At 44.6% G+C, this 57,671-nt stretch carries 46 protein-coding genes and 2 riboswitches (1 of these 48 only partly in view); of the genes, 21 read left to right on the top strand and 25 right to left on the bottom strand.

What is annotated here, in order from left to right; translation table 11 throughout:
• From AAJP47_RS00615 to gcvT, 5 genes are all read right to left on the bottom strand, one after another.
• A protein-coding gene (locus AAJP47_RS00615; RefSeq protein WP_346715977.1) for an esterase/lipase family protein crosses the window boundary here: on the bottom strand, positions 1–508 show its 5' portion. 179 nt of this gene lie to the left of the window's left edge; 508 of the gene's 687 nt are visible here — the first part of the coding sequence; it begins with the start codon at positions 506–508; its stop codon lies beyond the left edge, outside the window.
• 328 nt (positions 509–836) lie between these two features.
• Entirely contained in the window at positions 837–3,734 is a 2,898-nt protein-coding gene (gcvP, locus tag AAJP47_RS00610; RefSeq protein ID WP_346715976.1) for an aminomethyl-transferring glycine dehydrogenase, read from the bottom strand.
• A gap of 49 nt (positions 3,735–3,783) precedes the next feature.
• A complete protein-coding gene (locus tag AAJP47_RS00605; protein ID WP_346716548.1) occupies positions 3,784–4,542 on the bottom strand; it encodes a nitroreductase family protein in 759 nt (252 codons plus the stop codon).
• Between the two features lie 228 nt (positions 4,543–4,770).
• On the bottom strand, positions 4,771–5,151 hold the full coding sequence (gene gcvH, locus AAJP47_RS00600; RefSeq protein WP_346715975.1) for a glycine cleavage system protein GcvH: 381 nt from the start codon (positions 5,149–5,151) through the stop codon (positions 4,771–4,773).
• Between the two features lie 73 nt (positions 5,152–5,224).
• A complete protein-coding gene (gene gcvT / locus AAJP47_RS00595) occupies positions 5,225–6,421 on the bottom strand; it encodes a glycine cleavage system aminomethyltransferase GcvT (protein WP_346715974.1) in 1,197 nt (398 codons plus the stop codon).
• Between the two features lie 170 nt (positions 6,422–6,591).
• Positions 6,592–6,777, bottom strand: a riboswitch (glycine riboswitch).
• Positions 6,778–6,831: 54 nt separating this feature from the next.
• Positions 6,832–6,994: riboswitch (glycine riboswitch) on the bottom strand.
• 239 nt (positions 6,995–7,233) lie between these two features.
• Between gcvT and AAJP47_RS00590 the strand changes: the two genes are divergently transcribed.
• The 4 genes from AAJP47_RS00590 (at position 7,234) to AAJP47_RS00575 (ending at position 11,101) form a co-directional block, all read left to right on the top strand.
• Entirely contained in the window at positions 7,234–7,554 is a 321-nt protein-coding gene (locus AAJP47_RS00590; protein WP_346715973.1) for a YcgL domain-containing protein, read from the top strand.
• A 275-nt stretch (positions 7,555–7,829) separates the two neighbouring features.
• Positions 7,830–8,456, top strand: coding sequence for a hypothetical protein (locus AAJP47_RS00585; protein WP_346715972.1), 627 nt, complete (start codon positions 7,830–7,832; stop codon positions 8,454–8,456).
• Positions 8,457–8,815: 359 nt separating this feature from the next.
• Positions 8,816–9,679, top strand: a complete 864-nt coding sequence (locus tag AAJP47_RS00580) for an AAA family ATPase (protein ID WP_346715971.1) — start codon at positions 8,816–8,818, stop codon at positions 9,677–9,679.
• Positions 9,680–9,877: 198 nt separating this feature from the next.
• Positions 9,878–11,101, top strand: a complete 1,224-nt coding sequence (locus AAJP47_RS00575; RefSeq protein ID WP_346715970.1) for a vWA domain-containing protein — start codon at positions 9,878–9,880, stop codon at positions 11,099–11,101.
• A gap of 103 nt (positions 11,102–11,204) precedes the next feature.
• On the opposite strand, the gene AAJP47_RS00570 is transcribed toward AAJP47_RS00575, so the two are convergent.
• From AAJP47_RS00570 to AAJP47_RS00545, 6 genes are all read right to left on the bottom strand, one after another.
• The gene (locus AAJP47_RS00570) at positions 11,205–12,020 is read right to left on the bottom strand and encodes a phosphodiester glycosidase family protein (RefSeq protein WP_346715969.1); all 816 of its coding nucleotides are present in this window, start codon (positions 12,018–12,020) and stop codon (positions 11,205–11,207) included.
• A gap of 216 nt (positions 12,021–12,236) precedes the next feature.
• On the bottom strand, positions 12,237–14,045 hold the full coding sequence (locus AAJP47_RS00565; RefSeq protein WP_346715968.1) for an FMN-binding glutamate synthase family protein: 1,809 nt from the start codon (positions 14,043–14,045) through the stop codon (positions 12,237–12,239).
• A 204-nt stretch (positions 14,046–14,249) separates the two neighbouring features.
• Complete coding sequence (gene rtcA, locus AAJP47_RS00560; protein WP_346715967.1) at positions 14,250–15,365, bottom strand: RNA 3'-terminal phosphate cyclase; 1,116 nt, start codon at positions 15,363–15,365, stop codon at positions 14,250–14,252.
• A 343-nt stretch (positions 15,366–15,708) separates the two neighbouring features.
• Positions 15,709–16,167, bottom strand: a complete 459-nt coding sequence (locus tag AAJP47_RS00555; RefSeq protein WP_346715966.1) for a DIP1984 family protein — start codon at positions 16,165–16,167, stop codon at positions 15,709–15,711.
• A gap of 103 nt (positions 16,168–16,270) precedes the next feature.
• A complete protein-coding gene (locus AAJP47_RS00550) occupies positions 16,271–17,173 on the bottom strand; it encodes a hypothetical protein (protein ID WP_346715965.1) in 903 nt (300 codons plus the stop codon).
• A gap of 102 nt (positions 17,174–17,275) precedes the next feature.
• Positions 17,276–18,508 carry an RtcB family protein gene (locus AAJP47_RS00545; RefSeq protein WP_346715964.1) on the bottom strand — a complete coding sequence of 411 codons (1,233 nt, stop codon included), beginning with the start codon at positions 18,506–18,508 and terminating at the stop codon, positions 17,276–17,278.
• Between the two features lie 356 nt (positions 18,509–18,864).
• Between AAJP47_RS00545 and AAJP47_RS00540 the strand changes: the two genes are divergently transcribed.
• The 3 genes from AAJP47_RS00540 to AAJP47_RS00530 all read left to right on the top strand — a co-directional run bounded on the left by AAJP47_RS00540 (position 18,865) and on the right by AAJP47_RS00530 (position 22,055).
• Complete coding sequence (locus AAJP47_RS00540) at positions 18,865–19,815, top strand: alpha/beta hydrolase family protein (protein ID WP_346715963.1); 951 nt, start codon at positions 18,865–18,867, stop codon at positions 19,813–19,815.
• Between the two features lie 73 nt (positions 19,816–19,888).
• A complete protein-coding gene (gene rtcR / locus AAJP47_RS00535) occupies positions 19,889–21,592 on the top strand; it encodes an RNA repair transcriptional activator RtcR (RefSeq protein ID WP_346716547.1) in 1,704 nt (567 codons plus the stop codon).
• Positions 21,593–21,653: 61 nt separating this feature from the next.
• Positions 21,654–22,055 (top strand): hypothetical protein, encoded by a 402-nt coding sequence (locus tag AAJP47_RS00530; protein WP_346715962.1) that lies wholly within the window; start codon positions 21,654–21,656, stop codon positions 22,053–22,055.
• Here AAJP47_RS00530 and AAJP47_RS00525 read toward each other — a convergent pair.
• Positions 22,052–22,879, bottom strand: a complete 828-nt coding sequence (locus tag AAJP47_RS00525) for an IclR family transcriptional regulator (RefSeq protein WP_346715961.1) — start codon at positions 22,877–22,879, stop codon at positions 22,052–22,054. The two genes, AAJP47_RS00530 and AAJP47_RS00525, sit on opposite strands and share 4 nt — an antisense overlap.
• Before the next feature lie 169 nt (positions 22,880–23,048).
• On the opposite strand from AAJP47_RS00525, the gene AAJP47_RS00520 reads away from it, so the two are divergent.
• Together AAJP47_RS00520 and AAJP47_RS00515 are read left to right on the top strand one after the other, a co-directional pair.
• Positions 23,049–24,233: an acyl-CoA dehydrogenase gene (locus tag AAJP47_RS00520; RefSeq protein WP_346715960.1), complete on the top strand. Its 1,185-nt coding sequence runs from the start codon at positions 23,049–23,051 to the stop codon at positions 24,231–24,233.
• A 278-nt stretch (positions 24,234–24,511) separates the two neighbouring features.
• Positions 24,512–25,765 carry a CaiB/BaiF CoA transferase family protein gene (locus AAJP47_RS00515; RefSeq protein ID WP_346715959.1) on the top strand — a complete coding sequence of 418 codons (1,254 nt, stop codon included), beginning with the start codon at positions 24,512–24,514 and terminating at the stop codon, positions 25,763–25,765.
• A 79-nt stretch (positions 25,766–25,844) separates the two neighbouring features.
• Here the strand turns inward: AAJP47_RS00515 and AAJP47_RS00510 are convergent, their stop codons facing one another.
• Complete coding sequence (locus AAJP47_RS00510; protein ID WP_346715958.1) at positions 25,845–26,615, bottom strand: IclR family transcriptional regulator; 771 nt, start codon at positions 26,613–26,615, stop codon at positions 25,845–25,847.
• A gap of 249 nt (positions 26,616–26,864) precedes the next feature.
• Here AAJP47_RS00510 and AAJP47_RS00505 point away from each other — a divergent pair, with 249 nt between their 5' ends.
• The 3 genes from AAJP47_RS00505 (at position 26,865) to AAJP47_RS00495 (ending at position 31,523) form a co-directional block, all read left to right on the top strand.
• The gene (locus tag AAJP47_RS00505) at positions 26,865–28,343 is read left to right on the top strand and encodes an NAD-dependent succinate-semialdehyde dehydrogenase (protein WP_346715957.1); all 1,479 of its coding nucleotides are present in this window, start codon (positions 26,865–26,867) and stop codon (positions 28,341–28,343) included.
• A 173-nt stretch (positions 28,344–28,516) separates the two neighbouring features.
• Positions 28,517–29,779: a 4-aminobutyrate--2-oxoglutarate transaminase gene (gene gabT, locus AAJP47_RS00500; RefSeq protein ID WP_346715956.1), complete on the top strand. Its 1,263-nt coding sequence runs from the start codon at positions 28,517–28,519 to the stop codon at positions 29,777–29,779.
• 301 nt (positions 29,780–30,080) lie between these two features.
• A complete protein-coding gene (locus AAJP47_RS00495; protein WP_346715955.1) occupies positions 30,081–31,523 on the top strand; it encodes an APC family permease in 1,443 nt (480 codons plus the stop codon).
• 894 nt (positions 31,524–32,417) lie between these two features.
• Here the strand turns inward: AAJP47_RS00495 and AAJP47_RS00490 are convergent.
• The 10 genes from AAJP47_RS00490 to carA form a co-directional block, all read right to left on the bottom strand.
• The gene (locus tag AAJP47_RS00490; protein WP_346715954.1) at positions 32,418–32,552 is read right to left on the bottom strand and encodes a hypothetical protein; all 135 of its coding nucleotides are present in this window, start codon (positions 32,550–32,552) and stop codon (positions 32,418–32,420) included.
• 104 nt (positions 32,553–32,656) lie between these two features.
• Positions 32,657–33,790, bottom strand: coding sequence for a glycosyltransferase (locus AAJP47_RS00485; RefSeq protein WP_346715953.1), 1,134 nt, complete (start codon positions 33,788–33,790; stop codon positions 32,657–32,659).
• A 332-nt stretch (positions 33,791–34,122) separates the two neighbouring features.
• Positions 34,123–34,995 carry a TIGR03915 family putative DNA repair protein gene (locus AAJP47_RS00480; protein WP_346715952.1) on the bottom strand — a complete coding sequence of 291 codons (873 nt, stop codon included), beginning with the start codon at positions 34,993–34,995 and terminating at the stop codon, positions 34,123–34,125.
• 172 nt (positions 34,996–35,167) lie between these two features.
• Positions 35,168–36,436 (bottom strand): putative DNA modification/repair radical SAM protein, encoded by a 1,269-nt coding sequence (locus AAJP47_RS00475; protein WP_346715951.1) that lies wholly within the window; start codon positions 36,434–36,436, stop codon positions 35,168–35,170.
• A 298-nt stretch (positions 36,437–36,734) separates the two neighbouring features.
• Entirely contained in the window at positions 36,735–37,604 is an 870-nt protein-coding gene (locus AAJP47_RS00470) for a hypothetical protein (protein ID WP_346715950.1), read from the bottom strand.
• Positions 37,605–38,031: 427 nt separating this feature from the next.
• Positions 38,032–38,508 (bottom strand): transcription elongation factor GreA, encoded by a 477-nt coding sequence (gene greA / locus AAJP47_RS00465; protein ID WP_346715949.1) that lies wholly within the window; start codon positions 38,506–38,508, stop codon positions 38,032–38,034.
• 323 nt (positions 38,509–38,831) lie between these two features.
• Positions 38,832–42,095 (bottom strand): carbamoyl-phosphate synthase large subunit, encoded by a 3,264-nt coding sequence (gene carB / locus AAJP47_RS00460; RefSeq protein ID WP_346715948.1) that lies wholly within the window; start codon positions 42,093–42,095, stop codon positions 38,832–38,834.
• 237 nt (positions 42,096–42,332) lie between these two features.
• Entirely contained in the window at positions 42,333–43,109 is a 777-nt protein-coding gene (locus AAJP47_RS00455) for a hypothetical protein (RefSeq protein WP_346715947.1), read from the bottom strand.
• 127 nt (positions 43,110–43,236) lie between these two features.
• The gene (locus AAJP47_RS00450) at positions 43,237–43,521 is read right to left on the bottom strand and encodes a hypothetical protein (protein WP_346715946.1); all 285 of its coding nucleotides are present in this window, start codon (positions 43,519–43,521) and stop codon (positions 43,237–43,239) included.
• 14 nt (positions 43,522–43,535) lie between these two features.
• Positions 43,536–44,765 carry a glutamine-hydrolyzing carbamoyl-phosphate synthase small subunit gene (carA, locus tag AAJP47_RS00445; protein ID WP_346715945.1) on the bottom strand — a complete coding sequence of 410 codons (1,230 nt, stop codon included), beginning with the start codon at positions 44,763–44,765 and terminating at the stop codon, positions 43,536–43,538.
• 564 nt (positions 44,766–45,329) lie between these two features.
• Here carA and AAJP47_RS00440 point away from each other — a divergent pair.
• Positions 45,330–45,866, top strand: coding sequence for a gamma carbonic anhydrase family protein (locus AAJP47_RS00440; RefSeq protein WP_346715944.1), 537 nt, complete (start codon positions 45,330–45,332; stop codon positions 45,864–45,866).
• Positions 45,867–45,999: 133 nt separating this feature from the next.
• Here AAJP47_RS00440 and AAJP47_RS00435 read toward each other — a convergent pair whose 3' ends face one another.
• On the bottom strand, positions 46,000–46,449 hold the full coding sequence (locus AAJP47_RS00435) for a hypothetical protein (protein WP_346715943.1): 450 nt from the start codon (positions 46,447–46,449) through the stop codon (positions 46,000–46,002).
• A 138-nt stretch (positions 46,450–46,587) separates the two neighbouring features.
• Here AAJP47_RS00435 and AAJP47_RS00430 point away from each other — a divergent pair, with 138 nt between their 5' ends.
• From AAJP47_RS00430 to ppnP, 3 genes are all read left to right on the top strand, one after another.
• Positions 46,588–47,289 (top strand): HAD family hydrolase, encoded by a 702-nt coding sequence (locus AAJP47_RS00430; RefSeq protein ID WP_346715942.1) that lies wholly within the window; start codon positions 46,588–46,590, stop codon positions 47,287–47,289.
• A 259-nt stretch (positions 47,290–47,548) separates the two neighbouring features.
• A protein-coding gene (gene prfB, locus AAJP47_RS00425) for a peptide chain release factor 2 (RefSeq protein ID WP_346715941.1) occupies positions 47,549–48,644 on the top strand; the annotation gives its coding sequence in 2 pieces (ribosomal slippage) (positions 47,549–47,620 and positions 47,622–48,644; 1,095 coding nt in all).
• A 32-nt stretch (positions 48,645–48,676) separates the two neighbouring features.
• On the top strand, positions 48,677–48,961 hold the full coding sequence (gene ppnP / locus AAJP47_RS00420; RefSeq protein WP_346715940.1) for a pyrimidine/purine nucleoside phosphorylase: 285 nt from the start codon (positions 48,677–48,679) through the stop codon (positions 48,959–48,961).
• 244 nt (positions 48,962–49,205) lie between these two features.
• On the opposite strand, the gene AAJP47_RS00415 is transcribed toward ppnP, so the two are convergent.
• Positions 49,206–49,658, bottom strand: coding sequence for a GNAT family N-acetyltransferase (locus tag AAJP47_RS00415; protein ID WP_346715939.1), 453 nt, complete (start codon positions 49,656–49,658; stop codon positions 49,206–49,208).
• Positions 49,659–49,841: 183 nt separating this feature from the next.
• Between AAJP47_RS00415 and AAJP47_RS00410 the strand changes: the two genes are divergently transcribed.
• The 5 genes from AAJP47_RS00410 (at position 49,842) to clpB (ending at position 57,582) form a co-directional block, all read left to right on the top strand.
• On the top strand, positions 49,842–50,960 hold the full coding sequence (locus tag AAJP47_RS00410; RefSeq protein ID WP_346715938.1) for a DNA topoisomerase IB: 1,119 nt from the start codon (positions 49,842–49,844) through the stop codon (positions 50,958–50,960).
• 445 nt (positions 50,961–51,405) lie between these two features.
• Positions 51,406–53,175, top strand: a complete 1,770-nt coding sequence (locus AAJP47_RS00405; protein WP_346715937.1) for an AMP-binding protein — start codon at positions 51,406–51,408, stop codon at positions 53,173–53,175.
• Positions 53,176–53,294: 119 nt separating this feature from the next.
• A complete protein-coding gene (locus AAJP47_RS00400; protein ID WP_346715936.1) occupies positions 53,295–54,083 on the top strand; it encodes an SDR family NAD(P)-dependent oxidoreductase in 789 nt (262 codons plus the stop codon).
• 125 nt (positions 54,084–54,208) lie between these two features.
• Positions 54,209–54,778: a L,D-transpeptidase family protein gene (locus tag AAJP47_RS00395; RefSeq protein ID WP_346715935.1), complete on the top strand. Its 570-nt coding sequence runs from the start codon at positions 54,209–54,211 to the stop codon at positions 54,776–54,778.
• A gap of 206 nt (positions 54,779–54,984) precedes the next feature.
• Positions 54,985–57,582, top strand: coding sequence for an ATP-dependent chaperone ClpB (clpB, locus tag AAJP47_RS00390; RefSeq protein WP_346715934.1), 2,598 nt, complete (start codon positions 54,985–54,987; stop codon positions 57,580–57,582).
• The last annotated feature ends 89 nt before the right edge of the window (positions 57,583–57,671 follow it).

The raw sequence follows: 57,671 nt of genomic DNA, 5'->3' as shown, positions 1-57,671 counted from the left end.
ATAAAGGTTCATCCGCCTTACGCCGTTTGCGATTGTGATACTGCAAAAAAAACTGTCCCAAACCGTAAGGGTAGTTACCAGCAATGACGCCAAGCGTGATGTTATCCGGTAATGGCGCTACGGTACCATCTAATGCATCAACATATGAGCGTCCTACCACGATGGGTGTCAATCGCCAAATATAATCGGCACACACGCTACCCATATGTGGCGTCCCAAGCGTAACGCAGCGCCCAATGTGCCACTTGGGATATCGAGTCACAAAGTCTCGAATAATTAATCCTCCCAAACTATGTCCAACCAAGTCTATTGGCGCATCTGGGTCGTGGTTTTGTGTTAGCCAGTCATTAAGACGTGCGCTGTTTATGTTAATACCATCACGCATACTACGATAACCATATTGATAAGTATCAGACCCTGCTGACTGCAAACGTCTGGCGAGTTTTTTCATAATCCAAGGCGTTTGATGTAGACCATGTACCAGAATGACGCGGTTTTTTTGTGACATGACGTCTTCCATATTAAATGAGTGCGTATTTTTATTATATTGGACTTTAATAGGTTATTTAAATACTAAGGATGTTACTTCCCTAGTAAACAGAAAAAATTTGCACAAAACAAAACCTCCAAGTCAGCGGCTGACTTGGAGGTTTTTATCGTATAAATTATCGTTTGTTTATAGTCAGTCCAAAACAAAAGGACACTATCAAAATCGTACGCTACTGGTATCAATTTTTCACGCTTGCTGTGTGCTTTACACGCCAGAGGCTTCAAAAAATTCATCCCAGCCGCGTTGCCTTCTTATTAAAGTAAATCGACTGTATCTAAAACGGTAATTACATATAGTTTTCGATACTTGGGCAAGAACACATGAGGTTCTTATCACCATAAGCGTCATCAACGCGTGCCACACTTGGCCAGAACTTATTTGCACGGATGTAAGGCAGCGGGAACGCTGCGGTATCACGGCTATACGGGTGCGTCCATTCTTCACTGGTAATCATCGCCGCAGTATGCGGTGCATTCACCAATGGGTTGTCTTCTAGCGTCCAGCCGTCTTCCCCAGCCTTGGCTTTCAAGGCTTCTGCTTTGATCGCTTGGAGCGCACTGATAAAGCGATCTAATTCTTCTTTAGACTCAGACTCGGTTGGCTCAATCATCAAAGTACCTGCGACGGGGAAACTCATCGTTGGTGAGTGGAAACCATAATCCATCAAGCGCTTAGCGATATCGCTTTCAGTGATGCCAGTCTCTTCTTTTAACGGGCGAATATCGATAATACATTCGTGAGCCACGCGGCCGTTTTTACCTGTATATAAGACAGGATAATGATCTTTGAGCTGAGCGGCGACATAGTTGGCATTTAATAGGGCAAGTTCAGTGGCTTTTAGCAAACCGTCACTACCCATCATGGTGATGTACATCCATGAAATAGGTAAGATGCTAGCTGAACCATAAGGCGCGGCCGATACTGCTGAGCAGTCTTTTTGGGCGTTATGCACAGGGCTCAGCGTATGGTTTGCCATAAAGGGTGCCAAATGCGCTTTCATACCGATAGGACCCATACCTGGACCACCACCGCCGTGCGGGATACAGAAGGTTTTGTGCAAGTTCATATGCAGGACATCGGCACCAACATCCGCAGGCTGCATCATGCCAACCTGTGCATTCATGTTGGCACCATCCATATAAACTTGGCCGCCGTGCTTATGAATAAGATCACAAATATGACGGATGCCTTCTTCAAACACACCATGCGTTGATGGATAAGTAATCATCAATGCGCCCAAACGCTCACTATGCTCTTCACATTTAGCCGTTAGATCATCAATGTCAACGTTACCATTGTCATCGGTTTTGACCACGATCACTTGCATGCCCATCATCATCGCAGTGGCAGGGTTGGTACCGTGTGCTGATTGAGGGATCAAGCAGACATCGCGATTGGTTTCGCCAAGCGACTCATGATAGCGGCGGATAGCGAGCAGACCTGCGTACTCACCTGACGCGCCAGAGTTTGGCTGCATAGACACATCGTCAAATCCAGTGATGGCTTTTAATTGATCTTGTAAGCTATCAATCATGGCAATGTAGCCGGTGACTTGGCTGCGCGGGGCAAATGGATGCACATTGGCAAATTCAGGCCATGTGATTGGCAGCATCTCACTGGTCGCATTCAGCTTCATAGTACAGCTACCAAGTGAAATCATGCTACGGTTCATCGCCAAATCTTTGTCTTCAAGCGACTTCAAGTAGCGGAGCATTTCGTGCTCGGTATGGTGCAAGTTAAACACAGGATGCGTCAAGATATCATCCGTACGCAGATGAGCGCTATCGAGTGATACGCTGGCCGTTTCAGGTAGGTCATGGGTTTTATTAACGAACAATTGGGTCAATACTTTAAAGTCTTGCTGATCACTGGTTTCACTAAAGGCAACGGCCAATTTTTGCTCGCCAAGACGCCATAAGTTATAGCCAAGATTGTCTGCGTTTTCAAATATTTGGGTTGCTAGTTTATCTGAGCCACAATCAATGACAACCGTATCAAAGAACTGATCGTGTACCACGTTTAGATTGCTATCGTTGGCTTCTTTAACAACCTTGGCAAAGGCAGTGGCAAACGCATGAATACGGGTAGCAATGCGCTTAACGCCATTTGGACCATGATAAACGGCATACATACCGGCCAGATTGGCGAGCAATACTTGCGAGGTGCAGATGTTTGAGTTGGCTTTTTCGCGGCGAATATGCTGCTCACGAGTTTGTAGTGCCATACGTAGCGCGGTATTGCCTTGCGCGTCTTTTGAGACACCAATGATACGACCAGGTGCTGAGCGCTTGGCTTTATCAGAAAATGCAAAATAAGCGGCGTGTGGACCACCAAAGCCCATTGGAATACCAAAACGCTGAGTGCTGCCTAATGCCACGTCTGCACCCATGTCCGCTGGTGACTTTAATAGGACCAAGCTCATGATGTCGCTGACGACACTGACGTAGGTTTTGTTTTCTTTTACCGCTGCGATGACATCGGTTAAGTCTTTAACATCACCTTCAACACCGACGTATTGAAACAAGGCACCGAAATAATCGCCTGATTTTGCGGTTTCAAAATCACCAACCACGACTTCCCAGCCGAAATATTTGGCACGAGTATTGATGACATCTAGCGTCTGTGGATATACGCGGTCATCGACAAAGAATTGCATGGATTTGCTTTTGCTCACACGCTTTGACATTGCCATGGCTTCTGCCGCAGCCGTGGCTTCATCTAGTAATGAGGCACCCGCCAGCTCCAGACCAGTCAAATCAATACACACTTGCTGGAAGTTCAGTAGCGCTTCTAGGCGACCTTGAGCGATTTCTGCTTGATAAGGTGTGTAAGCAGTGTACCAACCTGGGTTTTCAAGTACGTTGCGCTGAATGACCGCAGGCATACGGACAGGGGAGTAGCCTTGACCGATATAGCTTTTATTGACCGTAATGTCATCTGCCATGGTACGTAGTTTGGCAAGTGCGGCATGCTCACTCATGGCTACTGGCAAGTCCAACGCTTTGTGTAAACGTACTGGCTCAGGTACGGTGTCATTGATGAAGCTTTCCATATCTTGATAGCCAACAGCGCTTAGCAAATCAGCTTGTTTGGTGTCATTGGAGCCGAGGTGGCGATAAACAAATTCAGCTTCGTTAAATAAGCCTTGAAAAGTATCAAACGTTGGGTTTTGGGAGATAGTCATGACAGTCCTTGGTTAAGGGAGTAATAAAGGAATTAACTGAAATAATGACCTATACGTAATGCACGAATTGGTCTTGGTCAAAACGAAATTGTGTGTTGTAAATGCCATTATCAGCGCGCTCGCCCGCACCAAGCATCATAATAATGTGGTGGTCGTCACCTAAACCTAATAGTCGCTTCATGGCAGGCTCATCAAAGCCGCCCATGGCACAGCTATCAAAGCCATGTGCGCGCAGTGCCAGTATTAAGTTTTGAGCGGCAAGCGCGGTGTTATTGGTCGCCCAGTTTTTGACATCTTCAAAGGTATAATAAGGCGATTTGATCGGCCCTTTGACGCGTCTGACTACCTGTGTTGCGCCCCATTTTGCGGCAGATACCACATTAGCTGGACCACGCAAAAAATCCATGGCAACGACTTTGGTGTAGTAGTCTTTGACTTTTTTAGGCACCGGCTTATCCGGATATTCGCGCAAAATTTGTTCCGCATGATCGTGCCAAATATCGGTACGAGCAACGATGGCAATGAGGCGAGCTGAGGTTTTTGCGGCATTTTGATTCATGCAGTTTTTTACCGCTTGCTTGCGACTGTCTGTACTATCAATGACATAAAACTCCCACGGCTGTAAATTGCTAGAGTTTGGCGCTAGCATGGCCAGACGCAGACAGTCTGCCAATACGTCATCAGGAATAGGAGTGTCCGTAAAACGGCGTACGGAACGGCGCGATTCTACTATTTCCTGAAACGCTTGCAATTGCGGTGTATGAGCAGGCGTTGCCATACTGTTTTTATTATCGATGTCAGCGTTCATATTAGGATCCATACTGGGAATTGAATGATCCACTTGAGTCACTATCGCTTGCATCTCTGCAATAATATAGTCTGACAAGTGAGTAATACGAATAAAGTAGATAGCAGCCGAGCGTAAGCAATTAGGCAATACTCATTTTAAATAAGAGAGGATAGATACCAGCTGATGCTAGTATCCATCATAGTGAGACATTAACAAGATAAGGTTTCGATTGAACAAACAGCGATATTACAGCTCGTTTTCGTACTCATCAGCGGTCATCAGCGCTTCATAATCAGCGATGTTGTCAGGCTTGATGCGGAAGAACCAACCTGCGCCGTACGGGTCAGAGTTGATGATTTCAGGATCGTCTTCTAATGCTTCGTTGATCTCAACCACTTCGCCTGAAATGGGTGCATAAACGTCAGAAGCGGCTTTAACCGATTCAACAACTGAGACTTCATCATCAACAGCGATCACGTCACCGACGTCTGGTAATTCAACGAACACCACATCGCCCAACAGGTCTTGTGCATGGTCAGTGATACCAACGGTGATAGTGCCGTCGTCTTCTAAACGTAGCCACTCGTGGCTGGCGATGTACTTTAGTTCTGCTGGGATGTTGCTCATGGTTTCTCTCCGAAATGATAGAGGTGATTTAACAAAATAGTAAACACTAACGAATGCAGGCTAATAATAGAGTTTATAATGCTTGTGAGTCAAATTGCTGTTTGCCATTACGAACGAACGGTAGCTTCAGCACGCGTACATCAACGAACTTACCTTTACCGCGCAGATCGACTTGCACGCTGTCATCCTCTGAGACGCTGGCAGGTACGCGAGCAATAGCAATTGAGTTTTTTAGGCTAGGGGAGAAGGTGCCACTGGTAATGATACCCGTTTGCTCATTGTCTGAGCCTTGGTTGATGGTGACGGTCATGCCTTCACGCAAGACGCCGCGAGATGTCAAGAGAAGACCGACCTGTTTCATCGCTGTGTTGTCATCTTTTGACTGCTGGCGTTTGCTGACTAAGGCGTCACGACCCACAAAGTCGCGATCATCTTTTAGGGCAAGCGTCCAGCCCATGTTGCACTCATAAGGACTGATGGTTTCATCCATGTCATGACCGTATAGGTTCATGCCAGCTTCCATACGTAAGGTATCTCGTGCGCCAAGACCAGCAGTTTTGATACCGTTGGCTTTTAATTGCTCAAAGAAGGCTGGGGCGTCATCACCGTGCATAATGACTTCGACGCCATCTTCACCAGTATAGCCAGTACGCGCCACGAACCAATCAGTGCCTTCGATGTCAGTCAAGTCAGCACCAACAAAAGGTTTCAGTCCTGATAATGTATCGGCCCAGCTTGGCTTAGCTTGCGCCAATTTTTCGATAGCATTTGGCCCTTGAACCGCCAGCATAGCAAGTTCTGGACGTTCAGTGATGGTGATATCAAAGCTTTCGGCAACCTTATGAAATTGTGCCATGTCTTTATCGCGGGTAGCAGCGTTTGAGACGATACGGTACTCAGTGGCATCATCATTCATTAAGTAGACGATCAAATCATCAATAACGCCGCCTTCTTCATTCAACATGCCAGAATAAAGCGCTTTGCCCGTGGTTTTTAATTTATCAACGTCATTGGCCAGCAGCTTTTGTAGCCATGCTTTGGTATCACTACCTTTGATATCGGTGACCACCATGTGTGACACATCGAACATGCCAGCATCAGTACGCACGGCGTCATGCTCTTCAATTTGTGAGCCATAATGGATTGGCAATTCCCAACCAGAAAAATCCACCATTTTGCCTTCACTATCGACGTGAGACTGATAAAGAGGCGTACGTTGCGGAGTTTGGTGTTGCGTGTTTTGAGAATTGGTGTCTTGAATATCAGTCATAACAAATCCTTATGTGTACATCAGTCGCACTTGCTTATAAGTACAAGGCTGATGTGCATGATCATAGTCGTGAGAGGCAACATGGCAGGGTGCAATGTCACATCAAAGGGTGGTACAGAAAATACATATAAAGCCGTCAGCCAAACAGACGCTGAACGTCAGTTTAAGCAAAAGCCCTATCTGTCCTGTGACCTGAGATTTTCAACACGAATCATCAACGTTTTTTAGCATAAGCGTTAAAAGCTTAGACTTTAAAAGCGCAAACTTTAGCAATTGCTAAAGCGGATGATAGCGTATTTTTTCCCCTTCGGTGGGTAAGACGTCGTCCGTACTTACCGCTCTCCAGATTTGTTATGCCTTTTGTTTGTCAGTGATGCGCGAATAATGGCAGCACATTAAACAAGAATGACATGTGTTTTTCAGTCCTTTTACCTGAGCGATTGGCAGGGTGGATGCGCCTTCGGTGGTTATGTGGTCAGTCGATCGTACAACCAATGCGGTTTGATACGATGTGTTTTTACAGTATTACTTGATAGTATCACTGTCCCACAAACTCTCTCCTGAAAAACGCTTTTATTATGAAAGGTTCAAAGCGCTTTTACAAGTCATCAGTCGCATTAAAATCGATAATTTTGCTCAACGCCATTTTTTGTAAGGATAAGACGTCATTGTATCGAGGCATCAAACGAATAATTTTTATTGTTGTATGGTAGCCATTTCAACGTGTTTGACCATTATAAAACGCAAAGCAACTACTGATGATTGTCCAAAACATGCTAACCTATAGCCATAGTTACTGATAGGTTATTTTTATGCATTGCGATATTTATAAATTTCCCAAACATGCTGACATGTATGTCTATATTGCACGTCCGGATTATCCTGATGATACCGATGAAATCAAAGACTGGTTGGGTGTGCTGCCAAAAGACTTTCGTGCCAGCTTAGGCCGTAGCCAATTTGTCATGCATTTGGATTTGGCGACCACACCATCGCTTGCCCGCGTTGATAAGGAAGAGGTGCTGACCAAGCTACAGTCGCAAGGGTATTTTGTGCAAATGCCACCGCAAGACGTCATGCGTCGTCAAGCCGAACTGCGCGCACGCGAAGCGCAAGACAATATTTACGATTAGTAGGCAAATATAAAGTAGTAGGTAGGCTTAAAGCACTGACGCTATTGGCTATCATAAGGTTTTAACGGTTTCTTTAAAAATCTGTGACCAAAGTATCTACGAAACACTTGGTCACATGTATTTTGATAGACAGTCGTGATAAACTAACGCCTTAATAAGTGTGGGCGTTGTGAGGTAGGTGGTCTTACTGATTGTAGCGTATGACAAAACCTTTCACTCACTGCTAAATGTACCAACGTGTCACACCCCTTATAAATGCAGGTAATGAAACGCGCATGGACTGGTTAAAAAATATTGTAAACCTTTTACCGTTAGAAACCATTAGTGATATTCTCGGCGAAATCGCTATTTGGTGGGGACAAATGGTAAAAGACGTGCCACCCGCAGACTTACCAATGTATGCGTATCTTGGCGGTGTCATCATCGTACTGGTATTGTGGTTGCTGGTCGCTCGTGTGCTACCGCGTCCGCTTGGTGGAATGAGCTGGATGCTACTGTTTGCAGTCTTATTGGCGCCCGGTACGGCGCTTGGCGATCCTAGTGTGATTGCTCCAGCCAGTATTGGCGTGGTCTATGCCATTATGATGAAAGACACAGCGGGCGCAATTACTCATATGCTGCCTATATTGGTGGTGTTGGTGGTCGGTTTATTTGTTGGTTTTATTTGGCAGGTCATACGCGGTGCTTTTGAGTTAAGCTTGGACAAAGCGCGTCGCCGTACGGCAGAAGACACGCAAGCGACCATGCAGCTGACCACAGGCAATTATTTGGCAGACAATGGGGTGTTAGAAGAACCGTCTGAGATTGCTCAGCCGAATACCACACCATTAGCGGCTGATTCCGAAACAGCCGTCAGTTTAAAAAAAGATAGCCAAGTAGACAAAAACCCCAATACGCCCTAAAGTCAATGAGCGCTCTAAATAAAAAAAAGACACCATGCGTGTCTTTTTTTGTGCGTCAGTGTTGGCGGATAACCACATAGTTAATCCAACATTCAAAAATGGGCATATGGGCATATGGGCATATGGGCATATTATTCGACTGGTAACCATTTTTCTCATCAAATAATCGCAAGTGTTACAGAGGTTCTAAAACCTTTACCCCAGTAAAACCGTCCTCTTTTTAAAGTGGTTCAGCTATGCAGCAACTGCGAACGCATGAGTATTTTGGCAATGAACAAGGCTGTGCTACTCTAAATAGTTATTGATCCTTTATAAAATGCCTCCAAATTTTACTGTATAACAATAAATGAGACCGGAATATGACGACGACTGATAACACCAAAAAGAGCTTCACAGGTACGCAGAGCTATATTGCGACCGATGATTTGCAATTAGCCGTAAACGCAGCAATGACACTACAAAAGCCATTATTGATTAAAGGTGAGCCGGGCACAGGTAAGACGTTATTGGCAGAAGAGGTGGCTGAAAGTTTAGGCATGCCGCTCATTACTTGGCACGTCAAATCAACAACCAAGGCCGAACAAGGACTGTACGAGTACGACGCCGTATCGCGTTTGCGTGATTCGCAACTGGGTGATGACAAGGTTTATGAGATTGGTAATTATATCAAGCCGGGTAAACTGTGGGATGCCTTTACCAGTCAAGAACGTAGTGTGCTATTGATTGATGAGATTGATAAAGCAGATATCGAGTTCCCAAATGACTTACTACATGAGCTGGATAAGATGTCGTTTTATGTTTATGAGACGGGTGAGACCATTACCGCTGAACAGCGTCCTGTCGTCATTATCACCTCAAACAATGAAAAAGAGCTGCCCGATGCCTTTTTGCGCCGCTGTTTTTTCCACTACATCGACTTCCCTGAAGAAGAAACCATGCGCCAAATCATCGAGGTGCATTTTCCCAATATTCAAGAAAAACTGGTCAATGATGCGCTTGATGTTTTTTATAAATTGCGCAATATCCAAGGGCTTAAAAAACCACCTTCAACCTCAGAGCTGGTCGATTGGTTAACATTATTACTGGCAGATGATATGGCACAAGCGGAGTTAGAAGAAAATCTACGCGGCGAAAAATCCATTCCGCCATTGTATGGGGCGCTGCTCAAGAACGAAGCGGATGTCAGCTTATTGCAGCGTTTTGCCAATATGATGCGCCGTTAAGCATCTATAGACCTTTGATCCGTAACAATATAGTCGGTAAATATAAAAGAGATACAGCGGGACTAGAACAAATTTTTTGTCGCCTCTGTCAGCAGCGACACAGCAAGCAAGAAAAATTTGTAGCAGTTACGCATCATAATGCTATGTATTTATTTTATTTAGTATCGACCATATCAGCCAATAAGTGATGCGACTCTTATGTTTATCAAACTCTTCTATACCCTACGTACTTATGGTGTGCCAGTCAGCACGCGTGAGCTGCTCGACCTCAATGCGGCACTCGATCAAGGGCTGATGATGCAGCCGCATCTTGAAAATCCAGAATTGTCCACTTTTGCTAGTCGTGACGATATGTATCGACTGATACGTCTGTGTATGGTCAAAGACGAGCGCCATTTCGATAAATTTGATCGCGCCATGGCAGATTATTTTGAAGGGGTGGATAGCCTTGATATGGATGAGCTGCTGGCTAAGCTGACAGACATTCCCAAAGAATGGCTTGATCTAAAGCTCGATCCAAAAAATTTGACTGAGGAGCAGCGCCGATTGTTAAAAAAATACGGCTCGCTCGAAGAATTAATGAAAGCATTGGAGGAGCGGTTAAAAGAACAAAAAGAGCGCCATCAAGGCGGTAATAAATGGGTTGGAACAGGTGGAACCTCACCATTTGGTGCGTATGGTGATCATCCAGAAGGCGTGCGTGTCGGCGGTGAATCTCGCAAACGTAGTGCAGCAAAAGTGTGGGAGCAACGTAAATACCGCAATCTCGATGATGACAATCAACTGGGTACGCGTCAAATTCAGATGGCACTGCGTAACCTGCGTCAGTTTGCGCGCACAGGCAGCGCGGATGAACTTGATATTCATGAAACCATCAAGCGCACTGCCAAAAAGGGCGTGCTTGATATTCACATGCAGGCTGAGCGTCGTAACCGCGTCAAGGTGCTGATGCTGTTTGATGTGGGCGGTAGCATGGATATTCATGTTGAAGCGCTGGAAAAGCTGTTTTCTGCTGCAAAGAATGAGTTTAAAACCCTAGAGTTCTTTTATTTTCATAACTGTCTGTATGACTACGTGTGGAAAGACAACAACCGCCGCCACAGCGCTCCGATGTCGACGTTTGATTTACTCAACACATATGGCCGAGAGTATCGGGTGATTTTTGTTGGTGATGCCTCGATGTCCCCTTATGAGCTAATGACCGTGGGCGGTAGCGTTGAGTATATGAACAATGAAGCAGGGGTTGTGTGGCTAAAGCGGGTGCGTGATCACTTTGATAAAGTAGCTTGGCTCAATCCTGAAACGCCCGCGTACTGGCAATACACCCAAACCATCGTTGAGATCAAAAAGCTGTTCGATAATAAAATGTATCCCATGACGCTACATGGCGTGGAGGAGATGACCAATTATATGGCGCGCTAATCTTACTGCACAGACAATACTACTTAAAAAATCGTACCCGCAAAACAAAAAGCCCTTCACATGAATCAGTCATGCTAAGGGCTTTTTATGATATTCAACCGTATTACTTTTTTTGCTCAATCACGCCAATCATCACGCCCATCTCTTTTTTGTCTTGTTTATCGATACTGGGCGCATACAATGCTGAGGCAATTCCGCCATCTAAAAATAGTGCATTGGGGCAGTGTAGCTCGTCTTTAAATAACACCGCAAACTGATAAAACGTCACTGGCATCTCGCTGGTGACAAGTTGAATGCTGCCATCACTACAAACCCCTGCGCCATTACGAATTTTGAGGGACGTGCTATCAGGGTTAAATTGTGGATGTATCTCATCGTTGATGACCAGCATTGGGCCAGACTGGGTTGCGTACCAAGGCTGCGCTGCATCGTTTTTACGTTGCTTATCGAAGGCATTGCTTTCTGTAATTTGCACCTTACCAGACTGATCCCACCACATTACGCCATTGGGTAGTAGGTGGAAATTGCCGCCGCCTTCTTTGAGATTCAAGGCGCGCTTTTCTTCGCCTTTGATAACGGTATAGCCGATAGGGGCGTAGTTTTCGTTATACATGCCTGCATTCATCGCAAAGCTGAGGGTTTGGTCGGCAGGTAGGGTCGCCAATAACGCATCAAAAGTAAGTAGTGGCTGCGCGCTATCAGGTTGTTGCCAAAACAGCTGCAAAGCGTAGCGCTCGCTCGTTAATGCGTCAGCTTGAATATGGCAGGCACTATAGGCAAAAGGCGATTGTTGTGACTGACATGACCAGTTTTTGGTATCGCTATTAGAAGCATCTGTACTTGTAGGCTGGCAAGCATTGATGCCAAATGAGAGTAGAGCAATTGCCCATAAAGACAAATTAGGGGTAAAACTTGGCATCAATCACTGGTCTTTTATAATAAGGGATGAGATCGGGTCGATTCTAAATAAAAAAGGCACAACCATTATAACCGTACGGCTAGAATAGTGTTTTCTTGCTTGCTGTGCCGTTACTGACAGAAGCTAAGAATGTTTATTCTAGCAGTACTGTGTGCGTTTAAAAGTGGATTTACTATGGAAATACGCTTAGCTTCAGTGCTGGCAGCTTACGTATTGTTAGTCATTGCTAGGTGGAAAGTCGCGAAAAGTGTTATTGACGTTGCCAATTAACATACCACCATCGATGTTGCTCTCGAAGCTTCCGGTTCCAAGGCTCTGCTCTGTTGGTGCGCTGGTTTCTTTGCCTTTATCGCGCGAGTCTTTGTTATAAGCAATGAGCGCGTCGTTATTGGCCAAAAAGCTATCTGGGTTTGCCATGACCCACATCTGGTTAAACACATCTGCACGCGCGCTTTGGTCAAGTAAGGCGTTTTTATCGGTAAAATAAAAGAACTTCGATAATAACTTAATCTGTCCATCATCTAGGCGGCGGGCAATATGATAAGGTTGCAGCTGGCTTGGATGTTGTAGGCCAACAGCACCAACGATACTGGCGAGTGATTTTAGCGTATTTTTATGAAAACTTGCAACGCGCTCAGCTTTGCTTGGGACATCTAGGGCTTTTTGACGATAAGGGTCTTGAGTGGCCACGCCTGTTGGGCAAGTATTGGTATGGCAAGAGCGCGATTGAATACAGCCAACCGCAAACATAAAGCCGCGCGCTGAATTACACCAGTCCGCACCCAAGGCAATCATACGTGCGATATCAAACCCTGAGACAATTTTGCCGCTGACGCCAAGCTTGATTTTGTCACGAATGCCTGCGCCAACCAAGGTATTGTGTACCAATAAAAATCCTTCAACCATGGGCATACCAACGTTGTCCATAAACTCAACGGGAGCTGCGCCCGTACCCCCTTCCGCGCCATCAATGACAATAAAATCAGGATAGTTTTGGGTCTCAATCATGGCTTTGACAATTGCCATAAACTGCCAAGGTTGACCGACACACAGTTTAAAACCAACTGGCTTGCCACCTGATAACTCGCGGAGCTGCTGCCAAAAGGCGACCAATTCGCGAGGCGTACTAAATGCCGTATGGGAGGAGGGTGAGACGCAATCTTGACCCGTCGGTACTTGGCGTGTGTCAGCGATTTCCTGAGTGATTTTCTCTGAGGGTAGCACGCCGCCTTTGCCCGGTTTTGCGCCCTGTGACAGTTTGATTTCGATCATCTTGACTTGTGGATCGGCCGCTTTTTCAGCAAAAGACTGAGGGTCGAAGTTACCATTATCATCACGACAACCAAAATAACCTGTACCCAGCTCCCAAGTCAAATCACCACCGAACTTGCGGTGATAAGGACTGATTGCGCCCTCGCCTGTATCGTGGGTAAAGCCGCCCATTTTTGCGCCTTGATTGAGCGCCATAATGGCGTTGGCAGACAAGCTTCCAAAACTCATCGCTGAGATGTTGAACACCGACATGTCATGGGGCTGTTGGCAACGTTCTCCGCCCACCATGATACGAAAGTCTTTGTTTTCTAACGGCTGACTAATCGCCGATTGTAAAAACCATTCTTTACCGTTGGCATATAGATTGTCCAACGTACCAAAGGCATTGGTATCACTCACGTTTTTGGCGCGTTGATAGACAAGCGCGCGCTGCTGGCGTGAAAATGGTACTTGCTCTTTGTCATTTTCTAACAAATACTGGCGAATCTCAGGACGGAAGTCTTCGAGCACATAACGAATATGCCCAGCAACAGGATAGTTGGTCAAAACAGAGTGCTTGGACTGAACCAAGTCATAAATACCAAGTGCAACCCCGAATCCACCAATCACGATCAGCCACCAATTCGTCAGTAACAGACCAGCTAATAGGATCAATATTGCCGCACCAAAAGTGCTATAGCGCAACAATAGACCCAGTAAGTAAGGAGAGCTGGTCTTGGGTTCAGGATTTAGATTGGTACGGGATTGGGGCATAAAAACACTCAATAGTCATGGCATCAATAGTAAAAAAGACAAAAACGATTCAAAAAAATAGGCCAAAATAGCCTTGTCTGTATCATCGTGATTGAACGCAAATAAAGCATGCAAATTTATCGCCTTTATCATACACGGATGGTGTCGCGATACCGCAGTAATTGAGTAACAGTGTGCGAAGCTGGCTTGTAAGTAATGATCGTTTTAAGCATTAATTTTGACCAATGTTTTCTCGTTATCAATAGTATCAAATATAATCTGAACAGGTAAAAACTGCTCAATGAGCCACGCTTGCGTTTCGGTATGACCACTAATCATACGCGAGCTAAACTCACCGCCACCAGACGAGGCGAGTGGCAAGAGCAGCTGATCGGTTAAGTATTCATCAACTAGCGCATGGGTGTTGAACAAATAACGCTTAACCAATCCTGCTAAGCGGCTGCCCATGTTTTCTGCTGAGCTGCGTTTTTCTCCAAGCAAGGTAAACATCTCTTGATGCGGCTTTTGAGTACCCGTTTTATGAGTAGGTGGCTCGTCAACTGTGTGCGTAACTTGCGCATAACAGGTATTACCTTCGCCGATGCCATGCAATTTATGACTTTGAGTAGTAATCAGCGCCTTATCAATGCCCGATTCGATCAACGCTGCTTGTGCGCTGGCAAGCTCCCGTTTGCAAATGTCGTATTCCAAATTAAGCACGCTTGCGACCAAATTGATATTAACCAACTCGCCACGTTCGGTAAGTTTAAATGGTGGCGTATTCGCACGGCGTAAAAACGGCGCTATGGTCGCTTTAATCGATCCACCACCGATGGGCGCAAATCCTGCTTGCTGCAAATCGATATTCACTTGCATGCCCAATTTCGCAAGTGCCGGAACAAAAACCCCCGTTAAAAAATCCGTGGTCGGCGCGAGTGGATTGTGCGTACCGCCTTTGATTGTGACGGTTGATTTTGTGCGTTCATCAGTATTGGCAAAAAGTAGGGCAGGCAATAGCGTTTGCAGCACCAGACTGGTACTGCCTGCCGATCCAATATCAAAGGTATAATCACCTGATTTAATGGTGCTTGGGCTAAAACTAAACGCCGTACTACCCAAATGCGCGCCCGTCACCGCCGCGTCCGATATTACTTGCGAAGCTTGCAGACAAACCAAATGCTGGCGCATCAATCCGGGTTTGGCACGTCCTGCGCGGATATTGATTATTTCAATTGGCATACCAGTCAGCATCGATAAGGACAGCGCCGTACGGATGATCTGGCCGCCGCCTTCGCCTGTGCTGCCGTCGATTTTTAAGAGTTTTTGTATTGGTGCTGGCATGATAAATGTCTTTATGGTTTGGGGTTATTGTGCCGTGATGTTCTTAATAAGGAGACAATAAAATGCGACCCGAAAAGTATCGAGGCACATGAATAATAAGATTGAAACCGACTGTCAGTGTCTGGTGGTAAGGTCTAAATGGTGCATTGTGTCAAGTGACGGGTACGGGGCATAAGTTGTGATAAAAGCGTTTGCCCGCAACGCGTAGCAGCCACTACAGTATGTTTTCAACCCCCTGCTGTGGCGGTTTGGGGTCTGACACTCGCCCAGTCGGTTCCAAAAGGGGAGTCTGCCAGCCTAATGTAAACTGGCAGAAAATTCTAAAACTGTGATTTAAAAATAATTATTCAACAAGGTCAATCTGCCAGTTATTGGCTTGAATGACAAGGTTAATCTTGCGCAGTTTCATCGCGATATCGTCGGCTTGTTTTTGTAAGCCTGCGACCGAGACCATGACATGCCACTTAATCTCGCGTGGGCTATAACGATCAACCTCGGTGTCGGTGGCTTCAATCGCTTCAATCAATAACTTGTGACGCATCTCTAACGTATCACGCTCGATCAATAGTGTCAGCATCGATTGACCGTCATTGGTCTGAGCGATGGCATTAGTGCGGTGAATACGCTCAATCAACACGCTCAATTCGGTAATGATTTGGCTGGCATCGATCATCATTGCATTTGGGTCTTCGTTTGGCGTATCACCTTCTTGGACTTTGACATTGCTGCGAATGCGTCCTTTGATCTGTGCCAGCTTTTTTTGCATATCGCTACGGATCAGTAGGGCTTCTGCGAGTTTCATGTTTTTGTCCTTATAGTCCTAATTTACTTCAGATATTTCTATATATATTTAACATCAGGAAAAATAATTATTTATCAGTAATGCACTTACTTTTTATTTGATGTTATGACAGTTTTTCAGAGTATTGAGTTTCGCTATCTGTAGAATAAAGAAACTTGCCATTCTTTATATTAACAAACGCGACTCCTTTAACTATATATCCCCAATTTGTATCACTTAGTTTAAAGTTATAGAGAGCAAGTTCATCAATATCTATACTTGGATTATTATGTAAGATCAGCTTGGCTAACTTATGAATATAGTGACTAACTGCAGCTAATCCTATTGAGCTAGTTGTCTTATTACCGCTTATAGAATAGCCACTATTGATTGACATGTAAGAATTTCCACTAGGTAGTTTGATAGCTGAGTTTGCTTTCTTTTTCCTCAATAAATCTAAATCTGTATCTGAAACAGAACTGGAAACATCCATAATATTAATTAAACCATGACTAATCGAGTTGGGTGCATGGTTTTCAAGTTTCTCTATCAGATTTTGTTTTGTCCAATCCCCATGTTTACCAATGGCAATAATATAAGCATTTTCTTCATAAAATCTTATAAATACTAACTCTTTAGTTCGTTCAATATATTTTCCTGTATTATCTAGTTGGCTACCAAGATGAAAATGAAGTATTCCCCAGTCATTAAACATAGCATCATTATTTCCTCTGAAAATACCTTTGCTCATGTATTTGTCAATATCCTTTCCATTAGTAAGAGCTTTTTTAAGGTTTTCATAACCAGTCTTTAGGTCGGGAGGGTATTCTAGGTTCGGAAGCTCTACGCACTGCCAAGATTTATCTTTAATGCTCAATATGTCTATAAAATCTAAATACTTAACTAGACTTAATTCGTAGGTATTGGGTAACGTAGAGCTCCAGCCTTTAGATAATAAAAAGTTATTGCAAGCTGTCTTTATTTTCGACTCTAAATGACTTTCAATCTCTTTTACGGCATTAGTCATGATTAATTACCTTGTTTTTAATGTGGATGATTTTATTTTAAATTTATATTATGAAATGTGGAATCAACTTTTGAGGTTATATATTTTCTAAATATCTCATGTTTATCCTTTAACACAAACCACCTGCCGCAAGGTATGCACCACTTCTACCAAGTCGCTTTGCGCTTTCATCACATCATCAATATTCTTATAAGCCGCTGGAATCTCATCAATCACATCGCTGTCTTTGCGGCATTCTACGCCCTCAGTTTGCGCGATTTGATCAGCAACCGTAAATTCCTGTTTTGCCTGAGTACGTGACATCACGCGACCTGCGCCATGCGAGCAAGAGCAAAACGATTCCTCGTTGCCTTTACCGCGCACAATAAAGGATTTCGCACCCATTGATCCCGGAATGATACCGTATTCACCAACGCGAGCACGTACCGCGCCTTTACGCGTAACAAATACTTCCTCGCCGTAGTGCTCTTCTTTGTCCACATAATTATGATGACAGTTCACCGCTTTCACTTTAGCATCAAACGGCTTCGTCACAATTTGGCGAAGTGCTTTGATTGCTTTTTCCATCATGATTTCACGGTTTTTAAAGGCGAAACGCTGCGCCCAGCCGACCGCAAACCAGTAATCATCAAAGTGTTCTGTCCCTTCAGTAAAGTACGCCAAATCCTTATCAGGCAAGTTGATAAACCACTTACGCATGTCCTCACGCGCCAACTCAATAAAGTAGCGACCGATGGCATTACCCACGCCGCGCGAGCCTGAATGTAGCATGATCCACACTTGATTGGTCTCATCCAAGCACACTTCTACAAAATGGTTGCCCGTACCAAGCGTACCTAGGTGCGTTAGATTATTGGTGTTTTTAAGTTTAGGATGCTTTTGAGTCAGATAATTAAAATCATCGACCAACGTACCCCAGCCATCTTTGACGGTGTTATCAGGATTTGTCCAAGCGCCCACATCACGACGAGAACCGCGTCCACGAGTTTTGCTACGACCGTGTGGAATAGCCTTTTCAAGCTCGGTACGCAGACCGCGCAAGTTATCAGGCAAGTCATCAGCGGTCAGCGTCGTTTGTACCGCCATCATGCCGCAGCCAATATCGACACCGACAGCCGCAGGGATAATCGCTTCTTTGGTTGGCAGGACTGTACCGATGGTCGCACCAATCCCAACATGTACGTCAGGCATTACTGCCAGCCACTTATAGATAAAAGGCATTTGCGAGGCTTTGATAAGCTGGTCGTGTGCTTTTGGATCGACAGGAACGCCCTTTGTCCAAAGTCTGATCGGTGTACCACCGTCTTGAATAACATTATGATTCGTTGGTTGCATGAGTAATTCCTTAACTTTTTAAATATTGGCTTTCAAAAATAATTTATTTTCCTATATCTTATAATGCGAAGAGTGTGCCAATAATTATCTGTATAGGATGTTATATATTAAGCATATGATATTATTATTAAAAATATTATTATCTAAATTTTTAGAAAATAAACATTAAAATTATATGAAAAGTAGTTTATAAAATATTCTACTTTTATAGTATTTATTATATAAAATAAAATTTAGCAATACCGTCTACTATCATTAAAACGTTATTAGCCAAAATATTGGAACGCACTTAAACCTTATTGCTAAACTCCTCTAGAATTTATCACTCAGCATTCGTGTTATTGGACAATCAGAATATGAATAAACGCATTAGTTTAGAAAGACGGACCTTATGCCGTCATGTACTGTTTACAATAATGGCAACGCTGTTGTCTGGCGCTATGATGAATACATGTATCGCTGGCAAGCCTACGCTGGCATCATTGCACAATCATTATCAGACGACAGTAAAAGCTGAACCTATGATTCAAATGCCATTGCCTGTGCCGCCGCCACGATTGTTTGAGGCGGTACAGTACGATAGTGACGCGATGAGCTTAGCGGCTTTTGTCACGCCTGATCCCGCTGATGAGAAAAAGCATCCTGCCATCGTCTGGCTGACGGGCGGCGAGTCCAATACACTGGCAGATTTTTGGCGTAAAGGGGCTAAGAGTAACGATCAAACCGCGAGTCCGTATCGTGATGCTGGTGTCGTTATGATGTTTCCAACCCTACGAGGTGGCAATGATAATGCGGGTCATATCGAAGTGAACTACGGTGAGGTCAACGATGTTATTGCCGCTGCACAGTATCTGGCGACATTGTCATATGTGGATAGTAATCGGATTTATCTAGGCGGGCACAGCACGGGCGGTACATTGGCGCTGTTGGTCAGTGAGGTGGCGAGCAGCACTCATCCTAATTTATTTAAAGAAGTGATCAGCTTTGGGGCGACTCAAGAGACGATGTTTCTTCAAGACGTGAATTTTGATAAAGGGGATAAACAGCGAGAGGTTGAGTTACGGGCGCCTACGCGCTGGATTCAAGATATCAAAGTGCCAACATGGATCATTGAGGGCAAAAGTCTTAGTAGCAACTACAGAGACCTAAAACCGATGTGTCATAAAAACCCGATGTTGCACTGCGCCTTTATTCCCAATCACGATCACTTTAGTGTGCTGTATCCTATCAATCGCCATATTGCCCAGCAGATTATGGCGGATCAACCTATCAGCATCAATGTTGATGATAAGACGACGGCGTTTTAAGGCGCTACTCTTAATTACAGCGAATGAGAGATAATAGCCATTAGAAAAAAGCCTTTTGAATGAGACAAATATGATGGGTAACAAAACTGCCGTTATCGGCTTCCTCGGCACCACATTAGACAATGGTTTTAATGAAAACCGCTGGCAACGCTGGCGTCCAACCGTGAGTCTCGGTCTACACGATGAGTTACTCGTCGATGAGCTGCATATCTTATATAGCAAACGCGACAAACGCCTGTTTAAGATAATCGTCGATGACATGGCGCAAGTCAGTCCGTATACCAATGTGATCGGTCATCATGTGGCGCTATCGAGTCCGTGGGATTTTGCCGAGGTTTATGCTGAGCTATATGACTTTGTAGCAGCGTTTGATTTTCAGGACAGTACGGACTATTTGCTGCATCTAACAACGGGCACGCACGTGGCGCAGATTTGCTGGTTTCTACTGGTAGAAGCAGGTTTTATCCCAGCAGATTTGATTCAAACTTCGCCTTGTCCAAGACCTGATCAAGCCGATCCACAAGGTCGCTATCAAGTGATTGACTTGGATGTCTCGCGCTATGATGGCTTGCGCGAACGTTTTGAGGCCGAAAAACAGCAGCATTGGCAAACACTGCAAGCCAATCTAGTCACCCAAAACGCCGCTTATCAAAAGCTAATATCTGATATCGAAAAGGTTGCGACGCGCTCGACCGCGCCAATACTCCTGATGGGCGCGACGGGAGCAGGTAAGTCGCAACTGGCAGGCCAAATTTATACACTAAAAAAAGCCAAAGCCAGCAGTAGTGGCCAAGGTAAATCCTCGCTTGATAAATTTATTGAAGTCAATTGCGCGACTTTGCGCGGTGATACGGCCATGAGTGTATTATTCGGTCATGTGAAGGGCGCATTCACGGGCGCAGCATCGAGTCGGGAAGGTTTACTAAAATCAGCCGATGGTGGTTTGTTATTCCTAGATGAGATTGGCGAGTTGGGTCTGGATGAACAAGCGATGTTACTCACTGCATTAGAGGAGCAGCGCTTTTATCCGCTCGGTAGTGATACGTCGATTACTGTCTCGTTTCAGTTGATGGCGGGCACCAATAAGGACCTGAGACAAGCCGTTGCTGATGGTACATTTCGCGCTGATTTGTTTGCACGCTTGAACACGTGGACGTTCTTTTTACCGTCATTAAAAGACAGGCTGGAGGATTTACCTGCCAATATCGACTATGAGCTGGCACGTTTGGGTAGTGAGCAACAGCAGCAGTATCGTTTTGCACCAGAGGCGAGAGAACTTTATGAAAATTTTGCCACAAGTTCTGAGGCGACATGGCAAGGGAATTTTCGTGATTTAACCGCCAGTATGGTTCGTCTGACCACATTGGCTGAGAGCAAAGTAATACGAGTAGATGACGTACAGGCGGAGATCGACCGCTTAACGTATCTTTGGGGCTTATCCAATAACTTAGGTGTCACAAACCATTTTAATAATGAGATAAAAAATAGCCTAAGTAATAATAAATTTAAAATCGATTTAGACACTAAGACCATCGAGCAGGGTAGCGGCAATATTTTGAGCCAATACCTTGATGAAGAAACCTTGACGACAATTGATCCTTTTGAGGCAGTGCAATTAGCATATGTGATTGAAGTGTGTATTAATCATAAGAACCAAGCGGCGGCAGGGCGTTATCTGTATGCCAACTCACGCGATAAGCTTAAAAACCCCAATGATAGTGACCGCTTGCGTAAGTATTTAATGAAGTTTGGGCTTAAGTTTGATGAGTTGGGGTAGTTGATAGTAGCTTTCCCATAACCTTACTGCTGACATTAACTACGGTATCAAGGAAATTTATATGAACTCTTTCAAGTCAATCTCTCTTGTTATTCTAGTGGTATCGTTGACGGCTTGTCATTCAGCATCTCAATCAGAGCAAATGATTAACCCAATCGTAGATAATTCGACTGTGATGACAGACATTACTAAGCAGACTGCATTCGAATTGTTGCTCATTGCTTTAAAGAAGCATCGAGTCGCAGATCTTGACTGTTTAAAGTTTCGTCTTGAGGGTAATAAAGCGAGTGATATAGCTGAGGATACCATAGCAGCAGTTTGGGATTTTGCTGCTATTGAGATTCACGATGAAACCTGTGGTGGCGACCCTGAGATCACTCATGTACGTGACCGCTACCAGATTAGTTCAGATGGTTCAGTAATGGTCTACGACGTCAAAAATGCTCACTATCAACCGCTTTAAACCCCACTACCAATCCGTTCAGCCAACGCCTGCAATTTTGGCACAATCATCGCTCTATATTCAGCTGCATCCCAGTTCGCTCGTGGCACACTGGCATTTAAAGAGTATGTATACTGTCCAGTTGCGACATCAAAGACCCCAACCGCTACCGCCAATATATCATGAGAAAACTCACCGTCGGAGAGCGTATAGCCATGTTCTTTATAGTGTTTAACTGCTTCATTTAAAGCAGCTTGCGCGCGGTGGTAACCTTCTTCTGAGGCATTTTCTTGTAAATTATTGCGAATGACAGCTTGTCTCGCGGGTGAGCTTACGGCATAAAAAGCCCGTCCAATCGCCGTATAGGCAACGGGTACTGCTGAGCCAGCTTGCAAATTGACTGAGAGGCGGGCAGGACTACGGCAACAAGCGTGATAGCGCATCTCCCCTTCGACTTCCATTGCCAAATTCACTGACACTTCATTTTCGCTAGCGAATTGCCGTAATAAGGGTTCAGCGGAGGTGACCATATCATGACGGCTCCATGCGGTGGCGCTCAGTCTGACCGCACTACTGCCCAGTTGGTACTGTCCGTGTTCTGTGGTGCGTAAAAACCCAAGCATCACCAAGGTATGAATAAGACGGGTAATGGTTGCTTTGGGTAGTTTGGTCATCTGACATAACTGCTGATGACTGAGCGCATGATGATGCTCAAAAGCGGCAAGTAGCATTAATCCGCGTCCAAGGGCGGTCACAAATTGCCGATCATTACCATCTTTGCTGTCGTTAAGAAGGCTATCCATTCGATCCAGTAACGGCAAAGGTGTTGAGGAAGATTGTGTCATGTGATTCCTATCTTTTTTCAATAAAGGTTTACAGAGAGAATGAATTTTGTTTAAATAGTAATTATTGTGAAACTAAGTTTCGCACAGCGGAATTAGAAAGTCAATATTCTCTTAACGCTGTCTATCGTATTTATCATCAGTCAGGAAGACTGATATCAAGGAGAGACACATGGCTACATCAACCAGCCCACGTTTTGATTGGGAAGATCCTTTTTTATTGCGCAATCAGCTAACCGACGAAGAGCGTATGGTGGCCGAAAGTGCCCATCAGTTTTTTCAAAAAGAGCTAATGCCAGGCATTGTTGATGCCAACCGTCGTGAAAATTTTGATCGCAATATCATGCGCCAAATGGGAGAAATGGGTCTGCTTGGCGTGACGATTGATGGCTATGGCTGTGCAGGCTTGTCAAGTGTGGCTTATGGTCTGATTGCCAAGGAAGTGGAAGCGGTCGATTCCGGTTATCGATCAGCGATGAGCGTGCAGTCGAGCCTAGTGATGCATCCGATCTGGGCGTATGGCACCGAAGAACAAAGAGAGAAGTATTTGCCAAAACTTGCCACGGGTGAATATGTCGGCTGCTTTGGTTTGACCGAGCCGGATTCAGGTTCAGACCCCTCATCGATGTCGACGCGTGCGCGTGCTGTGGACGGCGGCTATGAGCTGACGGGTAATAAGATGTGGATTACCAACAGTCCTATCGCGGATGTGTTTGTGGTGTGGGCAAAAGACGATGCGGACGATATTCGCGGTTTTGTGTTAGAAAAAGGCATGAAAGGATTGTCCGCACCGAAGATCGAAGGCAAATTCTCATTGCGTGCGTCAGTCACCGGTGAGATCGTGATGGACAAAGTATTCGTTCCTGAAGCCAATGCTTTCCCAGATATTCGCGGATTAAAAGGGCCGTTTGGCTGTTTAAACAAAGCCCGCTATGGCATTGCGTGGGGCTCAATGGGTGCGGCAGAATTCTGCTGGAAAGCCGCTCGTCAGTACACGTTAGATCGTAAACAGTTTGGTCGTCCGCTAGCAGCGACGCAGCTGGTACAGTTAAAGCTTGCCAATATGCAAACAGAGATTGCGCTTGGTTTACAAGCCGCGCTACGTGTCGGCCGTTTGATGGATGAAGACAACGCCGCTCCTGAGATGATCTCACTCATTAAACGCAATAACTGTGGCAAGGCGCTGGATATCGCTCGTATCGCTCGTGATATGCATGGCGGTAATGGTATCTCTGATGAGTTCCACATCATCCGTCACGTCCTAAATTTAGAAGCCGTCAATACCTACGAAGGCACGCACGATATTCATGCACTTATCTTAGGACGCGCACAAACGGGCATTCAAGCGTTTTATTAATAAGGCTACTTGACTGTCTTGCTTGATTTTACTTGGTTGTCTTACGGGACTGATGAGTATTAGCCAATCACAAAACAGACAGTTTTACATGAAGACGTACGTGACTGCGTGGCTTTTTATAAAGCATTAACAGGCAGTTTCGTACGTTTTTTCACAATTACTCGCTGCTTATTTATCCTTATTGATACTTTCAGGTGTATTGATGTTTTAAAGATAAAGGACGCAGAGTAAGTTTACGTTGAAGCAGTACAGAAAAAGCGACACGCTAAGGGAATGTTATGACGGTCGATACGATTGACCCATTATTAATTGCAGCCACGGCTGATATTGCTAATAAGGGCGCGGCGCAAAGCGCATTGCAGGGTATCAAAGTGCTGGATCTATCAAGAGTATTGGCAGGGCCTTCTTGTACCCAAGTATTGGCTGATCTGGGCGCTGACGTTATCAAGGTTGAGCGCCCGCGTGTTGGTGATGAAACTCGCCACTGGGCACCGCCGACATTTAGCGATGATACCTCCGCTTATTACGCCACGATCAATCGCAATAAAAAATCTCTCACCGTCGACATTACCACGCCAGCAGGTCAAACGATTATTAAGCAGCTTATTGCCGATAGCGACATCGTGGTGGAGAATTTTAAAGTGGGCGGTCTAAAAAAATACGGCTTAGATTACGACAGCTTAAAACAAGACCATCCGCGCCTGATTTATGCCTCATTAACGGGATTTGGGCAGACAGGGCCAGATGCGGCACGCCCTGGCTATGATTATATTATCCAAGGCTTGTCAGGGCTGATGAGTATCACTGGCCCAAGCGATGGTGAACCACATAAGGTGGGCGTAGCCGTCGTTGATTTGTTTGCAGGCTTGCAGCTGACGATTGGTATTCAAGCAGCGCTCTTGGCGCGCCACCATACGGGACTTGGACAACAGGTCGATGTGGCACTTTTAGACAGTGCGCTGGCAATGTTGGCCAATGTCGGCATGAATCATCTGGCATCAGACAACGTACCACCGCGCTTGGGCAATGAGCATCCCAATATTGTGCCTTATCAAGTGTTTGCGGCTGAAGGTCAGGCGCACTTTATCTTGGCTTGCGGCAACGATCAGCAGTTTGCCAAATTGTGCGATGTACTTGGTGTCGATTGGCATACGGACAGCCGCTTTATGACCAATCCTGCCCGTGTGGCGCATCGCAGCATACTGTGCGATGCCCTTACCAAACAGTTTGCCCAGCAACCACGCGCGTACTGGTTGGAAGTGTTGGATCGGGCAGGTATACCTTGCGGTGCCATCCATAATGTCGCTGAAGCGTTGGCGATGCCACAAGCAAAAGCACGGGAGATGATTGTTGATTTTAAAGCGATTGGCAGTCCTGTCAGAGCGCTCGGTAGTCCTATTAAATTATCGGAATCGCCTGTCACTTACCGGATGCCGCCACCGCGCTTGAGCGAGCATACCGAGAGCACGCTGACTGATTTGGGCTATGATAGTGACACGATTGCCAAGCTTAAAGCCGATGGTATTGTTTGATGTTTTCTTAAAACCGATTCATCTCTGATTGCATTATATGGGTCATGAACGACACGACCCATATAGTGACATTATCACATCACTTCGCCTCGTTAGAGCAAAACCCCAAACGTTGCTCCATTTGTTCAGCCAACCCAATCAGAGCGGCACTGACCTCAGCGCGCTTGGCATCATACTCCCCCTGCAAAAAACTGACAGCCATGCCAGCAATCGCATTGCCCGATGCGTTCAAAATATACGTGCCTAAGCAGTACATTCCTTCCCGCAATTGTCCATCATCGAGAGAGATTCGACTGTCTCTGATGGCGTCAAGCTCAACGGATAAACCATCAAAATTATCGACGCCGCGCGGTGTCATGGGTGCAGGAAAACCTGCCGCATACATGGACTTTATATTTTCCATAGATAGCGTTGATAGCATGGCTTTACCCGTTGCCGAAAACACGGCGGGCACGCGTACACCTGCGCGAAAGGTAAACCCAAGCGGCGCTGGCGTTTCATGACAGGCCAAAAACACGACTTCTCCCAAATCCAGTTTAGACAAGGTAACCGTATGCTGTAGCAAGATAGGATATTGCACAATAAGCTCTTTGAATAACTGTATAACGCCTTGCTGCTGCTCGTATTTTCCAGCCCAATACATCAAATAAGACCCTAAATGAAAGCGGTTTTCCGCATCTTTATAAATCACATGCTTGGCCAATAAGCTCTGCAAAATATTGTGAGTTGAGCTACGGGGGAGTTTTAATTCTTTGGCAATATAAGCCGCCGTCAAAGGCTGTAAGCTGTCGGTAATCAAATCTAGAATCTGAAACGTTTTGTCTAGTGCAGGAACGGCAGTCAAGCTCATAAGTAACCTATAAAAGTGAATAAAATAAAGAAGATATGAATAAAAAATAAGAAATAATAACAGAAATGATATTAGGGGTTGCAAATATAAGACGTTCATTCTTATAATGATGTCTCATATATAGAATTTATGTTCAGTATATTGAACAAATTACGTATTATCAATCGTTATTTTAGCCCCAACTTTTTATTTATCGCTGTGTTTTTAACTTGATAAATACCCCACACTTAAAAAACAAGGAGCGTTCAGATGTCACAACCTACGCTACAGTTATCAAAACAGTTATCAAATCCAGACCTACTTAAACAGCAGTGCTTCATCAAAGACGGTTGGTACAACGCCAATGACCAGACCAATATTGATGTGAGCAATCCTTTTAATGGCGATATCATTGGTACCGTACCAAGTCTGACGACAGAAGACGTCAATGATGCCGTCGCTTACGCTCATGACGTACAAGTCACTTGGGCAGCCAAAACCGCCAAAGAGCGGGCAGAGCTCATGCAGAAATGGGCAGATCTCATTGACGCCAATAAAGAAGATCTTGCTATCATCATGACCGCCGAACAAGGCAAGCCTTTGACCGAATCACGCGGCGAAGTGGGCTATGCCAATAGCTTTATTCGCTGGTTTGCAGAGGAAGGCAAACGCGTTTATGGTGATGTCATTCCTGCCAATCAAACACAACTGCGCCATGTCATCTTAAAACAGCCCGTCGGTGTGTGTGCCGCGATTACGCCTTGGAACTTTCCTGCGGCGATGATCACTCGTAAAGTGGCACCCGCACTAGCGGCAGGCTGTACGATTATCGTGAAACCTGCAACCGAAACCCCATTCTCTGCCTTGGCATTAGGGGTGTTGGCCGAACAAGCAGGTATCCCAGCGGGCGTTATCCAAGTGGTTACTGGCAAATCATCCACCATTGGCGATATCTTAACGGGTGATGCACGCATTCATAAACTGTCATTTACAGGTTCTACTGAAGTGGGTCGTACCTTGATGGCTCAGTGTGCGCCAACCATCAAAAAACTCTCGTTGGAGCTTGGCGGCAACGCGCCATTTATCGTCTTTGATGATGCTGATCTCGAAAAAGCGGCTGAAGGCTTAATTGCTTCTAAATATCGCAACGCGGGTCAAACCTGTGTTTGTGCTAACCGTGTCTACGTCCAAGACAGCATTAAAGATAAATTCCTAGACGTATTTGTCAAAAAAGTGGCTGAGCTGAAGGTCGGTAATGGCATGGATGAGGGCGTTGATATTGGGCCATTGATTAATAAAAAAGCCCTAGAAAAAGTCCAAGCCTTGCTAAAAGATGCGCTAGACAAAGGAGCGACGTTGGTCACAGGTGGTAGCACAAACGATGCTTCAGAACTGGCTTACAATCCAACGGTGATTACTGACATCAATAGTGATATGGACATTGCCTCTGAGGAGATTTTTGGGCCTATCGCAACGATCTTTACCTTTAAAGAGGAAGAGGAAGTCATCCGTGCCGCTAATGACACCATCTATGGTTTGGCCGCTTACTTCTATAGTGGGGGTTATGCTCGCTCATGGCGCGTAACCGAAGCACTCGAATACGGCATTGTTGGTCACAACACGGGTCTGATTTCTACAGAAGTGGCCCCTTTTGGTGGTGTGAAGCAGTCTGGCTTTGGCCGTGAAGGCTCAAAATATGGCATTGAAGACTACGTGGTGACCAAATACTGGTGTTCTGATATCAGTTAATAAGCCTGATATTCGTTAGCCAAATAGCTGGCTGGTTCAATACTTAGCAAAACATTTTGGGTATTTGTGGTGTTTTGTCTCACACAGACACCGCAACTATCTATTAAGTATCAAATAAAACGCCAATTACTCTAAATGGCACTTATGTTACCTATAAACAGAAGGACATTCCCATGACGACTACCAATCAATCATTACTTGAGCGCCGCAAAGCTGTGTTACCAACAGGACTAGGGGTTGCTTTTCCTATCTTTGCAGAAAAAGCAAAGAATTCAGAAGTTTGGGATGTTGAAGGCAATCGCTATATCGATTTTGTCGGTGGTATCTCAGTATTAAACACCGGTCATAGCCATCCAAAAATTACTCAGCGTGTGCATGAGCAATTGGACAAATTCACGCACACCGCCGCGCAAATGATCAGTTATGAGTGCTACGTGGATTTGGCTGAAAAGCTGTGTGAAAAAGCGCCTATCACGGGTCCTAAAAAAGCCGTCTTTTTGACCACGGGCGCAGAAGCAGTCGAAAACTGTATCAAAATTGCGCGTGCTAAAACAGGTCGTCCAGGTGTCATCTCTTTCGTTGGGGGCTGGCATGGCCGTACTTTAATGTGCATGAGCTTGACAGGTAAAGTGCTGCCATACAAAAAGAACTTTGGCCCGATGCCAGGCCCTGTATTTCACGCGCTTTTCCCTGCCGAAGAGTTGAACGTGACAGAGGCGCAAGCACTGCACAGCCTTGAGATGATATTCCAAGCGGATATTGATCCTAGTGAAGTGGCAGCGATGATCGTTGAGCCAATACAAGGTGAAGGCGGTTTTCATCAAGTAACCCCATCATTTGCCAAAGCGCTACGCGAGATCTGTGATGAGCATGGCATTGTTCTTATTTTTGACGAAGTACAGTGTGGTTTTGCGCGTACAGGTACGTTGTTTGCGAGTGAGCAGTTGGGCGTTGAGCCTGATCTAATGACCAGTGCCAAGAGTTTGGCAGGGGGTTATCCTATCTCTGCGGTCATCGGCCGTGCTGATATTATGGATGCGCCGCAAGTTGGTGGTTTGGGTGGTACGTACTCTGGCAATCCACTGGCTTGTGTGGCTGCGCTTGCTGTCATCGAAGTTATTGAAGAAGAGAACTTGCTTGAGCGTAGTGTTGAGATTGGTGACAAGATCGAGTCGTTCTTAAAAGGTCTTAATCTAAGCAGCATTGGTAATATTCGTCATAAAGGTGCGATGTTGGCGTTTGACTTGGTTGATAGTGATGGCAAACCTGATACTGAGGCAACGGCCAATCTAAAAGCCAAATCATTTGAGCAAGGCTTGCTATTAGCGTCTTGCGGCATGTATGGCAACGCTATTCGTGTGATGGTTCCATTGACGGTAGAAGATGAAGTACTACAAGAAGGCCTTGATATTATCAAAGGCATCTTAACGGCCTAATAATTACAAAGTGTCATTTGTTTTAGCGATGGATCGCTTTTAATCAAACATCGATTTTGGTTAAAAATTGTATTGAAGATAACGGCAAGGCAGCCCTCGTGGCACTCATGTAGAGTGTGTTTCTGAACGGCGCCTTGCAAATCAAGACGCCGTTTTTTTTATTTGAGAGTCAAATAAATAGCGAATAACCGTTTTTACAAAAAACGGCATACATAGTAAATACGATGGTGCTATCGCATTAAACAGAAATAGTGTAACTGTCAAAGGTTCACACGGATTACACACAGACAAGGAGTGGGTTATGTCTGAATTAAAAAAATCGTTAGGTGTGTTTGATATCATTGCGTTGGCATTTGGGGCGATGGTTGGTTGGGGCTGGGTCGTACTGGCGGGTAGCTGGATTATCTCGGCAGGTATATGGGGCGCTATTAGTGCCTTTTTGATTGGCGGTCTTGTGGTGGTCTTAATTGGTGTGACCTACGCTGAGCTGGCCGCATCCATGCCGATTACAGGGGGTGAGCACACTTATACGCACCGGGCATTGGGGGTGAATGTCTCCTTCATCTGTTCGTGGAGTATTTTGTTTGGTTATTTTTCTGTCGTCGCGTTTGAGGCGGTGGCACTGCCTACCGTGGTCGAATATATCATTCCCAATTATAGCCAAGGTTATCTTTGGAATATTGCTGGCTGGGACGTCTATGCCACATGGGTCGCGGTCGGGATGCTGGGCTCAGTGATTGTCACATGGCTTAATATACGTGGTATGGAAGTCAGCGCTTGGTTCCAAAAACTGGCGGTCGTGGGTATTTTTCTCGTTGGTATATTACTGTTCGTTGGCGCGTTACTATTTAACCCTGAAACCTCGAATTCGGTACAAGCGCCTAACTTTATTGGTGGTATGGGCGGCATCATGACCGTGATGGTAATGGTACCGTTCTTATTCGTCGGCTTCGACGTGATTCCGCAAGCGGCAGAAGAAATTAATCTGACCCGCCCAAATATTGGTAAGTTTCTGATTATCTCTATTATTATCGCTGTGCTTTGGTATGTGGCGGTCGCTTGGAGTGTGGGCAAGACGTTACCACTGTTACAAGCGCAAGATTCAACATTGGCAACGGCGGATGCCATGACCAATGCTTGGAATGGTCAATGGGCAGGTACCTTACTGGTTATTGGCGGTGTGCTCGGTATTTTATCGAGCTGGAATGCCTTTTTGATTGGTGGTAGCCGCTTACTATATGCGATGGGTAAAACGCATATGTTGCCACAGTTCTTGTGCAAGCTGCATCCTAAATACAATACCCCAGTCAATGCCATCTTATTGATTGGTGGCCTTGCGACACTAGCACCGCTATTTGGTCGCAAAATGCTGGTCTGGATTGTTGACGCAGGCGGGTTTGGTATTGTCATCGCTTATACCTGCGTAGCGCTATCGTTTTTAGCCTTGCGTTATCGTGAGCCTGAGATGGTCCGTCCGTTTAAAGTGCCAGCAGGTAAATTGGTCGGTGTCATTACCATTATTCTCAGTCTTGGCATGTTGGCCCTTTATTTACCGGGTATGCCATCAGCACTCGTCGCTATTGAGTGGTGGATCTTCCTTGGTTGGACAGTACTTGGTGGGGTATTGTACGGTTATGCAACAATGAAAAATCCTGGTAAGAGTAAAGAGATCATGGATCATGAGCTGCATGAATTAAAAATCGCTAATCAGCAATGGTTGAAAGAAAATCCTTATAAGAAATAAATCCTTTTTATAAAACACTGTCCTCTAACAAAAAAGCCTAACGTTAAACGTTGGGCTTTTTTGTTATTTTTAAATGCAACTAACGAGACTCACTTTTTTTGTTAAAGGCCAGCGGTAGTTTCGTTTTCTACCATAATATGAATTTAGGCTTGAAACGAGGTAGTATCTACTTTTCGTGTTAGTTATAGAGTAGAAAATTGAGTGTTATAAAACAATTATTCGCTACTTTTATGAAATGCTTACCATTTCTATCTCTTGTTAATTAAATAGTTAATTACGTTATACTTTTGTAATTATTATAATAAGACTATATTCATTTATTGACATTTGCAAGTATAGAAGTAGAATTGACGACGCTTGTTTACTTTTATAAGGTCACGGAGGACAAATGTATGATTAGAAGTGGAGATAAGTTGAAATGCACTTGTGGCAATGATTTTTTTTTGGAAGGTTGTGTTTATACTGTTGGCAGCATTATAAACGATAAATTTTTCCAAATAAACGTTGGTTCGAACGATGAGTGCTGGTACGCGACAAAAGATAATGAAGGGATATACGTCCGTTTTAATGCAGAAAATCATCCAGTCAATGATGCATGGTTCTCTTTAATATAATATCCATACTAGCTTTTTATTAATAAAGACTTAAAACTTAATTCTGCATTTAAGATTTAGATAAAGAGACCGATTATAGGTTGTATATCGATTTTATCTTTACCCGTCATGTTTTGATTTTATCGATTACATAGGGTCAGTCATAGATTTTTAATGCTGAATAAGAAGTGTGATGCGATCTGTTACCTTGTTTTTTCTTTCTATTGTTAGAGATGGAAATAACGTTTTTTTTAAAGTAGCGTCTGATGAGTTATTAACTGCTCAGTGATTTGTCCTAGGCTTACAATGTATTATGGTCTGGCGCAGCTTTTGAACCTTCAATCATCTTTGATGTATCATCTTTTTTCGGCACTTGTTTGAGCAGTTGTACTTTAGTGTCTCTATCAGCAGGCTCAAGCGTTAGAGTATCGACCAACGTTTCGTTGTTGGCAGGTTTATGGTCAGAATCAGGGGTAAAAGAAGGCGTTTTTTTAAGACTTTTTTAATTCTTCTGACAGCAGCGGCCTCAATGGCCGCCTGTTATTCTACTAATGCCATGTCATGAAGCCCTTGATAAACCGCAAGGGTTTCTTCAATCATCTCACGCATGGTGAATTTGTTGGTCATTTCAGGGCGCGTGACACTCTCAAGCTGATTTCTAACCGCTTTGCATAGCGCTTTGGCATTGTATTTTTTTACCAGTCCTTGCGGATAGAGAGGCTGTAAAATCTCGCTAAAAGCCGCTTGATCCCAACCAATCACAGGCGTTCCCAAGTGAATGGCTTGTAATGCATTAATGCCAATCGATTCAGGTTCGTTAGCAAGTGCCATCACGATGTTGGCCGCTGAAAGCCACTCGCGCATGTCATTCCGTTTGCTGCCCACATAAGTAATGCGATCAGCCAACCCCAATGCATTGGTACGCTGACGAAAATCCTGATGAGCGACATCGTTGTCCCTATAGTCATCATCCATGATAATGGCGTGGATGTTGGGGAATTGCTCCTGTAAATTGCCCAAGATATCAATCAGCCACTCTTGACCGTACTCATTACCGATGACGGTGGGAAATACCAGCCACTTCTTATGCTCAAGCTCAGGGTATTCAGCAAAGGTATGCCGGAGCCAGTATACAGAAGGGTTGTGTCGATACGGATAGCGGCGCGTATCGACACCGCGGTAAATTCGTTTGATGGTTTTAGGATCAGCGTCTTCGAGACGAAGGCCTTTTTTTAGATAATTGGTGACACTATCGGACACCGTAATAATGGTATCAACATTGAGCAGGGCTTGTGAGTACTTATTGATCGGATAAAAGCCATACATGGTCGATACTAGCTTGGGCACGCGTTTAACACGGGCGCGGCGCATTGCCAAATGTAGTATCCACGCTGGGGTACGCGAATGTACATGAATGACATCAGGGTCGTATTTTTCGATTAAGTGGCGCAGAGCATTGACTTGCAACAATGACAGCCAAGATTTTTTGTTGATGTGCAACTGATGATACTCATTACCATCACGCTTTAGACGTCTGACCAAGTCATTGTCTTCATCCGCACTTGAGATAATGATGGAGCTGTGTCCATTTTTGACCAATGCGCGTCCAAGATGAAAAATACCGCGCTCGGATTCATCATGTTTTAAAGACGACAGTAAGCGCATAACTTTCATAATGGCATAATCACAGGGTCACGGGTTAAAGATATCGAGCTGCTATTGTCAATTAAAAGCGATGAAAACTCAACCTTCAAGATAAAAAGATAACGTCACATAAATGGCCATCTATGTGAATTTAAAATAAAAGTAGCGTATATGACCATCATGTTCTATTGGTATAAATTTTCCTTGCTAGCGGTTCGGGGCGTGACAGATGCTTCGCAAAATTTTTCCCAGTATAACCGGACGTTTTTTAAAGTGGATCAATTATTCAAAGCAAGACAACGTTTTCAATAATATCGTGCCTTTGAATAGTGCCACCATTTTGAATGACAAAGTTAAAACGTTTAGCGACGTTTTTGTAGATGTTCAGCATTGGGCAATACCTGTTTTTCACTCAAGTATTTCCAGTAGCGCTGGGGCAAGTATTGCTTGTGCAACCGTGCGTTTTTACGCTCTTTGATATTGACGTTGGTAAAATAGCCTTGCCAAAATTTTTGATAACGCTGCTCGTCATCGCTATGGATACTGGCAGGATTACGTAGAACTGCATCATCAAGTTCAGTGATGGTCTGCAAGGCAGCAGGTCGTGAAGGCGTACTTTGGCTTTTATCATAATAAATACCATAGCCGCGAACCAGATCATAAATGGCCCAGTGCTGATCTTGGTAACGCTGGCGAAAATGCTCGCCAATCAAGGGTAAAACATTAAAGTCAGGGGCGACACGCGCAAAATAAATATCCTCCGTTGTATGCTCAAAACGCACAAACGCCTCCATTCGGTGTTTTTCACGCCCGACAGACTTTACGGTTTGTACCAACTCGAGCACTTCTAAATGCCCCAAGTCTTGCATCACCTGACGATTAGGGTAGTCGATGGCGTACTTAATCACCTGAAATAAGATTGTGCCGATATTGTCTTTTTCGGATAAAAATCCCCATAAGATATTGCGCATGCCCGAGCGCCCTAACAGCTTATTCAGTCTCACCAATACGCGCTCCGCATTGTCTTCATTGTTATCCACGCTAACTACTTGAGCAATCAATGACGGCACATAACAATCTTGCGCACACAGTTGTAAGGCTGGCTCGTTTTGCAATTTGTGCTCATAAACATAAAACACCGCGCTAAGCCAGCCTTCAAAACTTGGCTCATAAAGCACAATACTGGGCGTTAATTGACCGACCGGATAAGTGGCGTTTAGAGCAAGTTGTGACATTTTTTATCCTAAAATGACGGTAGGAATATTATGGTGCATTTTGAAATGTAAGGTATGGTCTTAAGTGTTACTGGCAACCATTTTCCTTGATTGCTGTGCCGTTGCTGACAGAGGCGGCGCAAAATGGTCGCCAGTATTGCTGTATTTACTCTATAGTGGATCGACTATATATTTAAAACAATGCCAGCTGCCCACTGCGCTGATCTTTGAACTTGGTTTGCGTTTGTGCCAGCACATATTGACGAAAGTTATCACGCGTTAAGTGCGCTAAATGCTCGTTTTTACCCGTTGTGGCGATAAAGTATTTTGCCCGATTGACCGCCGCGCCCATCTTTTTTAGATGATACAAAGTCAGCTGATTAAACTTACGGGCTTTGAGGATTTTTTTGGCCGTTTTCGTGCCAATACCAGGAATACGTACGATCATCTCATAAGTCGCGGTTTGAATATTGACAGGGAAGTGCTCACGATGACGGATGGCCCATGCCAGTTTTGGATCACAGTCCAAGTCTAAAAAAGGCGACTCAGGCTCTACAATTTCATGCGCGCCAAAGCCATAAAAACGCATTAACCAATCTGCTTGATACAGGCGGTTTTCACGCACCATTGGCACGGGTGTTCCAATCGCTGGCAGACGATTATCAGACAGCATGGGCACATAGCCTGAGTAGTAGACGCGCTTGAGGTCATAGGTTTTATAAAAGTGACTTGAGAGCTGAATAACTTGTAAGTCTGTCTCATTACTGGCACCAACGATCATCTGACTGGTTTGACCTGCGGGTGTGAATTTGGGCGTTTTCTTATGGGTTTTGCGGCTTTCACGAATAGTAATAATCTCTTCTTTGACCGTCTCCATCGGGGCTTTTAGTTGCTCATGTGACTTCTCTGGTGCGAGCAGGGCAAGGCCTGATTTGGTTGGAATTTCAATATTCACACTCAGACGATCGGCATAGAGTCCGGCTTCTAACAACAACTCCTTTGATGCACCGGGAATGGTTTTTAGGTGAATATAACCATTAAAACGCTCGCGGGTGCGCAATATCTTGGCCACTTCGACCAACCGCTCCATTGTATAATCGCCGCTTTTAAAAATCCCTGAGCTTAAAAACAATCCTTCAATGTAATTACGACGATAAAACTGCATGGTCAAATCAACCACTTCTTCCACACTAAAAGCGGCGCGTGGCGTGTCATTGCTCTTTCTAGAGGTACAATAAGCACAATCATAAATACAGTGATTGGTCAAAAGGATCTTTAGCAAGCTGACACAGCGGCCATCTTCGGTATAGCTGTGGCAAATTCCTGTTGCTGAAGCATCACCAAGACCACCGCCTTGGTTTTTGCGGGTGCCAGCAGAGGAGGAACAAGAAACATCGTATTTAGCAGCGTCTGCTAAAATATTGAGTTTGCCCTGTAGTCTTTCGTAATTGATAGCTGCCATAAGTGGATACTTACCAATGTATTAATGAAAGACTATTTTAGCAAAATAGGCGTTAAGTTATTGTATTTATAAGTGAAATCATAGAATCATACGACAGATAGTGTCGCACTCTAAAAGTCGTTTATAGCCAATAAAAGTAACGCTGTAAAAAATAAAAAGCAGCAACTACTAAGAGTTAGCATCCGTTGTTAAAGACCAAAAAAAGGCCTTGTCAACTATCAATCTAGCGGACAAGACCTTTTGAAAGATTAAGACGGTTTCATACTTACTATCTTAAAACAGACGTTTTATTAAACTTTTATTGAACTTTGGCACGGATAACCACGGTTTGAGCAGCATTAGGGTCGAGATTTACCAAGTTCCATTTAAGACCCGAGTAGTTCTCTTGAATGACAGTGGTATTGCCCACTTGTTGAATGGTTTGATAGCTGTCACCACCCATGGTTGCAAGTGTTGGTAGCGGGCTATTCAACGATACCAGTCTTACGTTAGTCGGTAGAGACACCATGGCGTTGATATCGTTGACAGGCTGGGCGGTGGTATTGGTGTAAGTAGTATGATATTCGATAATATCACCAGGTGCTATGTGGTTGGCCGGAACTGCGACATCACGTCCAGCGCTGTTCTTTAATATTTTCATGACCTTGGTTTGCGCATTGACAAGATCGGGCGTACTAAACGTTGGGGTCAATTGTAACGCGTCCAAAGAAGTCGTTGTGGTGATTTGACTAGTCATTGGCGACTGAGTCACTGGCAACTGAGTCACTGCGACTGGCGTGACTTGGGTTACCGTATTAACGGGTGTGGTGACTACGTTGACTTGATTGACAGCATTGGTGACTTGATTCGTCACAGGTACGCTGGTGACAGTGGTGCGACCTTGAGTCACGATTGTATTGTTATTACCTTGGCTGACGACATAGCGCGGGGTCGTGGTCACTTGGGTCACAGCATAAGGCATACCATCTTGCATGGTCACACCGTTTGGCGTTGCCGTAATGGTTGCTGTTTTGCCATCAGAATATTGCTCAACGACAGTGGTACTACCGCCAATAGGTGAGCTAATGGCGATTTCAGGCGCCGCATGTGCTGAGGATACAGCTAATACCGTGCCCGCTATCATGGCTGATACTGCCACCGATATTGAGGTATCAAGGTTCATGTCCATAAAAGATTCCTTTAAGATAACAAAAAATAAAGCCGCTAAAAATTATGAGTAGACAAGAAAAACCCCTGCTAAATGACACAACTGAGTATGCCAAATAACAAGGGAATCGGTACTGATGATAGCTAGCCTTCACTATCAACATCATTACTTTTATTAGATATCATACCAAATGACTTAACCATCGCAGCCATACAGATATTGGTACTCAATTGATTCTCTATATTCAGAGAATTATGCGCCAAAACGAATTGAGTAGAAAAGCAGCATTGTGTAACTGCTGGTGCATAAATACTGATATTTCGAGCTAAATAATGAGGTTTTGAGCGATTTTTTCGTTCATTGTCTCAATCAAACGACTTTATTTATTCTAAAGTATAGCGGTTATCAAAAGATTTTTAGGATAAAACCTTTACTGGAATACTTAAGATTAATCGTATATGACCTTCATTACTTCATATTCGACCACGCCTTTTGGGGTTTCGATACGTACTTCGTCGCCTTCAAATTTACCGATAAGACCACGAGCAATCGGTGAGTTGACTGAGATTTTGCCTGCTTTGAAGTCAGCCTCATCGTCACCGACGATTTTGTACTGCTTTTCTTCCTCAGTGTCCATGTTTTCGATTATGACGCTAACGCCAAAGACGACACGACCTTCTTTTGGTAGCGTGGCTGGATCAATGACTTGCGCGCCGCCAAGTTTGGCTTCGATGTCACGGATACGCGCTTCACAAAAACCTTGTTGCTCACGGGCTGCGTGATATTCAGCATTTTCTTTTAGATCGCCGTGTTCGCGAGCTTCAGCAATAGAAGCGGTGATGCGTGGACGGTCGACACTTTTTAACTGTTTTAATTCGGCTTCTAAAGCCGCGTGTCCTTGCGGAGTCATGGGATAACGTTGCATGTTTTTTCCTTAAACCAATAACACCACACCATCTCATAAGGAGATGGTGTCAATGTGATTGCAATGAGTATGAAATATAAAAAGAGTGAGGTTCTAACAGCGCCATCAATAAACGGGCTGTCAATCAGCGTGTTCACTTCTCGTCTTAAGCACACCGAACCTTACGTAATAAAAAGCATAGTCGCAGTTCAGCCACTATGCTTTTGTAGGTTTGTCTCTTTAAAGAGATTGTTTTTTTAAAGCACGATTGTTATATAAAAAACTAATAACAAGTCTTGGCTAAGCTCCATACGAGCTTAGCGGATATGCTTAATCTACTGAAATTATTCAGCCACGTCAATAGTCTTTGCTTGTTCGTGCAAATCTTGCAGCTTATAGACTTCAAATGGCAAGTCAATCGCATAAGATTTACAGATGGCATCTGCCGCCCCTAATGTGGTGACATAAAATACTTTACCTTGTAGCGCGCTACGGCGGATAGAGAACGAGTCCTCTTGCGCTTGCTTGCCTTCGGTTGTATTAATAATAAGGTCGATCTTGCCATTTTTCAAGGCGTCAACGATATGTGGGCGGCCTTCAGTGACTTTGTTGATTTGTTTGGACTCAATACCCGCATCACTCAGTACTTTTTGCGTGCCTGTGGTTGAGACAATGCTAAAACCGTAGTCTGCGAGCTGACGGGCGATAGGAGCGATTTGCGCTTTATCGCTATCACGAACTGAAATAAAGACCGTTTTGGTCTCACCTTCAGTAGGCAGACCTGGCAGACGCTCATTACTACCGATAATGGCTTTATAAAACGCTTCGCCAAAGGTTTTGCCGACGCCCATGACTTCACCTGTTGACTTCATCTCAGGACTCAAGATGGGATCAACTCCTGGGAACTTGGCAAATGGGAATACTGCTTCTTTGACCGCAAAAAACGAAGGCACGATTTCGGTGGTAAAGCCTTGGTCTTTTAAGGATGTGCCAGCCATACAGCGCGCCGCGACTTGCGCCAATGACGTACCAATGCACTTAGAAACAAATGGTACGGTACGGGCAGCACGTGGGTTCACTTCTAGGATATAAACCGTTTCGCCTTTAACCGCGAACTGGACGTTCATAAGACCGACCACACCAAGCTCTTTCGCCATAGCAATCGTTTGGGCGCGCATCACGTCACATAGCTCATCTGATAGCGAGTAGGGTGGTAGTGAGCAAGCCGAATCACCAGAGTGAACGCCTGCTTGTTCGATATGTTGCATGATACCGCCGATGACAACATCTGTACCGTCACAAACACAGTCTACATCGACTTCGATGGCATCATCTAAAAAGCGATCCAGCAGGACAGGCGCTTCGTTTGATGCTTGAACCGCCGTACGTAGGTAATGTCTTAGCTCATCTTCGTTATAAACGATTTCCATGGCGCGGCCACCAAGGACATATGATGGACGTACCACCAATGGATAACCGACGTCTTTTGCTTTGACCAAACCGTCTTCTAAGCTGGTCGCTAGTGCGTTCGATGGTTGTACTAGGTTTAACTGCTGAATCATATGCTGGAAGCGCTCACGGTCTTCAGCGCGGTCAATTGCGTCAGGGCTGGTACCGATGATTTTAACGCCAGCTGATTCTAACGCGCGCGCAAGCTTCAATGGTGTTTGACCACCGAACTGGACGATCACGCCGTCAGGATTTTCGATACGGACAATCTCAAGCACATCTTCTAATGTGATTGGCTCAAAATATAAGCGGTCGGATGTATCATAATCGGTTGAAACCGTTTCTGGGTTACAGTTAACCATGATGGTTTCGTAACCATCCTCACGCATGGCAAGTGCGGCGTGGACACAGCAGTAATCAAACTCGATACCTTGACCGATACGGTTTGGGCCGCCACCGATGACCATGATTTTCTTTTTGTCAGTTGGGTTGGCTTCACATTCGCTATCGTATGTTGAGTACATATAAGCGGTGCTGGTGGCAAACTCTGCCGCACAGGTATCGACACGTTTATAAACGGGATAGACGTTCAAGTCCCAACGCTTTTTGCGTAGCTGTTTTTGTGACACGCCAAGCAATTTCGCCAAACGCAAATCTGATAGACCTTTACGCTTAAAGCTGCGTAAGTTTTTCTCATTCAATCCACCAAAACCAAGCGATTTAACCGTGGTTTCTGTTTTCACGATGTCTTCAATTTGCACCAAGAACCATGGATCAATCTTGGTAAAATTAAACACGTCATCGACACTCATGCCAACACGGAACGCATCAGCGATATAAAAAATACGATCAGGCGTTGGAATCGTTAAGCGATTGATGATTTCAGAACGGGCTTTGTCAGTGCTCACTTTTGATAAGTCGATTTGCTCATCAAATCCGTCCGCGCCTGTTTCCATACCACGTAATGCTTTTTGCATCGATTCTTGGAAGTTACGACCAATCGCCATGACTTCGCCAACCGATTTCATCTGCGTTGACAAGATATCATCTGCTTGCGGGAATTTTTCAAAGTTAAAACGAGGTATCTTAGTGACGACATAATCAAGCGCAGGCTCAAAGCTCGCTGGCGTTTTGCCGCCAGTGATGTCATTTTGCAATTCATCTAATGTATAACCAATCGCCAGTTTGGCAGCGATTTTGGCAATTGGAAAACCAGTGGCTTTTGATGCCAATGCTGATGAGCGCGAGACGCGAGGGTTCATCTCGATGACGACCATACGACCTGTGTCAGGGTTGATACCGAACTGGACGTTTGAACCGCCAGTCTCCACGCCAATCTCACGCAGTACTGCTAATGAAGCATTACGCATGATTTGGTATTCTTTGTCAGTCAAGGTTTGTGCTGGCGCAACCGTGATTGAATCGCCTGTGTGCACACCCATTGGATCAAAGTTTTCGATGGCACAGATGATAATGCAGTTGTCGTTTTTATCACGAACCACTTCCATCTCGTATTCTTTCCAACCGATCAATGACTCATCGATCAGCAGCTGATGGTTTGGTGATAAGTCAAACCCACGCTCACAAATCTCGATAAACTCGTCACGGTTGTATGCGATACCGCCGCCCGAACCGCCCATGGTAAATGAAGGACGAATAATACAGGGATAGCCCATTTTTTCTTGAGTGGCAAACGCTTCTTCCATGGTCTCAGCAGTTTCGGCGCGCGGACATTCAAGGCCGATACGCTTCATGGCTTTATCAAACAAGTTGCGATCTTCTGCCATCTCAATCGAGTCTTTGGTTGCGCCAATCAACTCGCAATTGTACTTGGTCAAGACGCCGTGCTTGTCTAAATCTAGCGCACAGTTTAACGCTGTCTGTCCGCCCATCGTTGGCAAAATGGCATCAGGACGCTCTTTGGCAATAATTTGCTCAACCGTCTGCCACGTGATCGGCTCGATATAAGTCGCATCAGCCATGACAGGATCCGTCATGATGGTCGCAGGGTTTGAGTTGACCAAGATGACGCGGTAGCCTTCTTCTTTTAGTGCTTTACACGCTTGTGCGCCTGAGTAGTCAAACTCGCATGCTTGACCGATGACGATGGGGCCTGCGCCAATGATAAGAATGCTTTTTATGTCGGTACGTTTTGGCATAATGTTTTTAAGTCCTATTTTGGCGGTTTGGGATTTTTAAAATATTTAAAGAAAATTTAGAGAAATATCATTTTTCATATAGCGGTAGCTTAGTCATATTCACTAGGGGAAAATCCTATCGAATTTTAGAGACTATCTTCCTAAAACCACTTCTTAGTTGAACAGGTAGACGCTTTGCATAATTATATATTTAGCTAAATTATTGGCAATTCTCAAAGTGATGCTCCACTACTATTGCTAATTAATCCGTTCATTCATAATTCCTTTAGTCAGATATCCGCAAGTCATATAATTAGCATATATAAATAAAGGCATCACAGGCTCACCACTTCTTTTTCCAACTTCTAGATTGGTCAATTCTTTAATTTCTTTATAATCTGCTGAGTTGAGGAAATCTTCATAGGCGTCTTCAAGGCCTTGCTGCTTTAATTTATAATTAAAATCACTATCTAAGTCGTTGGTATCACCTGTTTGAGATGCCATTGCAAGATCATCTATAAAAAAGTGGTTCAGCATTGCTATACCATCTTGCACCTCTTCAATAGAGTGATCATCAACATATTCGTAGGCAAAATACTGAGCGAATCTTTTATATCTTAAAGGTTGATTTGTATAAGTTAGGCACTGAGCAATTGTTTTTTCTTCGTCTTTAAGGTTTCCAGTATTTAAAGCCTGACTATAAGTAGTGTATTGTTGAGTTATTCCAGCGACGTCTTGATCGAAGGCATAGTTGTAAAAAGCGATAGGGTATAAATTGTAAACACGATCGAGTATAGACTCAGCCAGTTGTACTTCATCAAAACTTAAATCTGGCAATGAAAACTCTCTATACATTTCGGCATCAAGATCATCGCCATATTTTTCAACGAATTGATTGTATTTACTATTATCCGACAAGGTGGTAACTGTATTAATCTGCGCCTGAACTGGTGATGTCGCTATGACTAACACTAAAGGTAGGCGAAAGAGTTGAATTTTAATTGAAATGCTTTTTATCATTTTATTATCCATCATCTTTCAACCTTTTTAACTAGTGAATAGCAGTATTAAAACTAAGGTGTAACTTTCCTAAATAACTCATCTTTAAATTAATACTCAATCAGACGATTGGTCATCTCACCGTATATGTATTTCCTCTGACTCAATCACGACAGGAAAGTTGATGAAATAATAGACTTTTAGACATAACGGTATAGTGAGTGATGGTGCCATAGAATTGTTTAATGGCTTCATCAAACTTAGTACTATTATAGGCTCCATAATAGTTTGAACTCTCAGCCACAGATTTATAATTTGTTGCTAAGTCGGCATCAATCGCTGTACATGAATCCACTACTGCAGCTTGAGTAGCAGCAATTGATAAGGCAAAGGTAATAACAGTATAGTTTAAAAAACGAAATCGTAATTTACTGTTATTACTCTTCATCGTTTATACCTTCACTATTTAGCCTTTTCCATCATCTCCGCAAACTTATCAAACAATGGCGCGCAGTCATGCGGGCCTGGGCTGGCTTCTGGGTGACCTTGGAAGCTAAATACTGGCTTATTGGTTAGCTCGATACCTTGGTTGGTACCGTCAAATAATGAGCGATGCGTGGATTTTACGTTGTCAGGTAGCGTGTCTTCATCAACCGCAAAACCATGGTTCTGACTGGTAATCATGACCGTGCCAGTTGCTAGATCTTGTACGGGATGGTTAGCACCATGATGACCGGTTTTCATTTTGATGGTATTGGCACCGCTAGCAAGACCGATGAGCTGATGACCTAAGCAAATGCCAAAAGTAGGAACATTGGTTTCTTCAATGATGTGACGTACGGCATCAATAGCGTAATCACAAGCCGCAGGGTCGCCTGGGCCATTTGATAAGAAGATACCATCTGGATTCATCGCTAGCACGTCTGCAATCGGCGTTTGTGCTGGCACGACGGTCACATGACAACCACGGTCTACCAGCATACGCAAGATATTGGTTTTGCTACCAAAGTCATAAGCGACAACGTTGTATTTTGAATCGACATGGGTGCCAAGTTGCTTAAAGAAGCCGCCCGTACCACTGTCATGGCTTCCCACTACATCACGGTTGAGTAGGGTGTCTGATAGATCCCACGTACCTGCCGTCCACTCGAAGCTGTCTTTGGTGCAGCATTCTTTTGCTAAGTCCATACCCTCGAGACCAGCAAATGCTTGTGCCAATTTAATGGCTTGTTGCTCATCATCGGCTGTGATCGTTTCACCGTTTGAAGCCGTAAAGATGCAGCCGTTTTGAGCGCCTTTATCACGCAGTAGACGCGTCAATTGGCGTGTGTCAATTTCAGCGATAGCGACTGTATTATTGCGCTGTAGATAATCAGCGAGCGATTCAGAGTTACGGAAGTTTGAGGTCACCATAGTTGCGTCACGAATGATAAGACCATCGGCCCATACTTGATGACCGTTACCAGATTCGGTGTCTTCCGCGTTGGTGCCTGTGTTGCCGATATGCGGATAGGTAAGGGTCACCAACTGACGGGCGTAACTTGGGTCAGTTAAGATTTCTTGATACCCTGTCATGGCTGTATTAAATACCACCTCACCGACACGATGACCAAGGCTACCGATACTAATACCGCGAAAGATCGTACCGTCTGCTAATGCCAAAATTGCTTGTATTTCTGTCGATGAATTCAAGGGTTGCCTCCGCTGTTATTTGTGAGTGCCATGACTATTTGTGTTCAAAACTCTGAAGAAATTGGCTTTTTACATTTAACTAACTGCGGCTAAATAGACTTAAAAAAGCGTTAAACCCAAATTTTTTCCACAAAAAAGCGAGAAGACATTAAAGATGAAAACTACAAAACTCACTAGATAGTGAATAGGTAACTTGCATCATGTCCGCTCGCTTAGGCACAGATTTTGCGCATTATATACAATACGAGCGAAAATAGCCAGCCGATTTTCTAAGTTGATGGATTCAGTTCTATTGTTCACGAAAATTTGTATTAAAAAAGCGACTCATATTAAAAATAGCCTAAGCAAATAATAGCCCATTTACTTTTTGTGACTACAGCAACCATTAAGCCTACATTAATAGGACTGGATTTTAAGAGAGTGCTTTGCCACAATAGACGGCATTCTCTACGACTAATCGTCATCAATCTTGTGATTAGCTGACTGGTAGAATAAATAAAATTTGTCACTTCTTTTTATTACTTCTTAGGGTGACAATGACAATAAATATAACAAGGAGTCGTTATGATTTATCAATATTTAGACAAAGTGCCTGAATTTGCCGTGCCATTCAACGGCTGGGTGGCAGACTCAGCTCAGGTCATGGGCGATGTGTATTTGGGTCATCAAGCCAGTATTTGGTTTGGCGCAGTGATTCGCGGAGACGTCGGTCACATTCGTATCGGTAATTATAGTAATGTCCAAGAAAACAGTGTGCTTCATACCGATGCCGGTATCGAAATCAAGATTGGCGATTATGTGACCATTGGCCATTTAGCCATGCTGCATGGTTGCGAGATAGGTGACAACAGTTTGATTGGTATCGGCGCTGTGATATTAAACAACGCCAAGGTTGGTAAAAACTGCCTAATCGGGGCCAATGCGTTAGTGACAGAAGGACAAGAAATTCCCGATAACTCGTTGGTGATGGGCGCACCTGCAAAAGTGGTCAAAACTTTGTCAGATGAGCAAGCGGCAATGCTCAAATTATCCGCGTTGCACTATGCCGAGCATTGTCAGAGTTTTAAAAAAGGCTTAACAGAAATTGCCATGCCAGACTAAGTGGTCGTATTAAATATAGTTGATCCTAAATAAAATGGATACAAGAAATGATAGAGTGAGACTGGAACCAATTTTTCTTGCTTGCTGTGCCTTTTTTGTATTGGGTTGACTATAGCCTATAAATCAGTAGACGCTACGCCATCAGCATCATGACCAGCCAAATAATGGCGAAAATGGCGATGCCAATTACCAATCCGCGAAAAATACTGTGACGGGTAGAGTGGTCATTAAGGTAGGGGTTATTATTACCCGCCTCGTCGATGTTTAACGCATTGACGCTTTCTGCCCCAGCGGATTTACCAACGATAAAACCCATTAAAGCCCCAAGTAAAAACAAAAACGGCGTAAATAACCAAAAAATCTCGCCATTGCCCAAATCGAAGATGGAGCGAATGACCACAATGGTTAGATCCAGCAGTAAGCCGCCAATACCATAGAGCAAACCGTTCAACAGCGCGTATATCATACGCGAGAAGAGTGATTGCTCATCGTTATCCGACGGGCGCTGCCGGATGGCTCTAATTGAGCGTGTAGGACGGCGTGGTCTGTTGGACGGGTTGGGTTTATGGTTCGATGCATTCATAACGTTCTCAAAAGTGATTGATCACATTTTTTATTCATAAAATATATATGTATTCAGTATTAACAGCATTAAAAATTAATGACAACAGCTATTTTATAAAAACTTATATTCTTAAACCAACGATAACAAGGTCTTATTATGCAGGCGAGTCACACACAAAAGGTTCAAAAAGAATTGGCATTATTTGATCTAGACCATACGTTGCTCGACGTCGATAGCGATTATTTGTGGGGCGAGTATATCGTCAAGCACAATCTCGTCGATGAAGCTGAATATCGCACAGCCAATCAGAAGTTCTATCAGGATTATATCGAAGGCACGCTTGATGCGACTGAATACAATGAATTTGTCGCTCAGTTTTTGAGTAGTCTACCGATGGCAAGACTTCATGAGCTGCGTGAAGATTATATTAAAAGTGAAATTGAGCCGCACATTCGCCCAAAAGCCATGGAAGTGCTGTGTCAGCACGTGGAGCAAGGTCATGAAGTGGTGATTATTTCTGCGACCAATAATTTTGTGGTCTCGGCCATCGCCAAGCGTTTTGGTATTGAAGACGCCAATGTATTGTCGACACCACTTGAGATACAAGATGAGCGCTATACAGGCAAATTGACGGACAAACCAAATTTTCAAGAAGGCAAAATTTATCATCTGAATAAGTGGCTTGAGAAACAGCAAGCATCAGGTGTGACGTTTGCAAAAACCTATGCGTATTCAGATTCCAAAAATGACATTCCATTGCTTGAGTGGGCAGACGTGGCAGTCTGTGTGTCGCCTGACGAGGCGCTGCACGCGCGTGCTTTGGCGCATCGATGGGCAGTAGAAGATTGGTCGATTTAGTTTTTTAAGACAAGTGACCAATAATTAGCCAAACATTTGGTCTTAATCTTCTTTAAAATACAGTCGATTCAAAATAAAAGTGTGACCCAGAAACAGTATTATGCTGGTATAAATTTTTCTCGCTTGCTGTGGCGTTGCCAACAGAGGTGTCGAAAAATTCCTCCCAGCAACACGGTATTCTTTCTAAGTTGAATTGACTAGATTAGCATTCTACTGGTCATATATTTATTCACCATTATTATAAAAGACAGGAAACGTTATGGAAATCAATCCGTATCAAGAACAAATTAAAGATTTATCTGAGCGTGGACAGGACTTACGGAGGTATCTTTGACTTCGATGGTAAGCAAGAGCGCTTAGAAGAAGTCAATTTAGAATTAGAGAACCCTGAGCTTTGGAATGATCCAGAGCGTGCCACCAAAATTAACAAGGAAAAAAGCCATCTGGACGGCGTCATCGATGTGGTCGTATCGCTTGAAACCACATTAGAAGATGCGTCCGCGATGCTGGAGCTGGCAGTAGAAGAAGGGGATGAATCGCTGCTTGCTGATGTGCAAGCGGAACTTGATAATGCTGAGGCTCGGGTGGCTGATTTAGAGTTTCGCCGTATGTTCAGTGGTGAGATGGATCCAAACAATTGCTATTTGGATATTCAGTCGGGCAGTGGCGGTACAGAAGCACAAGATTGGGCAGAGATGCTGCTACGCATGTACACGCGCTGGGCAGAAGCACACGGCTTTAAGGTGGACGTAATCGAAGTATCGGCAGGCGGCGTGGCTGGGATTAAATCCGCGACGATTGAGATCAAAGGCGATTATGCCTTTGGTTGGCTTCGTACCGAGATTGGCGTGCATCGTCTCGTACGTAAGTCGCCATTTGATAGCAATAATGGCCGTCATACGTCGTTTGCAGCGGTATTTGTGTCCCCTGAAATCGATGACAATGTCGAGATTGATATCAATCCAGCGGATTTGCGCATCGATACCTATCGCTCATCGGGCGCTGGTGGTCAGCACGTCAACACCACTGACTCAGCTGTGCGTATCACCCATGAGCCAAGCGGCGTGGTAGTGACATGTCAGAATGAACGCAGCCAACATGGCAACAAAGCCACGGCCATGAAAATGCTACGTGCCAAGCTGTATGAGCTTGAAATGCAAAAACGCATGGAAAAACAGCAAGCGGTCGAAGACAACAAGTCTGACGTTGGTTGGGGCAGTCAGATTCGCTCCTACGTGCTCGATGATTCTCGTATTAAGGATTTGCGTACTGGCGTTGAAACCTTTAATACGGGTGCGGTGCTAGATGGTGATCTCGATCAGTTTATCGAGGCAAGTCTCAAAGCAGGTCTATAAAATATCAACTAACATATAATTAAGGATGAATGATGCCAAGCGTAAACAACTATTTTGATAATAAAGTAACTTCTATTGCCTTTCAAACAGCAACGCTGCCTGCGACTGTCGGCGTGATGGAAGTGGGTGAGTATGAATTTGGCACCAGTGAGTTTGAGACCATGAGTGTGGTGAGCGGTGCATTGACGGTCAAGCTGCCTGACAGTGATGAGTGGCAAACCTTTAAGGCGGGCGAGCAGTTCACAGTAGAAGCCAATAAAAAATTCAACGTCAAGGTTGAGGTAGAAACTGCTTATTTATGCACTTATGGTAAATAGTATTCTCTAAATTAAAATGGTATTCATAAAGAACGCTAAGTGTCTGACGCTTGGCGTTTTTTTTATTTTATCTTCAAGTTAATTCTATGTATCGTGGACTACCTTTAAAATCGATGCCCTGCGACTGGGATGAATTTTCTTTGCTTGCTGCTGGAACAGAGGCTACAGAAAATTCATCCCAGTCGCTCATAGCGATTAACATATCAATTTTGTTTTGAAATGGCTGTAAGCGCATGGCTAAAAATTATAATTTTGTACTATACTGAACCGTATCGGTCAAGTCTGCAAGCTTGTCATAAAGTGTACGCGCTGATGTGTTGCTTTCTTGAGTATGCCAATAGACACGGTTGCAGTTTTTTTGATTGGCAAAGTCGTACACATACTCAATCAACGCTCGCCCCACGCCTTGCCCGCGCACCGATTCACTAACGTACAAATCCTCTAGATAACAACACTCTGTGGTATTCCAAGTATTGGGATGCAGCACCACATGGCTGATGCCTATCAAAATATTATTTTTCCACGCGCCAAAGCCATAGATAGCCAAGTCTTTCTCTAGTAAGTTGCGCCACGTGTTTTCAGTTGTGCTAAGGGGTAATACAACGTCATAAAATGTCAGATAATGTTGCCACAAATCGAGCCAACGCTCGTAATCAGCTTTAGACAAGGGGGCTATGGTTATAGATGAATTTGTCATAATTTTTTCAACTTAAGTTTTGAATTTTGCTAGATTATGCCTCAAAAACTCATTGTTTAGAACCCTTACATCCACTTTGTTTTACACAGGATTACACTTTGTCCGTGGCAAATAAACAGCAAAAACAACCACATTTCATTATGCTAAAACGATTCATTATTCCTGTATCGAACGAGTATTTTTATGGCTAAAACAGAGCAGCAAACCACCACCAAAGATGTGCGCCACGATTATGAGCACCTCGCTCGCTTGGCGAATTTGCGTTATGTGAGCGACAATGAACCGGGCTATGGACGCAAACGTTGGGGAAAAGGTTTTACCTATCGTGATGCAACTGGCAAGACGGTCAAAGACAAAGCGCTGCGCCGCCGGTTTGATGCGTTGGTTATCCCGCCGATGTGGTCGGAGGTATGGATATGCCAAGATGAAAAAGGCCATCTGCAATCGACGGGCCGCGATGACAAAGCCCGCAAACAATACCTATATCATCCAGAATGGGATCGCGTGCGTGATCAAGCGAAGTTCGACGCTATGATAGGCTTTGCTGAAGCGCTACCAAATTTGCGTGCTCAAGTCGAAAAAGATTTGGAAGCGGCGCCGCTATCACGAGATAATGTTCTTGCGGCAGTGGTCAAATTGCTTGAAACCACCTTAATTCGTATCGGTAATAGTCGCTACGCCAAGCTCAATAAAAGCTACGGTTTGAGTACCTTAAGAAGTAAACATGTAAGCGAGACGGAAACAGGTCTGGCCTTTGATTTTGTGGGCAAAAGCGCAAAAGAGCATCACATCGAGCTACAAGACGAGCGCTTAATCGATATTATCCAAGCCTGTTCTGAACTCCCCGGTTATCAGATCTTTAAATATCTAGATGACAGTGGGCACAAACAAACAGTCGATAGCGCTGATATCAATGAGTATTTGCGTACACATACTTGCGTCAGTAACAACAGTGACAAGCTTTATAGTGCAAAGGATTTTCGCACATGGATGGCGAGTGTGCTTGCCGCCAATCATCTGTATGAAGCACTACAGACATCAGAGGGCGCAGCAATATTAGCCAGCGCTCCTAAGAGTGCTGAGCGTCAGCAGCTGGTCACGGATATGGTCAAGGCCGTTGCAGAAGCGCTTGGTAACACGCCTGCCGTTTGCCGTGCGTCTTATATCAATCCTAGCGTTATTGAACAGTTCTTAGCAGGACAATTCTTTGAGCCTTATAAGCAAGCGCGCCGTGGACGTACCAAACAATATCAAAGCTGTGAGGAAAAGGCATTGCTTGGCTTTTTACGTGCTGATGCTTAACTGGTAGTAAAGATTTTATATAGCTGGTGCAACTGTTTTACTTTCAGCTGACCATAACGATTTTTAAGTATTCACATATTTTTGAAAATGAATTCAGGACTGTTTTATAAGTCACTTTTATTAAATATAACCGAGTTACTCTAAAACCGATACAGTGCGACTGAGGTAAGTTTTTTGCAGCCTCTGTCACGGCTCCCAACAGGAATCAAGAAAAATTTACCCTGTAGCATGTTGCTATTTACGTATTGATTTTATTTTGAACTGTCTCTAGTAGGAATGAGAAAATAAAAATGATACGCCACGTATTGAAATAACAATAAAAATGCGCTAATAATAGAGTGTCTCCAATCAAGATTGGAATAGGAAACGGTCTATAGGATATGACCGTTTCGCTTTTTATATCAGTTATTTTACCAATTACTTGTTATTGCTAAAGGATTAGCTTATGAATACCTCCTCTTCCAATGCCTCATCTTTAGAAAACTCCTCAACACATTACAGCGATTATTATAATAATTTTGACATGAATGACTTGTTGAAGGAGATTTTTGGCGATCATGTAGACGATCGTTTGAACGCATATATGGCATGCTGTGGTCGTCATGTGCGTGACGGTCGCGGCGATAATATTGCATTGGTGCACGAAGACACCTCAGGCAGTGTGTCAAAAATGACCTTTGCTGAGCTTGATAATGCCAGTGCGCAAGTTGCCAATCTGTTGAAATCGTATGGCGTACAAGTAGGCGATCAAGTCGCGACCATGCTACCGCGTACGCCTGAGCTATTGACCATCGTTTTGGCGACGTGGCGAATTGGCGCGGTGTACCAGCCCTTATTTACTGCTTTTGGATATGATTCTATTAAGTATCGAATGGACAAGGCAGGTACCAAAGTCGTCTTCACCAATGTCGATAATCGCGGTAAGTTTGAAGACTTGGCTGAGCAAACCAAAATGGTGCTGGTTAGCCATAAAGCGAATGGTCAGGGCGATGGCGATCATAAAGAGAACCATAATAGCTGGGGCGATGATGAGTATGCTGCCTCAATACAAGCACAGCCGCAAACGATAGCACCAGTCATACTCGATACCGATGCGCCATTTTTGCAGATGTTTACCTCAGGCACTGTCGGTAAGTCGAAAGGGGTCAGCGTGCCATTGTCAGCGCTGCCTACTTTTTATCTGTATATGCGCTACGCCATTGATTTACGCGATGACGATAACTATTGGAATATGGCAGATCCGGGCTGGGCGTATGGACTGTATTATGCGATTACAGGCCCGCTGTTATTGGGCGTTACTACTCATTTTAACGAAGCTGGCTTTGATGCGACCAATACCCGTGACTTTATGATTCGTCATAATATTACCAATTTGGCATCCTCACCAACGGCGTTTCGAATGATGAAATCGAGCGGCGTTTTTGATAATGCGGATGATGACGCCAGTAATGACGTCAGTGACAACAGTAATAGCAGTAATAGCAGTAATAGCAGTGACAAATTATCGTTACGCTGCGCCAACTCCGCAGGTGAGACACTCAATACCGAAGTGGTCAACTGGGTCGAGACCTATCTGAATTGCCAAGTGAAAGATCAGTATGGGCAAACAGAAACGGGCATGACTTGTTGTGCGCATCATGCACTAGCACATGAGTCTCCAGTCGGCTCAATGGGGATGGCGCTACCTGGGCATACGCTCGTTGTATTAGACGAGGATATGAAGGTATTGCCTGATGGTGAACAAGGTCAGCTCGCCGTTGTGGTGAGTCAGTCACCCGCGTTTTATTTTCAGGGTTATAGCTGGAATGAGAAGCAAGCATTCGCTGATGATTACTACCTAACAGGCGATGTGGTTGAGCGGCATAGTGATGGCAGTTATTGGTTTTCTGGACGCGATGATGACATTATTATCACCGCAGGTTACCGCGTGGGACCAACCGATGTCGAAAATACCGTCCTAGAACATTCTGCGGTGGCAGAGTCTGCAGCGGTCGGTGTGCCAGATGAGGTGCGCGGTCATACTATCAAATCCTATGTGGTGCTCAAAGAAGGTGTCGAAGCCACGGACGAGATTGCCAAGCAAATTCAAGAGTTGGTACGCAAACGCCTGTCAACCCATGCCTATCCTCGTGAAGTTGAGTTTATAGACGCCTTACCAAAGACCCCAAGTGGCAAGATTCAGCGCTTCTTATTACGTAGTTTATCAGAGGCTTAAATACAGTCTGTTTCAAATACAGTTTGTTTCAAACATACTCTGCCTCAAACAACGTATTGGGATGGGATAAAGACATCTAAACAAAACAATGAATAAAAATAGAGATTAAGGGAATAATTATGCAAATTGAAAAGCACAGTTTTTTGGTCACAGGCGGCGCATCTGGGCTAGGCGAGGCTGTGGTTCGAGAGATTATTGCTAAAGGCGGCAATGTGGTTATCGCTGATTTGAACGAAGCGGTTGGGCAAGCATTGATCGATGAGCTGGGTGATAAAGCCCGTTTTGTACGTTGCGACATCACGAGTGGGGACGAGGTACAAGTAGCTATCGATATGGCAGAAAAGGCGTTCGGTGGTTTGCAAGGTTCCGTTAATTGTGCGGGCATCGCCGTGGTACAAAAACTATTGGATCGTGACAACAATCCAGCGGATTTAGAGGCCTTTAGTCGCGGGGTCAATATCAACCTTGTGGGTTCGTTCAACGTTGCGCGTTTGGTTGCAGCCAGTATTGTTAAGCGGGTGGCCAATGATAGCCACGCAACCACGACTGAAAACAATGCCGATCAAGGCGTCATTATTAATACTGCGTCTATCGCTGCATTCGATGGTCAAGTGGGGCAAGCCAGCTATGCATCGTCCAAAGCGGGCGTGGTTGGTTTGACCTTGCCGCTGGCACGCGAGCTTGCGCGTCATGGTATTCGCGTCATGACCATTGCTCCCGGCGTCTTTGCCACGCCAATGATGCAAAGTATTCCCGAAAAAGCGCGTGAGCAGCTAGAGGCAGGCGTTCCTTACCCTAAGCGCTTGGGCAATCCAAATGAATTTGCCAAGCTGGTCACTCACATTATCGACAATGCCTATTTAAATGGCGAAGTTATTCGCTTAGATGGGGCGATTCGTATGGTTTAGTCCACTTTATTTCCATCGCTTTTGCACAAAACTTGTCTACAAAATATGGCATGGTGCTTTGATACAGTGTTATTAATAAGAATGTCATTCATTGATGTTAAGGTTAATGATAAGGATCAAGTTCCATGTCATTTTTTTATAAAAAATCTCGTCGATATCCAAGCTGGCTATTCATAGTGGTAGGAGTGGGTTTGCTTATGATCGTCAGTGCAAGTGCCATCGCTTATATCAAAACCGCTTTAAAGCAGCCATCATCTTTTTCTGATACGGTCGTTATTGACAGAGTATTGGTTATCAAATCAGAGCGCGTGTTAAAACTATTGAGCGGTGACGACGTGATTAGCTCTTATCATATTGCGTTAGGGCCTGATCCTATCGGGCACAAAGAGCAAGAAGGCGATGGGCGTACACCAGTCGGACGTTACCTGTTGGACTACAAAAATGAAAACTCCATCGCCCATCGCGCCATCCACGTCAGCTATCCCAACGCTGCTGATAAAGCACGAGCACTATCCTTAGGCGTCGATGCGGGCGGCGATATCATGATTCATGGGCAAATGAATGGCTTTGGCCATCTGGCATGGCTCAATCAAAAACGTGATTGGACCGAAGGATGTATTGCCGTTACCAATGATGAGATGGATGAAATCATGGCAGCGGTAAATGTCGGCACCTTGATCGAAATTGTTGAGTAAGCGGCTTGAGTCTCTGATTATCACCCTAATTCATGATGCCATTTTTTGGATGATTTTTTCAAAATAAATATCATTATTTCTAGTAAGGTTTTATTGATCCACTATCTTGAAATAATTGCATATATACCTTATATAAATGACAGATAACAGCGGGCGCTAGCGTCTAGAGCGACCACTGATAATACCAATTATAAAAGGACACAATCATGAGATTTGAGAAATTTACGCAAAAACTGCAATCCGCGATTCAAGAAGCACAGAGCCTAGCGTTGGGACGCGATCATACTGGTATTGATCCTGTCCATTTGCTGGCGGTATTGCTACAAGATGAATCTAACTTGTCTATCTGCCAGCAAGCGGGTGCTTCTATCCCCGCTTTGAAGAATGGCGTGGCAAAAGCATTGGACAATCAAGCGACGATTGCAGAGCCGACAGGCGACGTTAATTTAAACCCAAGTTCCGTAAAAGTTTTAAACTTAGCCGATCGCCAAGCGCAAAAAGAAGGCGACGACTATATTGCAACGGAATGGGTGATGTTGGTACTCGCTGAGCAAGGCGAAACCAAAAAGATATTTGAAAGTGCAGGCGTGACCGCGAGTAAGTTAAAAACAGTCATTGAGCAGTTGCGCGGAAATGACACGGTCAACAACCAAAACGCGGAAGATCAGCGTGATGCGCTTAACAAATACACGATCAATCTGACTGAACAGGCAGAGCTTGGCAAACTTGATCCAGTCATTGGGCGTGACGAAGAGATTCGCCGTACCATTCAGGTGCTGTCACGTCGTACCAAAAATAACCCAGTACTCATCGGTGAGCCGGGCGTCGGTAAGACCGCAATTGTCGAAGGGTTGGCGCAAAAGATTATCAATGGTGATGTGCCAGAAGGGCTACGCCGTAAAGAGGTGTTGTCGTTAGACTTAGGCGCACTCATTGCCGGGGCAAAATTCCGCGGTGAGTTTGAAGAGCGCCTCAAAAGCGTATTGAGTGACTTAGCAAAGCAAGAAGGCAACGTTATCTTGTTTATCGATGAGCTGCATACCATGGTTGGTGCTGGTAAATCAGAAGGCGCGATGGATGCAGGTAATATGCTAAAACCTGCGCTTGCTCGCGGTGAGCTGCACTGTGTCGGCGCGACCACCTTGGATGAATATCGCCAGTATATCGAAAAAGACGCCGCCCTTGAGCGTCGATTCCAAAAAGTGCTGGTCGATGAGCCAACGGTCGAAGATACCATTGCCATCTTGCGTGGTCTCAAAGAGCGTTATGAGCTGCATCATGGGGTTGATATTCAGGACAGCGCCATCATTGCTGCGGCTCGCATGAGTCATCGCTATATTACTGATCGCAAATTACCCGACAAGGCGATTGACCTAATTGATGAGGCTGCCAGTCGTCTGCGTATGGAAATGGACAGCAAGCCTGAAGCCTTAGGCAAGCTTGATAGTCGTTTGATTCAGCTCAAAATGCAGCGTGAAGTGTTAAAGAACGAAGAAGACGCTGGTGCAAAAGCAGAACGCAAAGTGCTCGATGCTCAAATTGAAGAGCTGGAAAAAGAATATGCGGATCTCAACGAGGTATGGCAAGCAGAAAAAGCCTTGGTCAAAGGCAGCCAGCAGCTAAAAGACGAGCTGGATAAAGCACGTATCGCTTATGACAAAGCCAGTCGCGAAAGCGATTACGAAACCATGAGTAAGCTGCAATATGAAACCATTCCGCAGTTAGAGCGCCGTATTCATGAGTCTGACTTGGCTGAGCAAAAAGAGCAGACGGGTGAGGGTAGCGGTGTCAAACTACTACGTAATAAAGTCACAGACAATGAGATTGCTGAGGTGGTGGCGGCTGCGACGGGTATTCCAGTCAGTAAAATGATGCAAGGCGAGCGTGACAAAATGCTGGCGATGGAAGAGGCACTCCATGAGCGCGTCATCGGTCAAGATGAAGCAGTAGAAGCGGTGGCAAATGCCGTGCGTCGTAGTCGGGCAGGCTTGTCTGATCCGAACCGTCCTTCAGGCTCATTCTTATTCTTAGGGCCAACAGGTGTCGGTAAAACGGAGCTGACGAAATCACTGGCAAACTTTTTGTTCGATAGTGAAGAAGCAATCGTTCGTATCGATATGAGCGAATACATGGAGAAGCACAGCGTCAGTCGTTTGGTCGGCGCGCCCCCAGGATACGTCGGCTACGAAGAGGGCGGCACCTTAACGGAAGCGGTACGCCGTAAGCCTTATAGTGTGATCTTGTTTGACGAAGTTGAAAAAGCGCATCCCGATGTGTTCAATATCTTGTTGCAAGTATTGGATGATGGGCGTTTGACAGATTCACAAGGCCGCGTGGTGGACTTCAAAAACACCGTGATTATCATGACCAGTAATTTGGGTTCTCATAAGATCCAAGAGATGGTTGGCGAAAGCTATGAGGACATCAAAGCTGAGGTGATGGAGTCTGTGGGACAGCATTTCCGCCCTGAGTTTGTCAACCGTATTGATGAGATTGTGGTGTTCCATCCGCTTGGTATGTCGCAGATGGCAGGCATTGCCGATATCCAATTGGAGCGCTTACGCAAACGCTTGCACGATCGTGAGCTAGATGTTGAGCTATCAGCTGATGCAATGAATAAACTGGTGGCAGTCGGTTATGATCCGGTCTACGGTGCACGTCCGCTCAAACGCGCCATTCAGCAAGAGATCGAAAATCCATTGTCATTGAAACTACTGGCAGGCGATTTTGTCGCGGGCGACATCATCAAAGTCGATGTTGGCGCCGATGACAAGCTGGTTTTTGATAAACTAAGAATGAGTTAATAGTTAGCAACTAGCAACTAGCAACTAGCAACTAGCAACTAGCAACTAGCAACTAGCAACTAGCAACTAGCAACTAGCAACTAGCAACT

Origin of the sequence: Psychrobacter halotolerans, assembly GCF_039680845.1 — a bacterium.
Taxonomy (GTDB): Bacteria; Pseudomonadota; Gammaproteobacteria; order Pseudomonadales; family Moraxellaceae; genus Psychrobacter.
This window is presented reverse-complemented; position numbering and strand designations above follow the sequence as displayed.

Coding starts and splice junctions, on each gene's coding strand:
- AAJP47_RS00400 (WP_346715936.1), top strand. CDS start 53,295: ATGCAAATTGAAAAGCACAGTTTTTTGGTCACAGGCGGCGCATCTGGG.
- rtcA (WP_346715967.1), bottom strand. CDS start 15,365: ATGCCAGCACCAATACAAAAACTCTTAAAAATCGACGGCAGCACAGGC.
- gcvH (WP_346715975.1), bottom strand. CDS start 5,151: ATGAGCAACATCCCAGCAGAACTAAAGTACATCGCCAGCCACGAGTGG.
- AAJP47_RS00430 (WP_346715942.1), top strand. CDS start 46,588: ATGCAGGCGAGTCACACACAAAAGGTTCAAAAAGAATTGGCATTATTT.
- AAJP47_RS00550 (WP_346715965.1), bottom strand. CDS start 17,173: ATGACTAATGCCGTAAAAGAGATTGAAAGTCATTTAGAGTCGAAAATA.
- AAJP47_RS00585 (WP_346715972.1), top strand. CDS start 7,830: ATGGACTGGTTAAAAAATATTGTAAACCTTTTACCGTTAGAAACCATT.
- AAJP47_RS00495 (WP_346715955.1), top strand. CDS start 30,081: ATGTCTGAATTAAAAAAATCGTTAGGTGTGTTTGATATCATTGCGTTG.
- AAJP47_RS00480 (WP_346715952.1), bottom strand. CDS start 34,995: ATGTCACAACTTGCTCTAAACGCCACTTATCCGGTCGGTCAATTAACG.
- AAJP47_RS00605 (WP_346716548.1), bottom strand. CDS start 4,542: ATGAACGCTGACATCGATAATAAAAACAGTATGGCAACGCCTGCTCAT.
- AAJP47_RS00530 (WP_346715962.1), top strand. CDS start 21,654: ATGAACTCTTTCAAGTCAATCTCTCTTGTTATTCTAGTGGTATCGTTG.
- greA (WP_346715949.1), bottom strand. CDS start 38,508: ATGCAACGTTATCCCATGACTCCGCAAGGACACGCGGCTTTAGAAGCC.
- AAJP47_RS00455 (WP_346715947.1), bottom strand. CDS start 43,109: ATGATGGATAATAAAATGATAAAAAGCATTTCAATTAAAATTCAACTC.
- AAJP47_RS00565 (WP_346715968.1), bottom strand. CDS start 14,045: ATGCCCCAATCCCGTACCAATCTAAATCCTGAACCCAAGACCAGCTCT.
- AAJP47_RS00485 (WP_346715953.1), bottom strand. CDS start 33,790: ATGAAAGTTATGCGCTTACTGTCGTCTTTAAAACATGATGAATCCGAG.
- AAJP47_RS00410 (WP_346715938.1), top strand. CDS start 49,842: ATGGCTAAAACAGAGCAGCAAACCACCACCAAAGATGTGCGCCACGAT.
- clpB (WP_346715934.1), top strand. CDS start 54,985: ATGAGATTTGAGAAATTTACGCAAAAACTGCAATCCGCGATTCAAGAA.
- AAJP47_RS00525 (WP_346715961.1), bottom strand. CDS start 22,879: ATGACACAATCTTCCTCAACACCTTTGCCGTTACTGGATCGAATGGAT.
- AAJP47_RS00450 (WP_346715946.1), bottom strand. CDS start 43,521: ATGAAGAGTAATAACAGTAAATTACGATTTCGTTTTTTAAACTATACT.
- AAJP47_RS00405 (WP_346715937.1), top strand. CDS start 51,406: ATGAATACCTCCTCTTCCAATGCCTCATCTTTAGAAAACTCCTCAACA.
- carB (WP_346715948.1), bottom strand. CDS start 42,095: ATGCCAAAACGTACCGACATAAAAAGCATTCTTATCATTGGCGCAGGC.
- AAJP47_RS00470 (WP_346715950.1), bottom strand. CDS start 37,604: ATGGACATGAACCTTGATACCTCAATATCGGTGGCAGTATCAGCCATG.
- AAJP47_RS00440 (WP_346715944.1), top strand. CDS start 45,330: ATGATTTATCAATATTTAGACAAAGTGCCTGAATTTGCCGTGCCATTC.
- AAJP47_RS00435 (WP_346715943.1), bottom strand. CDS start 46,449: ATGAATGCATCGAACCATAAACCCAACCCGTCCAACAGACCACGCCGT.
- AAJP47_RS00395 (WP_346715935.1), top strand. CDS start 54,209: ATGTCATTTTTTTATAAAAAATCTCGTCGATATCCAAGCTGGCTATTC.
- AAJP47_RS00570 (WP_346715969.1), bottom strand. CDS start 12,020: ATGCCAAGTTTTACCCCTAATTTGTCTTTATGGGCAATTGCTCTACTC.
- ppnP (WP_346715940.1), top strand. CDS start 48,677: ATGCCAAGCGTAAACAACTATTTTGATAATAAAGTAACTTCTATTGCC.
- AAJP47_RS00575 (WP_346715970.1), top strand. CDS start 9,878: ATGTTTATCAAACTCTTCTATACCCTACGTACTTATGGTGTGCCAGTC.
- AAJP47_RS00415 (WP_346715939.1), bottom strand. CDS start 49,658: ATGACAAATTCATCTATAACCATAGCCCCCTTGTCTAAAGCTGATTAC.
- gcvP (WP_346715976.1), bottom strand. CDS start 3,734: ATGACTATCTCCCAAAACCCAACGTTTGATACTTTTCAAGGCTTATTT.
- gcvT (WP_346715974.1), bottom strand. CDS start 6,421: ATGACTGATATTCAAGACACCAATTCTCAAAACACGCAACACCAAACT.
- AAJP47_RS00580 (WP_346715971.1), top strand. CDS start 8,816: ATGACGACGACTGATAACACCAAAAAGAGCTTCACAGGTACGCAGAGC.
- AAJP47_RS00505 (WP_346715957.1), top strand. CDS start 26,865: ATGTCACAACCTACGCTACAGTTATCAAAACAGTTATCAAATCCAGAC.
- AAJP47_RS00520 (WP_346715960.1), top strand. CDS start 23,049: ATGGCTACATCAACCAGCCCACGTTTTGATTGGGAAGATCCTTTTTTA.
- AAJP47_RS00510 (WP_346715958.1), bottom strand. CDS start 26,615: ATGAGCTTGACTGCCGTTCCTGCACTAGACAAAACGTTTCAGATTCTA.
- AAJP47_RS00475 (WP_346715951.1), bottom strand. CDS start 36,436: ATGGCAGCTATCAATTACGAAAGACTACAGGGCAAACTCAATATTTTA.
- AAJP47_RS00590 (WP_346715973.1), top strand. CDS start 7,234: ATGCATTGCGATATTTATAAATTTCCCAAACATGCTGACATGTATGTC.
- rtcR (WP_346716547.1), top strand. CDS start 19,889: ATGGGTAACAAAACTGCCGTTATCGGCTTCCTCGGCACCACATTAGAC.
- AAJP47_RS00555 (WP_346715966.1), bottom strand. CDS start 16,167: ATGAAACTCGCAGAAGCCCTACTGATCCGTAGCGATATGCAAAAAAAG.
- AAJP47_RS00540 (WP_346715963.1), top strand. CDS start 18,865: ATGAATAAACGCATTAGTTTAGAAAGACGGACCTTATGCCGTCATGTA.
- gabT (WP_346715956.1), top strand. CDS start 28,517: ATGACGACTACCAATCAATCATTACTTGAGCGCCGCAAAGCTGTGTTA.
- AAJP47_RS00545 (WP_346715964.1), bottom strand. CDS start 18,508: ATGCAACCAACGAATCATAATGTTATTCAAGACGGTGGTACACCGATC.
- AAJP47_RS00515 (WP_346715959.1), top strand. CDS start 24,512: ATGACGGTCGATACGATTGACCCATTATTAATTGCAGCCACGGCTGAT.